A 57,671-nucleotide genomic window follows, 5' to 3' on the forward strand; every position below is an offset into this window, starting at 1 on the left:
ATGGTTCAGGTTCTACCTTCAACTATGACCATGCGAACAAAATTAAAGATCTAGTAGTAGGTACATCAAATAGTATTCTACTTTCTGAACGATATGAATATGACCAATCAGGTAACCGTACGAAGATTAAACATGAAGGTGTGGGCGGAAAAGTAACAGAGACAAACTTTGTATATGATCCGATTAACCAATTATTAAATGAAGCACTACCAAACGGAACAAGTAAATCTTACACATATGATGGATTTGGAAACCGTACAAGTGTGAAAGTTGTAGAGAACGGAAAAGAAACAAAATCTATAGCAGCAACATTTAATGAAGGAAATCAACTTGTAAAATTCGGAAACGAATCGTTAACATATGATGCAAATGGAAATCGTACATCAGACGGAAAGTACAAGTATACATGGAATGAAGATGATCAGATTGTAGCGATTACGAAACAAGGTGAAAGTAATGCATTTGCAACTTATAAATATGATGAGAATAACCGTCGTATTGAAAAGAATGTAAATGGTCAAGTAACACGTTACTTCTATGATGGAGACAGCATTAACCCATTGTATGAGACGGATGGTAGTGGAAATGTTCTACGTCAATATGTATACTCTACAAGTGGCATACGCCTAGCAATGAAATCAAAAGGACAAACGTTATACTATCACTACAACCCTCGTGGTGATGTCGTTGCGATGACAGATCAAAATAGAGAAGTTGTAGCAACATATGAGTACGATTCGTGGGGTAACGTATTAAAGAGTGACGCAAAAGGTATCGCAGCAGACAATCCATTTGGATATGCAGGATACATGTATGATAAAGAGATTGGCATGTATTATTTGATTGCTCGTTACTATAATCCAGATCATGGTGTGTTCTTATCGGTGGATCCTGATCCGGGTGATGAAGATGATCCGGTTACAATGAATGGGTATACGTATGGTGATAATAATCCGGTGATGAATGTCGATCCGGATGGGCATTGGGTATGGTTTGCAGTAAATGCTGGATTTGCAGCATATGATGGTTATAAGGCTTATAAATCAGGTCAAGGATGGAAAGGTGTCGCTAAAGCAGCCGCTAAGGGTGCTATTGGTGGAGGGAAATTTAAAGCTGTAAAACGAGTATATCAGAAGGTACAAAACTATCGATCGAATAGAATAGCTAGAAAAATGAATTTTGATAGTTCAGCAGCTAAACATATGGGAGAGCCTGGAAGGTATGTCCCAACACAAATTTTAGCTAAAGCAATTGTACATGGGAAAAAAGGTAAGGATGGGGCGAAGGGATATAATAGTTACTCAATTAATATGCACAAGTTAGAAAAAAAACGTCCTAATAATGGGGATCCAAGAAAATATAAACATAAAAAATATATACTAAAAGTAGTATACAACCCTAAAACAAAAAAGGTCAGACACTTTCATTACCAATAAGAGATTAGCTGAACTTATAAATGTATAAGTTTTGTAAGTATAGTTTAAATTGGTTATTTACTAACTAAGCGGATATATATAGGAGGTGTAAATAATGGAATGTTTTCATATAGGTGAGCAGGATGATAATTTCATCAAGGTTGTTATTACTGACTTTTCAGATGAAGGAGATAGTTATTTTGGTGGAGCTTATTTCAAAGGAGAATGCGAACTAGGCTGTACTGGTTTTAAAGTGAAAACGACATCATTTTATTTTGACAATAACAATATATATCACTTTTACAAAGACCTCCAAAAAATATATACCTTGGGATCTGGAACAGTACATTTTAAATCAGAATCAAATGAGTTATCTTTAACTTGTCATTTGGATATTGATGCATCTTTCAAAATTTCAGTTAGATTTAAAGAGATTGAAGGAGATAGTACACTAAGTTGTTATATATATGAATCCTATGAATATATACCTAGTATTAAAAGTCAGCTTACTTCATTTTTTAATACTTTTAAATTTAATGGGAATAAATGAATGTAAACTTTAAGGATTATATATATAGTTGAATACTGAACAAGCTATTTCACGTGAAATTTTTTAATATGAATAGCATGTTTCATTGTAAGTTGCAAAAACGCAGTTTAATTATAAACTGCGTTTTTATTAATTAAAAATGGTGGTGGAATTTATTTATCAGCGCCTGAATATCAGCAAGTGAATTGATGCAGAGTAAAAAGACAACAAACGAAGGAGTCTGTTGTCCTAATTAAAATGAAATCAAAATATCACAGGTTATTTACAGTATACGTGTAACAAATAAGAATATGACCTAATTGGATATGAGGAGTGCTTGAACGGAGTGAAAGAGTTTATTATTTAAATAATAAACGAACTGCCATCTAAGTCGCGGTTCGGTTTTCTTTATCTATTTTTTCTCTACCAATTTCTTATTCTTCCAATCTAGTGTGAACAATTTATTAAATGTTTTTTGATCAACGTCTTTTACGTTGTTTCCAACCCAGTTTGCGGTTCCGAATGTGTAGCCTGGACGAAGTTGGTAGTCGTCAGTGTGTTTTGTATAAGCGACTTGTAAGTTAGATTGATCTGTATTTTTTTCAGAGATAACAACAGCGATCATACCAGGAGAGAAACCGCTATTTGTTAGCGCTGGAAGTTGATCCATCGGTATTAAATTACCTTTTGCATCGGATTCATATAGGTATGTGCGAGAGTACATGAACAGTTGGTTTCCATATAAAGAATGATAGGAATCACGTGTGTAAATACCCCAGTTTTGATTGTTATATCCGTTAAAGAATACGTTCCATTTTACTTTTTTATTTGTTTGGTCAATTAAATTTGTTTTATAACTTGTTTGTTTATAGCTTACAGAGTCAGACCAAGTTACTTGACCAGTTGCACCCGCTTCAGCGCTAGGTCCATTTGGCGTTGCAGAAGCTTTAACAGAACCACCAAGTTGATAAGATACGCTAGAGGTTACAGTCGTTTCTTCTACAGCATTTGTAGGTGCTACGTTAAAGAAACGGGCGCTGTTATCTTGAAGATTAAAGGCAATATCATATTGTGAAGGATAGCGTAATGTTGCACTAGCGCCAGGGATTGGGTAGTTATCAATAGGCGCACTACTTATAGTAGGATTTGCTTTTAGGAAACTACCAGTTGTATTAATAACGGCAATCTGTTTATCAGCGCTTGGATCATCGATAAAAGTTACCTTTAAAGACATTGTCATATTATCAGTTTGATCATTATTAAATGTATTATAGCTCGTATGTGTTTTTGCATTTTGCCCGATATCTGTTACAACTTGTGACGTTGTTTGAGCGTAAGCAGCAGGTGTTGAAAGAGTTAAAGCGCTACTAGCAAAAACAGCGGATAATGCTAAACATTTTAAATACGTTTTAGAACGTTTCATGCAATCACTTCCTATTATTCTTTGTCGATATATGTCGTATTTCATTTATATCGTAGCATGAAAATAAAACGGGAGGGATGGTTATGCATAATTGCATAGGTGAGTTTTGGATAATGAAATTTTATGAATCCTTATCAAGGGAATCGTCGCTGTATTGTTTATATATTCCTCCTCATCAACTCCCAAACTTGCGTCGCAACAAACGCAATATCATGATCAAGTGCATCTAGCAGTTAGAGGTTTTTATTGTGAAGATTGCTGTGCTTAATATTTACGTTAAACGTGCATAACAAGATATAATAGAAGAAATGAATAAGGAGGCTAGTTGTGAAGAATCTTCGTTATCTCAATATATTTACTATATTAATTATATACACACTACTTATGCTTTACATCGGCTGGAACGGCTGGGTTTGGCTTCATGCGGTATTTGGCTGGGAATCTTGGGGATATTACGCTTTCGTAGTCGGTTTTATTTCATATGCGTACATTCTCGTGCAAGTGTTTAAGTTCTTGCCATTTTTACGGACGATAGGTTCGATTTGGTTTGCGGTCATACAATACGCGCTTATGTTGTTGCCTTTAGCTAATATTATGGTCTTTCTTTTACAGTTTTCAGTGGAGAAAGAAGCGGCAATTATTTGGACAGGGGCGGCCGTGTTACTTGCGTTTATCTTTATCTTTGCATATGGGGTATTTAACGCATATAGCCCGGTAGTAAGAAAATACGAGGTGCACATACCGAAAAAAGTAGAGGGACGTAAAAGTTTACGCATTGCGATGGCTTCTGATATGCATTTCGGTAAATTATCTGGCGTTTCGCATTTAAAAAGACTTGTCCGTCATGTAAATGAAATGGAGCCTGATATTATTTTACTGCCAGGTGATATTATAGATGATCATCCAGGTGTGTTCATTCAAAAAAATATGGGACATATTATGAAACAAATGACAGCTCCACTAGGCGTATATGGTGTGTTAGGAAACCACGAATATTACGGACGAGCGGTTCCAGAATTTTTACAAGAGATGGATAAGATCGATATTCGTATTTTGTTAGATGAAGTGATCACCATTGAAGATGACTTCCATCTCGTTGGAAGAAGAGATAAAACAGAGCGAGATCGCCAAAGCTTTGAAAAACTTATGAGTACAGTGGATAAATCGATGCCAGTTATCGCAATGGATCACCAACCATTTGAATTAAAACAAGCAGCGGATGCTGGTGTAGATTTACTATTATCCGGTCACACGCACCGCGGACAAATGGCGCCGAATCATATTGTAACGAGAAGAATGTACGAACTAGACTGGGGATACGCACAAAAAGGTGCATTCCACGCAATTGTTTCTTCTGGTTTCGGATTCTGGGGGCCACCGCTTCGACTTGGAAGTAGGTCGGAGATTGTGCAGGTGGAGGTTACGTTTGAATAGGATTATAAAATAGAGAGCTGACGGCTCTCTATTTTTTTCAATAAAAACAAATAACAATAAATATCTCTGTTGGTGCTAATTTCACAAAAGAGTTACGATTATAAGACAGGGCTAAAATAAAGGGGGATTATAAGTGATCATATCAGATGTACTATACGGAGAATTTGAAGTGGATCAAGTAGTAGAAGAATTAATTTTAAGTAAGTCTGTGCAAAGACTAAAAGGTATTCATCAAAATGGTGCAAGCTACTTAATAAATAAGAAATGGAATGTAACACGCTTTGATCATTCAGTGGGCGTTATGTTGTTAGTGAAGAAACTCGGTGGTTCAGTAGAAGAACAAATTGCTGGTTTATTGCATGACGTATCGCACACTGCTTTTTCTCATGTGATTGATTACGTTTTTGATAATATAAATGAAAGTTATCATGAAGAGATATTTAGTTCTGTCGTGAAAAACTCAGAAATTCCAGCGATTCTTTCAAAGTATGGTTATAACTATGAGGACATTTTGTTAGATGATTCGAAGTGGACGTTACTGGAAAGGTCAGCGCCCGAATTATGCGCAGACCGAGTGGATTATACGTTACGAGATATGTATACATACGGATATACTTCTTTAGAAGAGGTTCATAGATTTTTAGAGGATGTCATCGCAGTAGATGGGAAGATGGTTCTTCAAAGTATCGAAGTAGCAGAATGGTTTACAGAAATGTATTACAAAGAAGTAATCGATTTCTTTATGAAACCAATGAATATTTACGGAAATGATATGTTAGTGAAAACGTTAAAGTTAGCTCTGCATAAAAGGGTTATTCATGCAGATGATTTTCTTCTTGAAGATGATGAGCTAATTTCGAAATTGAAGCAATGTAGTGAGCCAGAAGTGCATGCTTTATTAAGCAAAGTTCATCCGAATGTAATAGTAAAAGAAGATAGAAACGATTACGATTTGTATCAGAAAAATAAAGTCCGTCTTATTGATCCTCCGTTACTTCGTGAAGGTGAAGTTGTTCGATCGTCTGTCGTATCGGAAAAAATAAAACAGATGAGTGAGATCGCTTATGAAAAAGCGGTGAGAGGGATGTATGTGAAAGTGATTTCGGATTAAAAAAGGAGAGCATCACTTTGCTCTCCTTTTCTCATTAATAATCGAACCAATTCCAAACCTCAATATCTCCAAGAGTCGCATAACGAACATGAGGTGAGTTTTGTAATTTTAATAACTCTTTTGACGGGCCGGTAATGACAATGCCGTATACTTTTACACCATTATCTTTTACATACTGATAGCGCTTATCTAAGTTTAGATCTTTTTGACGAGTCCAAGTAGTTTTACTTACAATTTCTTTATTTATAGAAAGAATACGCATCATTTCGATTACTTCATCTTCTTTTGTGTGTAGCTTTTTTGTTTCATTTTCAGGAAGATTTATATGTTCAGGAAATCCAATAACCTCTCCGCTATGCAAGATAAAATCATTTTCATTTATTCTTTCTTGTCCTGTGTCTAAAGCATACCATACAGGAGTTGGTGGCATTTCTTGTGCTTCAAATACGCTATATAAAAGGGATTCTAATTCTTGTAATGTGTAAGGTTTGTCAAAAGATATCGCTACTTCTGCAACGGTTCCCTCATGTACTTTTCCAAGTGTATCCCAAACTTTTTTAGATGATTCTTTCAAATGATCAACTTGCTTGATTTTGGGGTGAACAAAGGCAAGTTTTTTTGAATAGGCTGTGTTTGCCCAAGATTGATTTGTGATAGCTACAGATGATAAGAAACTACTCGTTGTTACTGTACCAATTGGAAACTCTTTTTTTCCGACTGTTTTAAATAAATTTATTTCATTTTCTGTACGGAAAAAGGGTTTAATCTTTGTACTGCCGCCAGCGGAACGACTATTTGGCATTGTCGCTTCTAGTGCGAGTGCTGGAATCTCATCTACTTCAGTTAAGTTTTTCATATTGTTCGAATAGAAGTAAAAGGAAGATGAGAAATGACCAACAAAATAGATTGCTATACAAACAGCGAGGACAAAACTAACGGTTTGCCAACGCTGTTTCCATTTTATTTTCCAAAACGGGACTTTAAGATTTTGTGGTGGTAGTCTTTTCTTTATCGGTTCACTGTTCGAAAGCAACGCATCTAAGTAAACTTCACACTCTTCACATGTCTCAATATGACTTTCTAACTCTTCTTGTTCATCATGCGTGAGCGTTCCGTTTTCGTACTTCTCCCATAGTTTTTTAAACTTTGTACAACCCATCCCTATCACTCCTTTATGCTTTTCGTCTCTTTTCGTCCCCTGTGTAATTCAATTTTCACTTTCGTTAATGAGAGACCGGTCATTTCTGCTATTTCCTTATACGAGAATCCGTAGTAATCTCGTAGTAGTAACACATTTCGTCTTTCAAGGGGAAGAGAAGATAAACTGTCTAACCAACTAGCAATCTCATGTTTTACGAAATAAGAGTGCTCTGTACTTGGTACGTTTGGTAAATGGAATTCTTCAACTGTCGTTGTTTTATATCTTTTTTCTTTTCGATACCAATCGATAAAGGCGTTGTAGGCAATCGTAAATAACCACGGCCTAATTTCTTCTCCTTTATAATAGTCAATATGGACGAGCATTCGATAAAATGTTTCTTGCATGAGATCTTCCGCGTAGTGGGAATCTCCGGTTAGGGAGAGAAGATAGCGAAATAAATCTTGCATATGTTCGGAGTAAATTTCTTCTAATGATTGTTTGCGTTTCACTACATTTCCCTCCCTTCATACATAACAACGAAATACATATAAAAAAGTTACAATGTTTTATGGAATTATAGTAAAAAACGTCAAGAATTGGATAGGATTCTCTTTTATCATAATACATATAAGGCGGGTGAACAGAGATGGAAAGCTATGAAACACAAATTCAAAGGTCAATTAATTATATTGAAGAAGATGTCATGGAAAAACAGACGTTGCGTAATTTAGCACGTATTGCAGGTTTTTCTGAGTCTCATTTTCATCGTGTATTTCAGGCGTTAGTAGGTGATACAGTAATGGAGTATGTTCGAAAGAGGAGGTTAGCCCGGGCAGCTTATCAACTTTCTCATACGGATGAAAAAGTTATTGATATTGCGTTTGAGCATGGCTTTCAATCTCATGAAACGTTCACGAGAGCCTTTAAAAAATTATTTCAAATGACACCGAGTGAATATCGAAAACAAGAAATTGAAACACCGATGTATTACAGCGTGAATGTAAAGCAAAGAAAATTAAATCCATATTTAGGAGGCATACAAATGGAATATCGTATTGTAAATAAACCAGAATTTTTAGTGGCGGGTTATGAACTGAAGACGACAAGTAAAGAAGGGAAAAACCATCAAGACATCCCAGCATTTTGGCAAGAATATTTACAAAAAGATCTTGGAACGACAATTCCGAATCGTAAAGATACGAGCCAATGGGTAGAGCTTGGATTATGTACTGATTTTAATTTAGAAACAGGGGACTTCACTTATATAATTGGAATGGAAGTTACAGGGTTTGAAAATGTACCAAATGAAGTTGCGAAGCGTACTTTCCCAGCAGCGACATATGCTGTATTTACAACACCGAAAGTTCCTCATGAAGAAATGGTATCGTCTATCCACCAAACGTGGAATGCTGTATTCTCAGAATGGTTCCCGCACTCAGGGTACGAACATTGCGGCGTTAATGAGTTTGAGCTATACGATGAGCGTTCCCATGCAGATAAAAGTGAGTTCGCTCAAATTGAACTTTGGATACCGGTGAAGAAGAAGTAATAGAAAGAAAAGCGAGCCACTGCGTGGTTCGCTTTTTTCATATAGGTTGCGATATTTGTCGATAAGTCGATATATCTTGAAAATCGCTAATATAATTTCATGTACTGCTGAACTCCGCCAAAAGAAAAGACGCCACTTAGCGTCTTTTCTACGAATGAAATGGGAACACAAGTATAATCGTTGTTCCTTTCCAAAGTTCGCTCTCAATAGAAATCGTTCCGTTATGAGCATGAACGAGCTGTTTCGTAATAGCGAGGCCAAGCCCAGTTCCGATGTTACTTTCTTCTGTATTGGTTCCTCTGTAATATCGCTCAAATAGAAGCTCTTTCGTTTTGTCATCCATTCCTTTTCCGTTATCTGAAATAGAGAGTGTAAATGAAGTAGTGTTTTGGGAAAGTTTTACGCTCACATTTGTCGTTTCATTATTATGTTTTACAGCGTTTACGAGTAAGTTTTCGATAATACGCTGGAACCATTTTTCTTCAATGAAATATTGAATTTTATTTGAGCTTGGTACGAATTCAATATTTTGATTTTGAAGTGTCGGATTATTAATGAATTGTAATAATACTTTTTGGACGAATTGATTCATTTCAATGTTTACATGCTGCGCAGGAAGACTGTTATTTTTTAATTGATACGTTAAGCTTAAGTCATCGATTAATGTCGTCATATATTGAGATTTCTCTTTCATAACGCTGCCGAATTGTTGAATGTCGCGATCAGTCCAGTTGTACTGCTGTGATTCTAGTAATAATGCGTAGCCATATATAGAACTAAGTGGTGTTTTTAAATCATGTGTGAGACCGGTAATCCATTCTTCACGTGTTTGCTGCAGTACTTGCCTCATCGCATCATTTTTTTTGAGTGTAATAGAAAGGTGTTCTAGTGAATTTGTCACATCACTAAATAAGCGGAATGACCATTTTTCTTTACCGGATCGCCGGAACCTGACAGGTTTCCCTTTTTTACTAACAGGTTCTTCGTACTTTCCACCAGCGATGTTTTTAAGCCAGCGCATCGCATGGAGTAACGGTTTTCCAAATTTATTACCGTACCAAATAGAAAGAATGACTAAATAAACAAATACGATAAGAAGGATTAATCCGCATCCGATTAGAAACTTTTTAGTAAATACATCGTCTATTTCATCATCTGGGTAGTAGTACTCATTTTTGGCAGTTACAACAAGAAGATGATTGCTATTTGTGTCATAAAAGCTAGACGTGTTTTCTTTATGATTCCACGGTTCCTTTTCGCTAAGAGCAGCTTGTATGACAGAAAACGTTTTTTTCTTTCCATCTGGATAGGAGAATACTTCTTCGCCATCACTATTAAAGATTTGAAGTGCTGCTTTTTCTTTAGAAAGTAACTGTTTTTCTTCTTCTGTTAATATGAACGAATCCGTAGATACAGAGGGGTGCTCTTTCTGTATTTTTTTCAGTAATACATTGCTTTTTAACATACCGCCGTATATAACAAGTACGTTCTTTTCTTCTAGTTCAATTTCCCAATATGTAAATGTATAAGGGCTTTCTATATGATTCTGTATATACGAGAATAAAGATGTTTTCGTATAAGATGTCGGTACGTCACTCGGCGTATTAAAGTGATAGAGAACTTTTCCATTTTCCTCTACAACTTGAATCCAATCATTTTTTTCTTTAATTAAGTCTTTTACTTCAGCTTTTAACGAAATATCGCCATCTTCTGAAGAGATATATCTTGCAATCATAAAATTAGCAGCATCTGGAATATTCGGTTCGTATGAAGTACTAGTAACAAGGAAAATTAAATAAGTGAAAGCAGCTACTACAGCAAGCAGTAATGTAACTAAAACAAATACGTGTTGCAGGATAAACTGGATAATAAGTCGTTTATTAAAATTCATATCGTCACCCTACTTTGTAATGAACTTATAGCCAAGTCCGCGAACGGTTTTTATATATTCTGGTTTACTTGGGTCTTGTTCAATTTTTTCACGTAGTTTTCGAATGTGAACCATAACGGTATTATCATCGCCATTATAGGCAGGTGCTCCCCAAACTTTTTCGTATATTTCTTCTTTCGAAAATACGTAGTTCGGATTCTCGCAAAAGAAGAGTAATAGCTGAAATAGCTGGGCGGAACATTCGACAACATGTCCACCTACTGTAAGCTCTGCGGAATATCGATCAATTTCAAATCTGCCAAATGAACTGGAGTGTGCTTTTTGTTCGTGTGGTACTGCTTGTTTCATATGTCTTCGGAGTTGTGCTTTCATTCGAGCTACTACTTCAAGTGGATTAAACGGCTTCGTAATATAATCATCTGCACCGTGTGAAAATCCAGATATTTTATCTAAATCAGATGTTTTAGCTGTGAGGAAGAAGATAGGGCAATCTGTTTTTTGGCGAATGATTGGACAAATATCAAAACCAGATTGTCCAGGAAGCATGACATCTAAAATAATTAAATCGTAATCGTTTTGCTCGGTGAGAGATAAAGCTATTTCAGCGGATGTTGCAGTTGTAATATGAGAAAAACCTTCTTTTTCAAGGATGGTAGTTAGTAATTGTAAAATTGCTGTTTCATCATCAACGAGCAAAATATTTGCTTGGTACATAAAAAATCCCTCCTAATTTCCTCGAATATCATATCATCTTTCTATAATTTATGGAATTTTTAAGGGAATTTTAAGGTTTTCTTTCGCAAAAAATTAAGAATCAAATGATATGATAAAAGAACATAGGGGAGGAGATGAGTGTGAATCCGTTTCAAACGATGCGAGCTAGATATTTTTTAATTGTATTTGCACTATTAATTTTAGTAGTAAGAGGTAGTAATGAATTAATAGAAAATACATTTCATATGCAAAATTCTACTTTTATAAATATTCTTATATTCTATATCCTTCCGATTATATGGATTTTTTATGAATATAGAAAACACCGTGTTTCATTTTCATTATTTGTTAATAAAAATGAAACATTTAACCTGGTGCAAGTTTTATACATTGCGATTATGTTATGCGTATTTAGTTATGGATATCTTATTTTGTACATGTATAGCTTTGCATGGATTACACCGGAATTTATTATGAGCGCATTACGTGAACCGATTATAGATAGTACAGGGGGATATGTATATCAGTTTATTATGGTCGTATTCATCGCACCGATTATTGGTGAATTTGTTTTTCGGGGATTTTTACTGCAACGCTTTGCAGCAAAATGGGGAACGAGTATAGCGATCATTGTAGTAGCGATGTTGTTTGCGTTGTTACATGTTGATTTCCTAGGTGCAGTTGTATTTAGCGTTGTACTATCAATCGTATATATTCGTACAAATAGCTTACTCATGCCAATTGCTATTCACATGTTAAACAATGCATTTGTAATCGGTGCTTCTTTTCTAATAAATAAAGAAGAGATAATGAGTTTTGCAGATTTCTCAAATTATACGACGTTCTTTCCAGGACTTCTTATTTTTATAACGGGATTAAACTTAGTACTCATCTTTTTATTTGTTAACCGCAAATATTGGAATAAAGAAATGCCAGCTATATATGTAGAGCAGGAAAAGAGTTTTTCAGATGTAGTGGGGGATAAAGTGAAACTATAATTAGCCATCATCAATCTGGCGTTTACGGACAGCTCGACTCTGACCTAACTTCTTTGCTCCAACTGAATTTTGATGTGGGAGTTTTACTGCCCTCAAATAGCGGGATAAATGAGATGAATAAGGCAATTGAAAGGGATGTATAAAATTATATGAATGAAACAATATCATCAAATAAGTTTTTTTATTTGATTGTGCTTAGTATAGTGCTGATAACGACAGTCAATGTTATTCTTCGCTGGGAGGAAGCTTATTTCTTTATGTATTTAGCACTCCATTTGTTAGGAATATTATGTATAAGCGGCGGAATAGTTGCTGAAAAAAAGAGTGAAGAAAGCGTTAATTATATGTGTGTGACCGGTCTTATTTTACTTTTAGCTGTACAAGGTATTATGAAATATAGTACTTTTTCTCTACAAGATTTTAGTTTATTAGTGGATGTACTTCCTTAAGGAGACACGTTATGTTATCTAAAAAGCAACTAGGATACGTACTAGTTTTAATTGGATTTTTTACACTTATTGTAACGACGTTATTTTTTCAGGACTATGAATATATACGCTATATAAAAGGCGCTGGTTTAATATGTTGGGTTGTAAGTACGTTTCTTATTCCAGAGTATGAACCGAAGAAAGTGTCTAAAGGTAGGTAAAACTCTTCTTTTTGTAGAAGAGTTTTTTTATGTAAATAAAAGGATCTCGAGCAATTCACGTAATAAGCTTGTTCTAATTTAGCATGTACGAACTTACAATAATAATAGACAGGCAGCATAGAGGAGGGAATAGCGTGAGGAAGGTTATTGGGTGGTCGCTTTTTTTGTACGTTGGGTTTGCGTTGCTTATATATTGGTATTTATTTGGATGGAATCATGAACTGATTCCGGACATGTATAAAGGAACAAAGGCAGATCCAGAAACGTTTATGAATGCAAGAGAGCTTACGCTAAGCCAAGATTATTCGCGCGTGAAAAATTTACTATACTTTTTAGCGACGCCTCTTGAATGGATTATTTTATTATTTGTACTTGTGCTCGGTGTTTCAAGAAAGTTTGAGAAATGGTCGAAGGAAACGACGAAAATAAGTGTCCTGCAAGTTGCGATTTATTTCTTTTATTTATCACTACTCACAACAGTTCTAGCCCTGCCGATGCAATGGATTAGCCGAAAAGTATCCGTTGATTACGGCATTTCAACGCAAAGTACACAAAGCTGGATAAAAGATCATGTTATTGATTTTTGGGTGAATTATGCGACGATGTTACTCATTGTTACTGTTTTGTTATGGCTTATTCGCAAATTTCCGAAGCGATGGTGGCTAGCAGGATGGGCGCTCTCTGTACCATTTACAATCTTTTTAACATTTGTGCAGCCAGTCGTTATTGACCCACTTTATAATGACTTCTCGACGCTACAAAATAAAGAATTAGAAACGAAAATTTTAGCGATGGCAGATAAAGCTGATATTCCATCTGAACATGTATATGAAGTAAATATGTCGGAAAAAACGAATTCGTTAAATGCATATGTAACAGGACTTGGAAAAAACCTTCGTATTGTAATGTGGGATACAACACTTCAGCAATTAAAAGATAAAGAGATTTTATTTATAATGGCCCATGAAATGGGACATTACGTAATGAAACATATATATTGGGGCGTTGCAAGTTATATTTTCATATCGTTTATAGGTATGTATTTAATTAGTCGTATTATAAATATGTGTATTCGAAAATGGGGAGATACGCTGCAAATTTCAAAAGTAGCATGTTTCTCAATTTTACCTTTATTTTTCTTAATTTCTTCTGTACTCTCTTTTGCATCGCAACCAGCAACAAACTACGTTTCACGAATAGAAGAACGAGCGGCAGATCAATATGCTTTAAATATGACGAAAGATGGAAAATCTGGTGTGAGAACGTTTCAATATTTATCAAAAACAAGCTTAAGCCAAGTGAATCCACCTGCGTTAGTAAAATTTTTCTTATACACACATCCACCGATTTTCGAAAGAATTCATACGTTTGAACAATATGAGAAACAAAAAAACAAGAAGTAGCGATTATGCTACTTCTTTTTTATAGAAATATAAGTTTGGTATTGGGAATATTTATCATTGCTTTTTATTGTGATTTTGTAAATAATAAGCTATAAAATTCTAAAAATCTATATATAAAGGAATAAAGGTGAAAAAATGTATTTTTTAAAAAATTTAAAAGTGAAATATAAATTATTATCGCTTATTTCATTAGCAGTATTGAGCATGGTAATTATGAGCTGCGTAGCAATTAATTCTATTAACAAGATTAAGCATGATACAGAGATTGTAGTAGATGATTATCAACATTCTGTAGTTTTATTAGAAGGAATGCTTCGTACACAAAATTCACTAGAGTATAACTTACTAGAATTAATTACAGCGTCACCAAATGAGGGGACAAATAAAGAGGGGATTATTGGTAATATTGAAAAGGATCTTGAAAAATATGATTCTTTATTAAAAGAATATGATGATGGCTTTAATTTAAGTAAGCAAGAGGATGAACTGTTTCAGAAGATGAAGAAATCTTTGCCAAGTTATATGGAGACATATAAGAAGTTGTTTGATAAAGCGAAGGTAACAAATGAATCTCAAATGGTAAACGAATTTCATAAGGAATTAAAACCGAAGGGAGTAGAGTTAGCTAGTTATGCTGTAGATCTAGAAGCGTATGTTTCAAATTTAGCTGACCAAGTATTTAAAGATTCTCAAAAAATGATAGATCGGTCCGTTATTACTTTTATCATTCTTGTAGTAGTTACTACAGTCATTATATGTATAGTAAGTTATATTATTAGCAAGCTTATAGTTGCTCCTTTACAAACGGTTAGTCGTATGATGGAAAGAGCAAAAGAAGGAGATTTAACTGTACATGGTGAGTATAATGCTAAGGATGAATTAGGTGTATTAGTAAGTGATTTTAACGAAATGATTGCAGGGCTAAGAACAAATATGCAAGAAGTAGAGAATAATATTCAGCTTTTATTCCAACATGCAGACGGAGTAGTATCTGCATCGGAAGTATCTAGTGGTGCAGCGAAGAAAATCACTACAGATATTGAAGAAGTTGCAAATGGCGCAGAGAGTCAAATGCAAGCAATGGAGCAAACTGCGGGTGCGATGGAAGAGTTGACACAAGGAATGCAGAGTATAGTGAATACATCATCCTCTGTAAATGAATTGTCTGCTCAATCAGCATTAGATGCAGAGAGTGGTAACAAATTAATGAAAAAAATGATTCAACAGATGGATACAATCCAAAATTCAGTACATAACGGTGTGAAACAAGTAGAGACTATGAAAGAACAATCAGAAGAAATTGTTAAAATTATTGATGTTATGCAAGGTATTACCGCTCAAATTAACTTATTAGCATTAAACGCCGCAATTGAGGCTGCACGTGCTGGGGAAAGTGGTAGAGGATTTGCAATTGTGGCAGATGAAGTAAGAAAATTAGCAGAACAATCTAGTGATTCTGCAAAACAAATTGAGAAGCTTATTACTCAAGTTATGGGAACAACGAACCATACGGTACATATGATGGGGAAAGTAGATAATGAGGTACAGGCAGGTACACAAGTAGTAATGCATACAGAAAAAGTATTTGGAAAAATTACAGAAAAAGTACAGCAAGTATCTGAGCAAATTCAAACGGTATCTATGTCTACAGATGAAATTGCAGCGAGTAGTGAAGAGATTTCGGCTTCTGCAGAAGACATGGCTCAAATTTCCCAAAGATCATCTGACCGAACTGATAGGGTAAAAGAGTCTATTCAACAGCAAGAAAAATCTGTTCAAGAGATCTCGGTTTCAATTGAACATATGCATAATGCAGCAGGAGGATTAAAACAAATAGTTGCCCAATTTACTCTTCAAAAGTAGTAGTATATTTAAGTTTTAATATAGAAAAATTCTTCTCAATGAATAAAAAGATCATCCTATGTAAAAAAGGATGATTTTTTTATGGGAATTTTGTGAGGATGCTATTTTGTATATTCTAATTTTTTACAATTTTCTAATTCTAATATATAATAATACGTAATGTGTTGGAGATTTTTCGTTTGTAAAAGGTAGGTTATAGGAGGAGAGAAAGGGTGTTCAATAAAAAATCAATGCCAGCTATAAAAATGATCCTTTCGATGTCTATTTTCGGATCAATTGGATTTTTTTCTACTCAAACAGGTTTACCGTCTTTTGAACTAGTATTCGTTCGTTGCATTTGTGCGACTATATTTTTAGCATTATGTTGGCTCGTAACAGGACAGTATAAAAGTGAGAAATGGAATAAAAAAGAAGTAATGCAAATATTAGCATGCGGTGTATTTCTCGTTTTTAACTGGGTATTTTTATTTAAAGCGTTTGAAGTTATGTCGATTACAATTGCGATTTCAGTTTATCATCTTGCACCCATTATCGTATTAATGATTGGTAGTATTGTATTTAAAGAGAGACTTACAGTGTTTGCTGTTATGTCCATTGTCATTTGTTTTATCGGTACAGTTTTAGTAGCTGGAGTAGATGGAAATCTATCGCTCGAAAAACTGATGTCATCTGGAATGGTATGGGCACTTCTTGCAGCATTATTTTATGCTTTTACCACTTTATTAGGAAAAGGAATTCAGCATACGAGCGCATATGCGATGACATTTTTACAAACATTTTTAGGTATATTTTTATTGCTACCATTCGTAGACTTTGGCAAGTTTCAAGGGTTAACAGAGATGAACTGGATGATGATCACAGCGACAGGTCTTATACATACGGGATTTGTATATTACTTATTTTTTGATAGTTTAAGAGGTTTATCGACGAGATTAATTTCTGTATTAGTGTTTTTAGATCCTGCGGTTGCAATACTATTAGATACAGTCTTTACCGGCTTTAGACCGACTAGTATGCAAGTAGTAGGGATTGTTCTTATCTTTTTAGGGATGGCATTTTCTTTTCAAAAAACGAAGGATGAAAAAATAGCGGTAAAAGAAAAGTTGTATTCTGAATTTTAAATGATTTCAACTGTATGCTATTGATAATTTCGATATTTTTTGTACAATATAAATTGTAGGAAAATAAAGGAAAAGGCAGATGAGAGAGATGAAAAAGCTAGTAAAGATAGCGACATCGTTAACTTTAATGGGAGGAATATTTGTAAGTGCAAACGGTGTGTCTGCAAATACAGATGTTATCGAAAAATCTGGTCCTAATATTATGATAGAGTTTGATGATGTAACAACAGGTCATTGGGCATATGATGAAATTACGAATTTAGTATATCATCGCATTATGTATGGGTATGGAAATGGTAAGTTTGGGGTAGAAGATCATATAACACGTGAGCAAGCGGCGGCAGTATTACATCGCGCACTTCATGTAAAAGGAAGTGTAATTAATGAGAATCCATATGGAGATATTAGTGTGAAATCAACCATGTTCCCTTACGAAATTTTACACTTAACACAGCTTGGTATTTTTAAAGGAGACGAAAATGGGAATTTCCGTCCGAAAGCAACACTGACTCGTGCAGAGTTATCACAAATTTTAACGAAAGCATACGAGTTGAAAACAAAGAGTCCACATACATTTACAGATATACCAGAAAACCATTGGGCAAGAGATGCAATTAGCGCATTACAGTCTAATAAAGTTGCGGTAGGAACGGGAGATGGAAAGTTCGAGCCTGAAATGCTCGTTACACGCGGGCAATTTGCGAAGTTTTTACAACGATCAATTGATAATTCTCCAGGGAAAATGGAATAGATAAAGAGAAAGCTCATAATTTGTAGAGGAGATATCCTCCGCTCATTATGGGCTTTTATTAATAGATAGGTTATTATTTTCGTATGTTGTAGTCCAGTTGATATTCTTTGTCGAAACGTCGATATATAAGGAGTAACAACATATATTTGCGTTTTTTGTCTAGAAAATGAACTTTTAAAATGTGAAGGATTTCTTTTTTAGAAAGTAGAATATTTAATGTATAGAAACACCTTTAAATGACGATAGGAAAGGGAAATGATTTGCGTACAATTCGGTATAAAAATTGAAACTGAGAGCGAATTGGCTCTCCTTTAGTAGTGATTTTCACAATAATAGATTTTTTAAATGTAATATATTGCATAATGGGTGCGAAGGCAACATATGTAATATTGGAAAGGATTTCAGTCTATTATTTTCCGTTTTTTCAAATGGAGATAAAGGGGAGAGGGCAATGAAGAAGAACATGTTACGTATAATGGCAACGGTAACTATTATGGGCGGCTTGTTTATAAGTACAAATGTTCCAAACGTAAAAGCAGAAGAATATCCAGAAATGATTGTGTTTGATGATGTTCCAGTAAATTACTGGGCATATGACGATATAATGGACGTAGTATACAATAAAGTAATGTTAGGCTATGGAAATGGTAAGTTTGGTGTAGGAGATAATGTAACACGAGAACAAGTAGCAGCAGTACTTTATCGTACATTGAATTTGAAAAAAGAAGGACCTTTAAAGAATCCATATAAAGATATTTCTGAGAGGGCAACAATGTTTTTAGATGAAATTTTAGTATTAACAAAGCATGGTATTTTTAACGGCGATGAAAAAGGAAACTTTAGACCAGCCGCACCAGTAACACGTGCAGAAATGGCGCAAATTCTTACAAAGGCATTTACATTTGAAGTGAAGAAGAATCATACATTTAAAGATGTACCAAGTAATCATTGGGCAAAAAATGCGATTAGTGCACTGCAGTCTAATCATGTCATAGTAGGAACAGGAAATGGGAAATTTGAACCGAATACAGTTGTAACACGTGAGCAATATGCAACGTTTTTAAATAGAGCTGTTTTTTATTTTCCTGTAAAAGATGAAGATTATGAATGAAAGTTAAAATATAAGGACATTTAAATTATATCAATATAATATAAAACAAGAAAAAAGCGCGGAAATCCCACGCTTTTTCTTGTTTTATATTATTTATAAGTATATCGATTTTCTGTTCATAATTTATTTGTTGGAATTTAGTGGATAAGAAGAGATTGGATAAAGTAACTTTTTGTTGCTTAAATATGCGATTTAGTAACTTTATTATTAATATAGTGTAAATAAAAGTATATGAAATATAGTTCATAAATTAGACAAAAATCACATGGGAATTGTATTGTTACGCTTTCGTTAATTCTTTATATTAGAAAAAAATATGTTTTTAGGGAGAGAATACTTTGAAGAAAAAAATTCTAAAAGTAGCAACAGCTTTAACAATTATGGGTGGAGTAGCATTTAGTGCTGAGGGGACTACAGCAAAAGCTGAATTAGCTGCAAAGCCACAACAAGCAAGTCAGGCAATCTTTAAAGATGTACCAGCAGGACATTGGTCTTATGAAGCAATTCAAACTTTAGCAGAACACGAAATTATGCTTGGTTATGGAAATGGTGTGTTCGGTTTTGGACATAACGTAAATCGTGAACAAGTAGCTGCTTTAATTTATCGTGCACTGGATCTTGATGAAGAATTTGGAGAAGATGAGGTATTAGAAAGCCCATATAATGATATTGTTGGTGAGAACTCAACGATGTTTCCTTTTGAAGTTTTAGCAGTAACAGAATTAGGTATCTTTACAGGTGACGAGAATGGAAACTTCAGACCAAAAGCTACGTTAACACGTGCAGAAATGGCGCAAGTTCTTACGAGAGCATTTGGATTAGAAGTAAAAGGAACAGCAGGATTTAAAGATGTACCAAAGGGACATTGGGCAGAAAATGCGATTAATGCAGTAGGCTCAAATGGTATTTCAGTAGGAGATGGGAAGGGTAACTTCGCTCCGAACATGAAAGTAACACGTGAACAATATGCGCAGTTCTTATTTAATTCAATGTTTGAATAAATAATAAAAAAGAAGCCAGTGTTGTATAACACTGGCTTCTTTTTTTTATGTGTAATGACGGTGGGAGAATACAGTTTTGTAAAAAAAACGATTAAATATTCAAAAAAAACTTCCTTTTCTGAAGATTTGTTATATAATATAAAACATAAAATCAAATCTGTTATAAAACAGTTTAAGAAGGGGATGCTAATATGTCGACGCAAACTTCACGGGTTACATTGCCCGGAGAAATGTTACCAGCGTACAACGAAATATTGACACCTGAGGCGCTTAGTTTTTTAAAGGAACTACATGGAAATTTCAATGAGCGCCGTATAGAGCTTTTACAAAAACGTGTGGAGAAACAAGAGAGAATTGATGCAGGAGAGTTTCCGAAGTTTTTAGAAGAAACAAAACGTATACGTGAAGCGGATTGGACAATTGCTAAATTGCCAAAAGATTTAGAGGATCGCCGCGTAGAGATTACTGGACCAGTAGATAGAAAGATGGTTATTAATGCTTTAAATTCAGGAGCACATCTTTTTATGGCGGATTTTGAAGATTCGAATTCACCAACTTGGGAAAATGCGATTGAAGGTCAAATAAACTTACGAGATGCAGTAGAGGGAACGATTTCACATAAAAATGAAAACGGAAAAGAATATCGTTTGAATAGTAAAACAGCTGTATTGATTGTGCGTCCAAGAGGATGGCATTTAGAAGAAAAACATATGCAAGTTGATGGGAAGAATATGTCTGGTAGCTTAGTAGATTTCGGACTTTATTTCTTTCATAATGCGAAAGCTCTTTTAGCAAAAGGAAGTGGACCATACTTTTACTTACCGAAAATGGAAAGCTATTTAGAAGCAAGGTTATGGAATGATGTTTTCGTATTTGCTCAAAAATATATCGGTATTTCAAATGGAACGATCAAAGCAACGGTGTTACTGGAAACAATTCACGCTTCGTTTGAAATGGATGAAATTTTGTATGAGCTAAGAGATCATTCTGCGGGGTTAAACTGCGGGAGATGGGATTATATTTTTAGCTTTTTGAAGGGCTTCCGTAATCATAACGACTTTTTACTTCCAGATAGAGCGCAAGTCACCATGACGGCGCCGTTTATGCGCGCGTATTCTTTAAAAGTAATTCAAACGTGTCATCGTCGTAATGCACCGGCAATTGGAGGAATGGCAGCGCAAATTCCGATTAAAAATAATCCGGAAGCAAATGAAGCAGCTTTCGAAAAAGTGCGTGCTGATAAGGAGCGCGAAGCATTAGATGGTCATGATGGGACTTGGGTTGCCCACCCGGGACTTGTACCAGTCGCGATGGAAATATTTAATCACATTATGAAAACGCCGAATCAAATTTTTAGAAAACGAGAAGAAATACATGTTACAGAAAAGGATTTATTAGAAGTACCAGTGGGAACGATTACAGAAAATGGGCTTCGCCTAAATATTAGCGTAGGTATTCAATATATTGCATCTTGGTTAAGCGGACGGGGAGCAGCACCCATTTATAACTTAATGGAAGATGCTGCAACAGCGGAAATTTCTAGGGCACAAGTATGGCAATGGATTCGTCATGAAGGTGGAAAGCTAAATGACGGTCGTAATATTACGCTTGAATTGATGGAAGAGCTAAAAGAAGAAGAATTAGCGAAAATAGAAAGAGAGATTGGTAAAGAAGCCTTTAAGAAAGGGAGATTCCAAGAGGCGACAACGTTGTTTACAACTCTCGTTCGGAATGATGAATTCGTACCATTTTTAACATTACCGGGTTATGAAATTTTATAAAAAATGAAAAGGGGATGGAACAAATGAAAAACGAAAGAATCGAGAAATTACAAGAGAGCTGGGAACTAGATACGCGCTGGAAAGGGATTACACGTCCATATTCGGCAGAAGATGTAATTCGCTTGCGTGGGTCAATTGATATTGAACATACATTAGCGCGCCGCGGTGCTGAAAAGCTTTGGTCATCGCTTCATACGGAAGATTATATTAACGCACTTGGCGCATTAACAGGAAACCAAGCGATGCAACAAGTGAAAGCGGGGCTAAAAGCAATTTATTTAAGTGGATGGCAAGTCGCTGCGGATGCGAACCTTTCTGGACATATGTATCCAGACCAAAGTTTATATCCAGCGAATAGCGTACCTGCTGTAGTAAAACGAATTAATCAAACACTTCAACGTGCGGATCAAATTCAGCATATGGAAGGAAGCGATGATACAGATTATTTCGTACCGATTGTAGCAGATGCAGAAGCGGGATTTGGCGGACAATTAAACGTATTTGAACTGATGAAAGGTATGATTGAAGCAGGTGCATCAGGTGTGCACTTTGAAGATCAATTATCTTCAGAGAAAAAATGCGGCCATTTAGGCGGAAAAGTATTACTACCAACGCAAACAGCGGTGCGTAATTTAATTTCGGCACGCCTTGCAGCAGATGTAATGGGAGTGCCGACAATTATCGTTGCAAGGACAGATGCGGATGCAGCAGATTTAATTACGAGCGATATTGATCCAGTTGATAAAGCATTTATTACAGGAGAAAGAACTCCAGAAGGATTTTACCGTACGAAAGCAGGTCTTGATCAAGCAATTGCACGTGGTTTAGCATACGCTCCTTATGCAGATCTCGTTTGGTGCGAAACGTCGGAACCAAATTTAGAAGATGCAAAACGATTTGCGGACGCAATTCATAAAGAACATCCAGGGAAATTGCTTGCATATAACTGTTCACCTTCATTTAACTGGAAACAAAAATTAGATGAAAAAACAATTGCAAGCTTCCAAAAAGAAATCGCATCTTACGGTTATAAGTTCCAGTTCGTAACACTAGCTGGATTCCACTCATTAAACTACGGCATGTTTGAATTAGCACGTGGCTATAAAGAGCGCGGTATGGCAGCCTACTCTGAACTACAACAAGCAGAATTCGCAGCAGAAAAACACGGCTACTCTGCAACTCGTCACCAACGCGAAGTAGGAACAGGTTACTTTGATGAAGTAGCACAAGTTATTACAGGCGGTACTTCATCAACGACAGCGCTAAAAGGATCTACAGAAGAAGCACAATTTACGAAATAAAAGGAAGGGGTACCTTTTTAAAGGGTGCCCTTGTTATTTTCGGAAAGATTCGAGAGTAAATGGAAATACATCAACGGTTTTTCAAATATATCGACTTACCGACAAAAAAGACGATATTATCAAATCCACTCAGCTCTATGATCGCGAATAAACTTCATATCTTTCTCATAATGCTCTAAATGTCCTTCATCAATCATTCTTTGGAAATTCAAGTCGCCTTCTTGTGCTTTTCTTTTCATATATGTACATAATGCTTCTAATCGTAGTAACACTATTCCTAAGTAATCTTCGTCCATACTTTTACCGTAGGACTGCACAAACAATTTCACTCTTTCTTTCATACGGCTAGCATGTTGTGCCGATTCATAATGAACTGCTTCACCCGATTCTGTATAATACACTCTACTTAAAGGTACACAAGTATAAAGCGTATAAGCGATATCCCAAATTCTTGGACCAGGAGCAGCGACATCGAAATCAATAATACCTACTGGTTTCTCGTCATGAAAAATAATGTTATATATGGCAAAATCATTGTGGCATAAAACCTCAATGTCATTTGGAGTACGATCCATCGGTTGCCATTCATCTGATAAGGCAAAGTCACTTACCGCATCATGATAAAGGCGGAGCATCTTTGCTATTTCTTTTAAAACAGCATTAGACCGCATATATTCTTTTAACGGATAATTCCCAGCTTCTCCTTCAATAAAGGATAAAATCTCTCTATCTTTTTCATCTACACCTAAAAACTTTGGGGCATGATGAAACCCTTTGTTTTCTAAGTGCTGTAATAATGTATGAATTTTTGCACTGCCTGGCTTTAATTCTCGCCGAACAGTATTTTCAGAACGATACACATTTGATACATTTCCCCCTGTAAGCTTTTCTTCGTTGGTGTAGTTTGACATATAATCCCCTCCAATGATTATATTGTAACACTTCAGAATAATGGATGTAACCGCATTCGAATGATGTATGTGTTCACTTTATAGTGAAATCCGCACATACTAAAATCAATTATTTACGAATGTACAATCAATTTAATTTGTCAGTTATTTTCAAAAAAAGATTGTACATTTCATTTTAAGTATGCTATGATGAAGTCAGTTGAATAGTTAAATTAAGCAATCCATATATTATCAAGTGCCGAAAAACGAACGAGAAAAAGTATGTGAGAACTAGTTTATGTTTCGTGTTTGATAATGTGTGGATTCTTTTTTTATACAGGAAGACTAAAATAAATTGTGTTTTCTTTAGGAGGAAATAATTATGGCAGTAACAGGACAAGTAAAATGGTTTAACAACGAAAAAGGATTCGGTTTCATCGAAGTTCCAGGCGAAAACGATGTATTCGTACATTTCTCTGCAATCGAAACTGAAGGTTTCAAATCTCTAGAAGAAGGTCAAAAAGTTAGCTTCGAAATCGAAGATGGTAACCGTGGACCTCAAGCTAAAAACGTAATCAAACTATAATTTTATAGTTCATTATGGAAAAAGGATGGCTGCTGCCATCCTTTTTTTTGTTGTAATATACGAGCATAATGATTATATTTTGGGGAAAAGTATACAAATGAAGTCATACTCGATGTTCATAGCGGGAATAAAGAAGATCTACAAAATACGATTGAAGAAATCTCATTCACCCGTTTCAGATGAATAAGAAAAAATAGTCGTTTTTTTTGAGGACGAAGAAGAGTAAAAGGCTTTCCGAAATGGAAGGCCTTTTACTCTTCTTTTCCAATCTTGTTCTTCTCACGTTTCTTACATTCAGAGCATTTCGATTTACGAAAAGGCTTTGCGAAGAATAGTAGAATGAAAAACAAACCGAATATAATACTAGCTGAATTTTTCACGATCACAATGCTACTATTTTTCATTTGAATCGTTGGTTGCATTTCTTTTTCTTCCATAGTGGACCTCCATTTATTGGATTTTTCTTTTAATTATAGCAAAGTTAATTGTCGTAATGATGCGAAATGAGGAAGCAGTTGTAAATATTTATAGGTAGTATAAATACATTTTGTATAGCTTTTTATTATAAAATTAATATATTGTTATTTCATAATTTAAAAGACATTTGACAAATGATAAAGTATTGTAAAAAAGCGGAATCTGTAAGCCATTTCCTTTTCATAGATGCTAAAATTATATATGCAGCTGCTAATATAAATGGAAAAAAGGAGACAGTAGAATATGGAAAGTAAAGTAGAACGCTATGTCGAAAACTATGTGGTAAATAAAAATACAATGGCCTTACTTCCTGTTATTCTAAGTGAGAAGAAAATTGTTACACGAGTTGTTGAGATGGAAGATTCTTTTTTCGTATTTCAAAGGCCCCTAGATATTATAGAAAGAAGTTGCCGCAAGCATGGCTCTAGTTTCTTAGGTAGAAAAGAAGGAACGAAAGAGTTAACTCATATTACACATAAAGCACCGATTGCAATTAGTCCGGCAGATCAACTTTATTTTTTTCCTACTTATTCTTACTCTAGAAAAGAATGCGCTTGGTTGTCTCAGTTTTATATTGAAAGTAATAAAGAGTTAAAAGATGGAAATGTAATTGTTAGATTTATAAATGGCTTTGCTGTGAAATTAGAAATATCAAAAAGTAGTTTTGAAAATCAACAAAATCGTACAGCGAAATTGCGTACTGAATATGAAGATCGTAGAAAAAAACAAGGAAATCCTTCCTTCAAATTAATTGATAAAAATGAGGAATCTAGATTAAAACCAGCATATGAGAAAGTGTATTTTGTTAAGGAAGGCGAAATGTGAGAGGATGGGGGAACCCCCATCTTTTTTATTTGTCAGCTTTTGTCGGTAAGTCGATATATTCGAAAAATCGCTGATAAAAATCGAGTTGTGGTTGATATATTTGAAAAATCGCTGATAAAATGCGAATTACAATCGATATATTCAGAAAATCGCCGATATAATTTCAGTTACCGAGGAATTTGCCACTAAAACAAAAGGATCATTTCCAAAATCGCAAAACGTCTTGTCGAATATTGATAGATTATCATAGCGTAATAATGAAGGAATTCTAATGAAAGATATGGAAACTTAATAATTACATCTCCATATGTCGTATCTACCATTTCCTCTTTCATATAAGCGATGATACAGTAGAGGTAGTACTTAGAGTAAAGGGGTAAAGTGTAGAATGGATTTTCAGACAATCAAAGAGTATTTTTCACCAGAAAATATGGATCATATTGTTGAAAGCTATAAAGCGTTCGGACCACTTCTTGGTATTGGTTTACCGATGATAGAAGCGTTGATTCCGGCATTGCCACTCATCGTATTTGTACTGGCGAATGCTGTTGCATTTGGATTTTGGCTCGGTTTTCTTTATTCTTGGCTTGGATCAGTAATGGGCGCCTTACTTGTCTTTTTCATTATTCGCCATTTTGGCCGAAGTCGTTTCTTTTCTTTTGTAAATAAGCATGAGAGAGTACGAAAGGCAATGGGGTGGATTGAAAGGAAAGGGTTTGCGCCAATTTTCGTCATATTTTGTTTTCCGTTTACACCGTCTGCGCTTATAAATGTTGTTGCTGGTTTATCTCGCATTAGTGTAAAGCAGTTTGGACTTGCGCTCGCGTTCGGAAAGCTTGTGATGATTTTTATTTTAACGTATATCGGTCATGATTTAATGTCATTTATTCATAATCCGGTGAAATCAGTCATTGTAGCAATTGGTATTTTTATTTTATGGTATGTCGGCAAGAAAATCGAAGTAAAGTTAGAACTACATTAAGAATAGTCTTCTTTATAAATGCAGGCTTCATTATTAAAGGGTAAGGGGAGAAGCGGATGAAGAAAACTTTGAAAAAAGAAGGCATAGAGTGGATACGAACAATTTTAATTGGTGTATTATTAGCTGTATTTTTTCGAACGTTTTTCTTTTCAACGTACGTTGTAGAGGGGAAGTCAATGATGCCAACATTGCAAGATGGCAATATGCTCGTTGTAAATAAGGTGAGTTATCAAGTAGGGGACTTGAACAGGTTTGATGTTGTTGTGTTTCATGCGAATAAAAAAGAGGACTACGTAAAACGAATTATCGGTCTACCTGGGGATCAAATTGAATATAAGCATGATAAACTGTATATAAATGGACAATTCGTCGATGAACCTTATTTAGAGACATATAAGAAAGAGATAAATGGACGACAACTAACGGGTGATTTTAAACTAGAAGAGTTAACGAAAGAAAATTCGGTGCCGCCTGGATATATTTTTGTAGTAGGTGATAATCGCCTCGGGAGCTGGGATAGTAGACATTTTGGATTTGTAAAAGCTGATACAGTTGTCGGTAAAGTTGATTTACGATATTGGCCAATTCAAGAGGTGCAAACGAATTTTTCAAAAGGTTGATACAATAGGTAGAAGTATAGAAAAAGACAAACTACTCTGTTTGTCTTTTTTCGTGTCCTATAATACAATTATAGTAGCAAACTAACGTTCGTTATGTAAGTGAAAGGTGGGGTTACATGTCACTTCGATTTGTGATTGGTAGAGCGGGAAGTGGAAAAAGTACACTTTGTTTACACGAAGTGCAGGAAGAGTTAAAGCAACGCCCAAGAGGGAAAACAATATTATATCTTGTGCCAGAACAGATGACATTCCAAACGCAGCAGGCGTTAATCGGGAGTGAGGATGTAAGAGGTTCTATTCGGGCACAAGTTTTTAGTTTTTCACGATTAGCGTGGAAGGTGCTGCAAGAAGTTGGCGGAGCGAGTCGTCTTCACATTGATGAAGCGGGCGTACATATGTTGCTTCGTAAAATTGTTGAGTCTCGTAAAGAGGGATTATCGGTGTTCCAAAAAGCAGCGGAGCAAAACGGTTTCTTTGAACATCTTGGTAGTATGATTGCGGAGTTTAAACGTTACAACGTGACGCCATCTAACGTATATGAAATGTGGCAACAATTAGACGCACATAGTAGCAGTGCAGAACAAAAGCTATTAGCGAATAAAGTGTATGATCTACAACTATTATATGATGATTTTGAACGTGCTTTAATCGGAAAATATTTGGATTCAGAAGACTACCTACAATTGCTAGTCGAAAAGCTTCCACAGTCTGAATATGTAAATGGGGCTGAAATTTATATAGATGGATTTCATTCATTTTCACCGCAAGAACTAGAAATTTTAAGACAGCTTATGATTTGCGGCGCGAGAGTTACGATCACGTTAACGATAGATGAAAAAACGTTAGCGCAGCCAGTAAATGAACTAGATTTATTTTATGAAACGACGTTAACGTATGAAAAAATAAAGCAAGTGGCGCGTGAAGAGAAGATAGAAATTGAAAAAACGATTCCACTTATGGAACAACCGCGTTTTCATTCGCAAGCATTAGCGCATTTAGAAACGCATTACGAAGCACGTCCAAATGAAAAGTTTCACGGAGAAGCAAGTGTAACAATTAGTACAGCAGCGAATTTACGAGCTGAAGTAGAAGGTGTTGCGCGTGAAATTCGTAGGCTTGTGGCGGATGAAGACTATCGTTACCGAGATATTGCAGTCCTTCTTCGTAACGGAGAAAGTTATTACGATGTGATGCGAACGCTATTTACAGATTATAACATCCCACATTTCATCGATGAAAAACGCCCGATGTCACATCATCCGCTAGTAGAATGCATTCGTTCTGCACTCGAGATTATTAGCGGAAATTGGCGTTATGATGTAGTGTTCCGCTGCGTGAAAACAGAGCTTTTATATCCACTAGACGTAAGAAAAGAAACGATGCGCGAAGAGATGGATGAGTTTGAAAATTACTGTTTAGCGTACGGTGTACAAGGGAAGAGATGGACTTCTGAGGATCCGTGGATGTATCGCCGCTATCGTTCTCTTGACGATACGGACGAGATGATTACAGACAGTGAACGTGAAATGGAAGAGAGAATAAATCGACTGCGCGACGTTGTAAGAACGCCTGTTATTCGTATGCAAAAAAGACTGAAGCGAGCGGGAACAGTTATGCAAATGTGCGAAGCTGTTTATTTATTTTTAGAAGAGCTAGACGTTCCAAAAAAACTAGAAGCATTACGTATTCGTGCAGAAGAGAGCGGAGATTTCTTATTTGCGACAGATCATGAGCAAGTATGGGAAGAAGTAATGAGTCTTCTTGATACGTTCGTTGAGATGCTTGGCGAAGAGAAAATGTCACTTTCTATGTTCACAGATGTTATGTCGACAGGTCTTGAGGCACTTCAATTCGCAAACATTCCGCCTTCATTAGACCAAGTGTTAATTGCTAATATTGATTGTTCAAGATTATCAAATGTGAAAGCAACATTTGTCATTGGCGTGAATGAAGGAGTTATTCCGGCAGCACCGATGGATGAAGGGATGCTCTCTGATGAGGAAAGAGATGTTCTTAGCGTTGCAGGTATCGAATTAGCACCAACGACGAGACAAACCTTATTAGAAGAACAGTTCGTTATGTACCAAATGGTAACGAGAGCAACTGAGAAATTATATATTTCATGCCCGCTTGCAGATGAGGAAGGGAAGACGTTACTTGCGTCTAGCTTTATTAAGAAAATAAAAAGAATGTTCCCTGATGTGAAAGATACATTTATTACAAATGACGTAAATGATTTATCACGTTCGGAACAAATTTCATACGTAGCAACGCCAGAAGTAACGTTGTCATATGTTATGCAGCAACTTCAAACGTGGAAGCGATATGGATTTGAAGGGAATTTAGATTTTTGGTGGGATGTATATAACTTCTACGTAACTTCAGATGAATGGAAACAAAAAAGTAGCCGCGTATTATCAAGTTTATTCTACCGAAATCGTGCGCAAAAGCTAAGTACAGTTGTAAGTAGAGATTTATATGGAGATAAAATAAAAGGAAGCGTATCTCGTATGGAACTATTTAACCGTTGCGCATATGCTCATTTCGCGCAGCACGGTTTATCCTTAAGAGAGCGTGATATTTTCAAATTGGATGCACCAGATATCGGGGAACTATTCCATGCAGCGCTGAAGAGAATTGCGGACAGGCTATTACGTGAAAACCGTACTTGGGCGGATTTATCAATAAAAGAGTGTGAGCATCTTTCGGCTGTAGTAATAGAAGAAATTGCACCATTATTACAAAGACAAATTTTATTAAGTTCAAATCGTCATTTCTATTTAAAACAAAAACTACAACAAATCATTTTCCGTACATCAATCATTCTTCGTGAACATGCGAAGTCAAGCGGTTTCGTACCAGTTGATTTAGAAGTGCCATTCGGTATGGGTGGTACAGGATCGCTTCCGCCGATGGAATTCTCATTACCAAATGGTGTAAAGATGGAAGTAGTTGGTCGTATTGACCGTGTTGATAAGGCGGAAGATGAAAACGGAACGTTCCTACGTATTATTGATTATAAATCAAGCTCAAAAGCGTTAGATTTAACGGAAGTGTATTACGGATTAGCACTTCAAATGTTAACGTATTTAGATGTTGTTACTTCAAATGCACATACGTGGATGAAGAAAGGCGGCACGGCATCACCGGCTGGTGTACTGTACTTCCATATTCATAACCCGATCGTTGAGATGAAAGGTGACGCATCTGAAGCAGAAATTGAGAAAGAAATTTTAAAGAAATTTAAAATGAAAGGGCTCGTACTAGGAGACGCTGATGTTGTTCGTTTAATGGATAACAAACTTTCAACAGGAAGTTCTGATATTATTTCTGCTGGTTTGAAAAAAGACGGTAGCTTTAGTGCACGTTCGAGCATTGCAAGTGAACAAGAGTTTAACGTGCTTCAAAAATACGTACACCATACGTTTGAAAATATCGGAAAAGACATTACAGAAGGCGTTATCGATATTGCTCCTTATAAAAAGGGGAATAAAGCGGCGTGTACGTTCTGTAACTTCAAATCTGTTTGTCAGTTCGATGAATCACTGGAAGATAACCAGTTCCGTACGCTAAAAGATATGAAAGATAGCGAAGCGATGGAGAAAATTAGAGAGGAGGTTGGCGGAGAATGATTGAAAATTGGCCTAAAAAACCAGAAGGTAGTCAGTGGACGGATGACCAGTGGAAAGCGGTTGTAGCGAACGGACGTGATATTTTAGTCGCGGCAGCAGCTGGATCAGGGAAAACAGCAGTATTAGTTGAACGTATTATTAAAAAGATTATAAATGAAGAAAACCCAGTCGATGTCGACCGCCTGCTCGTTGTAACATTTACGAATGCAGCGGCGCAAGAGATGAAAAACAGAATTGGGGAAGCGTTAGAAAAAGTATTAATTGATGAGCCAGGATCGCAGCACGTAAGAAAGCAGCTTAGCTTATTAAATAAAGCTTCTATTTCGACGATCCATTCCTTTTGTTTACAAGTAATTAGAGGATACTACTACATGCTTGATGTTGACCCTCGTTTCCGCATTGCGAATCAAACAGAAAACGAATTATTAAAAGAAGAAGTGTTAGATGACATATTAGAAGAAGAGTATGGAATCGAAGATAATAGTATTTTCTTTGAACTTGTTGACCGTTATACGAGTGACCGTAGTGATGATGACTTACAGCGTATGATTTTAGCGCTTCATACAGAATCAAGAGCGCATCCAAATCCGGGAAATTGGCTTGATAAGTTAGTAGAAGCATACGACGTGGAAGGAAAGACAATTGAAGATTTAGTGTATGCTTCTTACTTATTAGAAGATGTGAAATTCCAGCTTGAAACAGCAGAGGCACATATTTGTAAAGCGACTGAACTCGCAATGCTTCCTGACGGTCCGGCGCCCCGCATTGAAACCCTGCAAGCAGATGCAGTTTTACTTGGAACGTTGTCATCGGCTGCTTGTGAGTCGTGGACAAGTGTATATGAAGCGATGCAAAATGTATCGTGGCAAACGTTAAAGCGTATTAAGAAAAGTGATTACAACGAGGATGTTGTAAAACAAGTAGACTCTCTTCGTAATAAAGCGAAAGATGAAGTGAAGAAATTACAAGAAGAGTTATTTAGCCGCAGACCTGAAAGTTTCTTACGAGATTTTCAAGATATGCATCCTGTATTAGAAAAACTCGTACAGCTTGTAAAAGTATTTACAGAGCGTTTCCAAGCGATGAAACGAGATAAAGGAATGGTCGATTTCACAGATTTAGAACATTTCTGTTTACAAATTTTAAGTGAACAAAGTGAAAGTGGTGAAATGAAGCCATCAGCAGTAGCGCTTCAATATCGTAATAAATTTGCTGAAGTACTAGTCGATGAATATCAAGATACGAACTTTGTACAGGAATCCATTATTAAATTCGTAACGAAAGATTCTGAGAGTGAAGGGAACTTGTTCATGGTTGGCGACGTAAAACAGTCGATTTATCGTTTCCGACTAGCAGAACCAGGCCTGTTCCTAGGAAAGTATAAACGCTTCACACAAGAAGGATTAGACGGCGGAATGAAGATAGACTTAGCGAAAAACTTCCGTAGTCGTCATGAAGTGTTAGCAGGAACGAACTTTATTTTCAAACAAATTATGGGCGAAGAAGTCGGAGAAATCGACTACGATGCTGATGCTGAATTGAAGCTAGGTGCTAGCTATCCAGAAGGTGAAGATGTAGCGGCTGAACTACTATGCATTCAGCAAACAGAAGAAGAAGTGCAAGACGGGGAAGAAGGTGCAGAAGTAGAAAAAGCTCAACTTGAAGCTCGTCTTATGGCGCAGCGCATTAAAGCGATGGTCGATTCAGGTTATGAAGTGTATGACCGGAAAACGGATAGTATGCGCCCTGTGCAATACCGTGACTTCGTTATTTTACTGCGCTCTATGCCGTGGGCGCCGCAAATTATGGAAGAGTTAAAGCTGCAAGGAATTCCAGTATACGCTGATCTTGCGACTGGTTACTTTGAAGCGACAGAAGTAAATATCATGATGAACGTATTCCGCGTGATCGATAATCCGATGCAAGATATTCCGCTTGCCGCCGTACTTCGTTCACCAATCGTTGGACTAAATGATGAAGAACTTGCGACGCTTCGTGCTCATGGAAAGAAAGGTTCGTTTTATGAAGTAATGAGTTCATTCTTAAAAGGGGCACCGCTTGAAGAAGAACAAGAATTACATGATAAATTACAGTGGTTTTATAACTTACTGCAAGGATGGCGTGAATTCGCGCGTCAACAGTCACTTTCTGATTTAATTTGGAAAGTGTACGGTGAGACAGGTTATTACGACTTTGTCGGCGGTTTACCAGCCGGAAAGCAAAGGCAAGCAAACTTACGCGTACTATATGACCGCGCAAGGCAATATGAAGCAACATCGTTTAGAGGATTATTCCGCTTCTTACGCTTTATTGAACGTATTTTAGAACGCGGTGATGATATGGGTACGGCGAGAGCTTTAGGTGAACAAGAAGATGTCGTTCGTATTATGACGATTCATAAAAGTAAGGGATTAGAGTTCCCAGTCGTGTTTGTTGCGGGACTTGGTCGCCGTTTTAATACACAAGATTTAATGAAACGTTTCTTACTGCATAAAGACTTCGGTTTCGGTTCACAATTTATCGATCCTCGTAAACGAATTAAATATACGACATTATCGCAACTAGCGATTAAGCGTAAAATGAAAATGGAATTAATCGCGGAAGAAATGCGCGTGTTATACGTAGCGTTAACGCGTGCGAAAGAGAAGTTAATTTTAATTGGAACGGTTAAAGATGCCAATAAAGAAATGGAAAAATGGCTCGATGCAAGGGAGCATAGTGATTGGTTATTACCAGACCATATACGTGCCGGAGCGTCTTGTTATTTAGACTGGATTGCACCTTCATTATATAGACATCGTGATAGTGAAATGCTTCTTGAATTAGGACAAGGAAGCATTCCGGGTGAAATTTATGAATATGACACGAGCTGGAAAGTAGAAGTTGTTGACGGCAAAACGTTACTTGCACCGGAACCGGTTCAAGAAGAGAAACAAGAATTGTTAGAAGCACTTCGTGAGAAAAAGGCTGTTCCGCTACAAAGTGAACGAAAAGAAGAAGTGTATGAAAGATTAATGTGGAAGTACGGATATGAGGAAGCAACATCTCACCGTGCGAAACAGTCTGTTACAGAAATAAAGAGAAATTATCAATCTGAAGAAGGTAGCGATAACGCCTTTATTAAAAAACTGCGTGCGCCAATTAAAACACGCCCTCGTTTTATGGAGAAAAAAGGATTAACGTATGCTGAAAGAGGTACGGCAGTTCACGCTGTTATGCAGCATGTTGATTTGAAGAAGCCGATTACAGAAGAAGTGATTCGGGAGCAAATTGCTGGAATGGTAAATAAGGAATTATTAACATTCGAACAAGCTGAAGAAATAGCAATTGAAAAAGTCATTTCATTCTTTGACAGTGACCTAGGTAAAAGGGTATTAGCGGCGAAAAGTGTTGAGCGTGAAGTACCATTTACAATGATGCTTGCAGCAGAAGAGGCGTATCAAGATTGGCAAGGTAAGAGCGATGAAACAATACTTGTCCAAGGGGTTATCGACTGCATGATTGAAGAGGAAGACGGTATCACTTTAATTGATTTTAAAACGGATACGATTGAAGGAAAGTTCCCAGGTGGATTCGATCAAGCGAAACTAATTTTAGAAGATCGATACAAAGTGCAGCTTTCGTTATATGCAAAGGCACTTGAAAAAAGCTTACAACATCCTGTGAAAGAGAAATGCTTATACTTCTTTGATGGCAATCATGTTGTAAAAGTTGAGGAATAGAGGGACTTGAAATTGGAAACGGAAAAAACGTTAAGAACGTGTGAAAAAGGACATGAATACTATAAAAGTAGCGATTGTCCAACTTGCCCAGCTTGTGAGAAAGAAAAGAAACCAACAACAGGGTTTCTTTCACTTCTTTCATCACCAGCACGAAATGCGTTGCAACATCATGGAATTCACACTATAGAAGAACTCTCAAAGTATAGTGAAAAAGAAATTTTAAAACTACATGGTATGGGACCAGCATCTTTGCCGAATCTTAGAAAGGCTTTGGAGGAGAGCGGATTATCATTTAAATAAATGAAACAGTAAACAGTGTTTTTTTTGATAATCTTGAATGAGATAAAAGAAAAAAGTAGGAGAATATCTCCTACTTTTTTTACGCTGTTCCAATCTGATCTTGATCGGCCACATCAGAATCAAACGTATTTGTTGCACTAACGCCGCTAAAAGTGTTTACGACAAATCCAACATTGGAAGCTCCGGATCCATTATAAGCTTTCGTATTTTCTTTCGGAGACACGTTATAAAAATCCCCTAAATTGAACGAACCATTACTGTTTTGAACGACGAGATTTCCAACAACAGAAGGCATACTATCCACCCACTTTACTAAGCTTTTTAATTACTATATGAATTATTGTGCGGAAGGTTCATCCGTAATATATTGGCGGATTTGCATAATACGAGAGTTATTAAAAACATAATCAACATTTCCAATTTGAAAGCAACCAGAATTTAAAAGTGTTCGCAATTCAACATTGTTTACTTCAATAAAAGGGCATTCATTTACAATGTTTAATTTTACATCTGTCGTTCGTTTTGGGATTGTGATGTGTTCATCTGTAAAGATTTCAAATGCGTCTAAGCGGCCTTCGCCTTTTATATAACAAGGAATTTCCCTGTGGACGGCAAGAGCTCTACTTTTTAATTCCATTTGATTTGCATCTCCAACTTGAAATACAGCAGTAATCCCTAAAGAAATAATAGAAACATTTTGGACAACAGACACATGATGTAACATAATTTCTCAGTCTCCTTAACCTGGAGTAGGAGGGACATCTGTAACTAATGGTACAAATGGACCCTCTGTAACAGTTTCAAATGGTGTATCAAGAATAGAAGATAGTATGAGGAAATTTGCATCCCCAATTAAAAAGAGTGCGGATGATGATACACCGTTCATTTTAATCTGTCCGACTTTTAACTCGCGATTTACAACGTTAACATTCATACATACTTACTCCTTTCGGAAATTGCCCGGTATGTGTTGAATAAAAGATAGAAAGGCTTTGTCGATATCATGTTTCATTGCTTGGAGAATGATATCGCGTAAATAATCTGGATTTGTTGAAGAATCTTCGTATGATTGTGCTTGTGATAAATAATAAGGAAGTCTATGCTCCATCTGTTTTTTTATGTCATCAACCATCATTTGTCGATACATTTCATCGAGCGGGGTTCTCTCTTCTTGTTCAAAATGGAGAATTCGATTATAGGCTTCTTCATCTAAGTAACGATGCATTTCTTGAAGGATACCTTGGTAAAAATCTGGGTTTGTATCTGTTTCAGGATTTACTTTTAACGTTTCTGTATCCACTTGAAAATCTTCAATTTGCTGTCCTTTTGCTGAAAACGGATTTAAACCAATATTTAAAGTGCCATTTAAATTTTCTACTTTTAATTGATCGAATTTGTATTCCACTTTTCCTACAGAAGAGGAGGGGCGATTTTTTAATTCGGTAAGCTCTTCTTGTAATAGGCGCACTTGATCTTCTAGATGAAGGATGGTTGCTTGTTGTGCTTGAAGAGCTTGTTGAAGTTGGTGTAAGTAAGTATATATATCTTGATTCATTTTGTGAAACCTCCTTTTCAGTAGGGAGGGTAAAAATATTCCTGCTATATATTTATGACAAGGATGTCTTAAGAAGAACTAGTTGATGGTTTGATAGAAATAATTTGTCCTTTCGCCTGCAATGGGCGAAGGGGTTCTGTAAATCCACCACTATTTGAGAATTTAGATAGAGCTTTAATACTTCCTGCAGTACCAATTTGGAATACAGAAGAGGTTGTAATGCTATCAATTTTAATGCTATTAATGATGATGCTTTGGTTTACATAAAGATTCAATGCAATCGCCTCCTCTAAGGTGAACCAATTATCGCTTGATCAATTACATCTGAATCATTGACAGTCGTTGCGCTTTGATAATTGTAGACAGAAACGTTATCTCCAACATTAAAAGAGCCGGCCCCGGCGAAAGCGCGTGAATAACTAATAGGCCTAATCGCAAATACATCTCCAATATGAAAAATACCACTTGATCCAATATTGACGATACGAATATGTCCGACCATAGCTGGCATACAAAACACCTTTCGTTTTTAAAATTTTCTTTTCTATTATTGTATGGGCGTTTTCAATAAAATGTGTTTTTTTTTTATAAAAGAAACACACACGTTATTGCGTGTGTGTATTGAGTGTTTGATTAGGGTGAAAATCCGTATGTACATGCCAAATTACATTTAAGAGCCTGTCCAGTTCTTGGCTACAATCCACTGTTTTTTGAGAAGTCATTCCGTAGCGTTCAGCAAAATAAATCATTTTTTCACGTTTTTTTTCAATCGCTTGCTCAAACATTGAAATCGGCTCCATCTCTAAATGAAATTTTTAGTATATATGTAGTACATATTATACAAAAACCCCATAAAAAAGAAATACCTTCGCTAAAAAAAGTAAAATTTCTACATTTTATGCCAAATATAAAGGAGTAACGAATAGGATATGAGAAGAATATTGTAAAAATTAGCGTGCATGAGAAGGTTTTTTTCTTACGGATGCGAATACAATTAAATGGTATGAGTTTTAGGATGGAGAGTGGAAATATTGCGTTTGGTAACGGCAAAAAAAGATGAAAAGGTATTTGTAGGTATTGTGGATGAAGAAGAAAAAAAGGTATTGCACTTAAGAGAAGCGCAAAGGCAAAAGGGGGAAAAGGTTACAATCCCCATTACAATGCTAGAGTATATTGAAAGAGGGACCACATGCTTTGAGAAAGTATGTGAAATTGTAAATTGGGCAAAAGAGCATGGGGAAACCGCGTATTATCCGTTAACTGAGGTGAAAATATTAGCACCAATTCCAAGGCCAAGGAAGAATATTCTTTGCGTTGGAAAGAACTATCGTGAGCATGCGATAGAAATGGGTGGAGTAGAGTCTATTCCAGAAAATATAATGATCTTTACGAAAGCGCCAACGACAGTTATTGGAATGAATGAAAAAATTAATAGTCATCCCCACGCAACGAATGAACTAGACTATGAAGGAGAACTAGCTATCATCATTGGTAAGCGAGGGAAACAAATAAAAAAAGAAAAAGCGCTTGAGCATGTTTTTGGTTACACTATTATAAATGATATAACTGCTCGCGACATTCAACGGAAGCATAAACAATTTTTTCTTGGAAAAAGTTTTGATACATTTTGTCCGATGGGACCGTATTTAATTCATAAATCAATGGTTAGTTCGCCAAATGCGTTACACATTGAAACGGTAGTAAATGGGGAAGTAAGGCAAACTTCAAATACAAATAAAATGATTTTTTCAATAGAAGAAATCATTTCAACGATAAGTAAAGGAATGACGTTAGAGCCAGGCGATATTATCGCAACAGGAACGCCGGCTGGTGTCGGAAAAGGTTTCACACCACCGAAGTTTTTGCATGCGGGTGATGAAGTGGTCATTACAGTAGAAGGAATTGGTACTTTGCGAAATGTAGTGAAATGAAAAAAGAGCTATCTTGTGAAAAGATAGCTCTTTTCTATGGTCTTGGATGATAGAGGTAATCGATAACCGAAAAAGTGTAAAGACCAACGAATGCAAGTGTACAAATACCAAATAGTATAACCGTAAGTGCGCTTTTTTCTCGTCCAAAGCCAATGATAGTAAGAATAACAGCGGTCCAAAATGATGCTTTCAGTAGTGTGAATGTAGTAGAAGTTGAGTAGTGACTAAGCAATGTTACGGAAAGTAGGAAGCCAAAGAATGTAACTAAAATAAAAGATGTAGCTAAATAGTTAATATGTTTACCATATCGTAATAACATATCGCACCTGCTTTCTAAAATAAAATACAGAAAATTACAATTTTATTTTAGTATAAATCAATATAAAAAGAAAGAGATTGTCCCAACATGTAGGACAACCTCTCTATTATTACGATAATACCGCTTTAATTTTTTGGAACGCCCACTCTAAATCTTCTTCAGAGATTACTAGAGGTGGTGCGATACGAATTACATTTTCGTGTGTTTCTTTACATAATAGACCAGCTGCTTTTAGTTGTTCACAGTAAGGGCGAGCTGGCTCGTTTAATTCGATACCGATGAATAAGCCTTTACCGCGAACATCAGTAATCATTGGGTTATCAATTTCTTTTAATTGCCCAACTAACTTTTCACCTAATTGAAGAGAACGCTCTGTTAATTTTTCTTCTTCTAACACTTCAAGAGCTGCGATAGAAACAGCACATGCAAGTGGATTACCACCGAATGTAGAACCGTGAGAACCGGGCTCGAATACGCCTAAAATGTCGCGGTTTGCTGCTACGCAAGAGATTGGGAATACGCCGCCGCCAAGTGCTTTACCAAGTATGTACATGTCAGGAGTTACATTGTCCCAATCACAAGCAAATACTTTACCAGTACGGCCTAAACCTGTTTGGATTTCATCTGCTACAAATAAAACGTTTTCTTTTTTACATACTTCAAGAGCTTCTTTTAAGAAACCAGCTGGTGGGATGTTAATTCCTGCTTCACCTTGGATTGGCTCTAAAATGAATGCAGCTGTATTTGGTGTAATTGCAGCTTTTAACGCTTCTAAATCACCGTAAGGAATTACGATAATACCAGGAAGCATTGGACCGAATCCACGCTTGTACTCTTCGTTTGAAGACATAGAAACAGCACCCATTGTACGGCCGTGGAAGTTATCCTCACAAACGATGATTTCAGCACGGTTTGCTTCTACTTTCTTCACATCATAAGCCCAGCGGCGAGCTGTTTTAATTGCAGTTTCAACAGCTTCTGCACCTGTATTCATTGGAAGTACCATTTCTTTATTAGTTAGTTTCGCAACTTTTTCGTACCAAGGACCTAATTGATCGCTATGGAAAGCACGAGAAGTTAACGTAACACGATTAGCTTGGTCAATTAAAGCGTTAATAATTTTTGGGTGACGATGACCTTGGTTTACTGCAGAATATGCACTTAATAAGTCCATATAGCGGTTTCCTTCAGGATCTTCTACCCAAACGCCTTCTGCTTTAGAAATAACGATTGGAAGTGGGTGATAGTTATTTGCCCCGTATGTGTCTGTAAGTTCGATAATATCCTTAGTTTGAATCATGATTGTTCCCCCTTTTGTTATTACAAGAAGTTTGTAAATACTCTAAATATTATAGCATTTAAATGTAAAAAAGCGAAACATTTCCTGAAAATATATGAACATGTTATCATATAAAGTGAAAAAGTGTGAAAAGAGGAGGTAAGGGATACGATGGTACATATGCATATTACAGCATGGGCGTTAGGTTTAATTTTATTCTTCGTTGCGTATTCACTTTATTCAGCAGGTAGAAAAGGTAAAGGTGTACATATGGGGCTTCGTCTTATGTACATTATCATTATTGTGACAGGTTTCATGTTGTACATGGGTATTATGAAGACTGCAACAAGTAACATGCACATGTGGTATGGTTTAAAAATGGTAGCTGGTATTTTAGTTATCGGTGGAATGGAAATGGTTCTTGTAAAAATGAGCAAGAACAAAGCAACAGGGGCAGTTTGGGGACTATTTATTGTTGCACTAGTAGCAGTATTTTACCTTGGACTGAAATTACCGATTGGCTGGCAAGTATTCTAATAAAAAATAAAACCACCTTATAATCTCAACGACTTGGGAGATAAGGTGGTTTTTTATTTCATCCGGTAAACACCCGATTGGTGAAGGCTAATAATCAGTGGGGGATGCCCCACTGATTAAAGTTTCACTTTAAGTCGCATCGATATGCAGCTCTTCTCCGTTTACTTTCGTAAAACGAAACATGTTTTTATTTGACGTAGCGTGACGGACGAAATGGTGCTGTAGTGTACAAATCATTTCTTCGTTATCAAACAAAAGAATATTTACTCCTTCGCATGCTTCCTCTTTCGGTAAGAAAGATAAATAATTATGGCAATACATGCAATCATATAAAGAGTAATGAAGGGATTGCAATGATTCGGTTAATAATGTAAAGACAGAGTCGGGCAATTCCTCGAGCCATTCCGTATAGCTAAGAAGTAATTTTTTTCGAATTCGTATCATTTCTCCGTTTTGTAAATGGTGCTGTTCGTTGGCGATTTGTAATACATCTTGTTCATAGAAACGAGCTGGTAGCCAGTTGTTGTTATACAAAATCTCAAAGCCATCTTCGGCAATATCTTCTAATAAAAATGCTTCATCATTTTCATCATCAAAGAATACCCATTCATTGTTTATATATTCTACATTACCGACTGTATGAGCGCGTGGCTGATTATATAAAATATGGTTACGTTGTATCATACACGATTTCTCCTTTATGAAAAGTAGTTATTTCTGTTATAGACAGTTCGCGCATTCTTTATAACTAGACACATCTAGACATAGGTGGGCATACAATAAAACACGTTTTACTGAGTGAAAATGCTATTCCGTATGTGGATAGTAGATTATCGTCAAGTTTGTCATTTTTTTGATCCGCACCTCTAAGGTGTGGATTACTGCTCGTTTAGGAAAAGAAATAAGATGGAAGGATGATTCGTATGTGCGGGATTACAGGATGGGTGGATTATAAACGCTCATTAGAAGGAGAACGGGACGTCATTACGAAGATGGCTGAGACGTTAGCAAAGCGTGGCCCAGATGATAATAAAGTTTGGATTAAAGGCAATGTCGCATTTGGGCATAAACGGTTAATCGTTGTGGACCCTGAGGGTGGTAAACAACCGATGACTTGTTTAAAAGATGAAATGAATTATGCCATTTGTTATAACGGTGAACTGTATAATACAGAAGATATTCGAAAGGAATTATTAAGAAGAGGATATACGTTCAAAGGTCACTCTGATACAGAAGTACTATTAGCGTCGTATATGGAATGGAAAGAAGAATGTGTCGATCATTTAAATGGTATATATGCGTTTGCCGTATGGGATGAACAGAAAGAACAAGTATTTATTGCGCGAGATCGATTAGGTGTAAAACCGCTATTTTATAAATATGATAGTGGGCGATTACTATTTGGTTCAGAGTTAAAAGCGATATTAGCGCATCCAGATGTGAAGGCGGAAGTAACGTTAGAAGGGTTATCTGAAATATTCGGCCTTGGACCATCTAGAACACCTGGTCATGGCATTTATGCTGGTATAAAAGAATTACGTCCAGGGCATGCGATGACATTTTCAAAGAACGGTTTATGTATATGGAGATATTGGAATGTGGAAAGCAAAAAACATGAAGACTCCTTTGAAGAAACGGTAGAGAAAACACGCTTTTTATTAAAAGATGCGATTACAAGGCAGCTCGTTTCTGATGTACCACTATGTACCTTTCTATCAGGCGGTGTAGATTCGAGTGCAATTACAGCAATTGCTGCGAAAGAATACGTAAGGTCAGGAAAAGGGCAATTACACACATACTCTGTTGATTATGAAGATAATGACAAATATTTTAAAGCGAATGCGTTTCAGCCGAATTCAGATGCGCCATTTATTCATTTGATGACGGAGACGTTTCAAACAATCCATCATCGCTGCGTCATTTCAAACGAACAATTAGCGCAGTATTTAACGGAAGCCGTACTCGTTCGTGATTTGCCTGGTATGGCAGATATCGATTCGTCATTATTATGGTTTTGCCGTGAAATTAAACAAGATTTTGTCGTCGGTTTATCTGGGGAATGTGCAGACGAAATATTTGGTGGTTATCCATGGTTTTATAGAGAAGATGATTTACAATCGAGTGCGTTTCCGTGGATGCGCTCTACAGAAGCACGTGAACAACTGCTAAAGAAAGAATGGAGAAATAAATTAAATTTACAACAATATGTACAGCAGCGTTATGAAGAATCCATTCAAGAAGTTCCTATCTTAGAGGGAGAAAGCCCAATTGAAGCAAAGAGACGACAACTATTTTACTTGAACATGGTATGGTTTATGACAACATTATTAGACAGAAAAGACCGCATGAGTATGGGGGCAAGCTTAGAAGTACGTGTTCCATTTGCGGATCACCGACTTGTCGAATATGCGTGGAATATTCCTTGGGAAATGAAAATGTATAAAAACCGCGAAAAAGGTCTATTGCGTAAAGCGTTAGAAGGATTACTTCCAAATGACATCTTATATAGAAAGAAGAGCCCATATCCGAAAACGCATAATCCGCACTATACGAAAGCAGTAACAGTATGGCTACAAGATTTATTAACAGATAAAGGATCAATTTTACACGAACTATTTGATAAAGAGCAGCTGAGCGGATTAATTGAGTCAGGCGGCAGTGCATTTCAATCACCTTGGTTCGGTCAATTAATGACTGGGCCACAACTTTTAGCTCACTTAGCGCAAATTCATGTTTGGTTTAAAGAGTATGGGGTAAATATTAAAGAATAGATGAAAAGCGACTTACTTTTATGTAAGTCGCTTTTTATTAAATAAATTGTCAAATAAAATTCAAAATCATATTAGAAATAATACTTATTTAGAATAATTATTTTGACGTACTTATTATTAGTTGTTATAATTGGAAACAAATGTTCTTGAAAAAGATTCTCATTTATAAAATTGAGGTGTTATATAGATGACAAAAAAAATAGGTTTACTCGTAATGGCGTATGGAACGCCAGAATCATTAGATGATGTTGAAACATACTACACACATATTCGCCACGGGCGTAAACCTTCAGAAGAAGCGCTCCAAGACTTAATCGGACGCTATAAAGCGATTGGCGGAATTTCACCACTTGCAAAAATTACGAAAGAGCAAGCGCATAAATTAACAGATTCAATGAATAAAATATTTACAGAGTATGAATTTACTTGTTACTTAGGATTAAAACATATAGCTCCATTTATAGAAGATGCAGTAGAAGAGATGAAGAAAGATGGAATTGAGCAGGCGATTAGTATCGTATTAGCACCGCATTATTCTACATTTAGCATTAAAGCATATAATGACCGTGCTATTCGTCTTTCGGAAGAAATTGGTGGCCCTGTTATTGAACCGATTGAACAATGGTACGATGAACCGAAGTTTATTTCGTATTGGGTAGATCAAATAAAAGAAACATTTACAAAGATTGAAGATAAAGAGAAAGCAGTCGTAATTTTTTCAGCACATAGTTTGCCAGAAAAAATTATTGCAGCAGGGGACCCTTATGTGGCGCAATTGCAGCATACGGCAGATTTAATTGCGAAGGCTGCCGATATTCCAAACTATACAACGGGTTGGCAAAGTGCTGGAAATACGCCTGACCCATGGATTGGTCCGGATGTGCAAGATTTAACGAGAGATTTATATGAAGGGCATGGATATGAATCTTTCATATATTGCCCAGTTGGCTTTGTGGCAGAGCATTTAGAAGTTTTATATGACAATGATTACGAATGTAAAGTTGTAACTGATGAATTAAATGTCGCATATTTTAGACCAAATATGCCGAATTCACAATCTGTATTCATCGATTGCTTAGCTGAAATTGTTTCCAAAAAAATGAAGGAAATGGTTGACAAGAATTTAGTTTTGAATAATAATTAGTTTATAATAATTTTAAATAAATAATAATTACTATGAAAGAAAGAGGAGGATCCCCCTAGATGAATCCAAATAATCGCTTAACAACAAACCAAGGTGCTCCAGTTGGAGACAACCAAAATTCTCGTACAGCTGGTCGCCGTGGACCGGTATTATTAGAAGACTATCATTTAGTAGAAAAACTTGCGCACTTTGATCGTGAACGTATTCCAGAGCGTGTTGTGCATGCACGTGGTGCAGGTGCTCACGGTGTGTTCGTAACGAAAAACAGCATGAAGCAATATACGAAAGCAGCATTTTTACAAAATGAAGGAACTGAAACGCCTGTATTTGTTCGTTTCTCAACGGTTATTCATGGTCAAGGTTCTCCAGAAACAGCTCGTGACCCACGTGGGTTCGCTGTTAAATTTTATACAGAAGAAGGAAATTACGATATCGTAGGTAACCATTTACCGGTCTTCTTCATTCGTGATGCAATTAAATTCCCTGATATGGTGCATTCTTTAAAACCAGCACCTGATACAAATGTTCAAACGCCAGATCGTTACTGGGATTTCATGACGTTAAGTCCAGAATCTACACATATGATGACATGGGTGTTTTCTGATTACGGTACACCAGCAAGCTATCGTGAAATGGAAGGTTTCGGTGTCCATTCATTTAAATGGATTAATGCAGAAGGTAAAATCGTCTACATTAAATATCACTGGAAACCACAGCAAAGTGTACGTAACTTAAGTGCAAAAGAGGTGCAAGAAGTACAAGGAAAAGATTTCAACCATGCAACTCGTGACTTGTTCGATGCAATCGAAAAAGGAAATTATCCGAAGTGGGATTTACACGTACAAGTGATGCAACTAGATGAAACGGATTCTTTAGACTTTGATCCGCTAGATCCAACGAAAGTATGGCCAGAAGATCGCTTCCCGTTAATTGAAGTAGGGACGATGACGTTAAATCGTAACCCGAAAAACTTCTTCGCGGAAGTAGAGCAAGTGGCGTTCTCTCCAAGTGCAACTGTAAATGGTATTGAACCATCTGAAGATAAATTATTACAAGGTCGTTTATTCTCTTATCCAGATACACAGCGTTACCGTCTTGGTGCGAACTACTTACAAATTCCTGTAAACTGCCCGTACGCAGCTGTTCATAATCAACAACGTGATGGTGCGATGCAAATCAATCAAAACCCATCTACAATTAACTACGAACCGAGCCGTCATACTGAAAATCCAGTTGAAGACCCAACTTACCGCGATTCAACTATGAAAGTAGAAGGCTATGTATCTCGTGAAAAAATTGACAAACCAAATGATTTCAAACAAGCAGGTGAGCGTTACCGTTCATTCTCTAAAGAAGAGCAAGACAATTTAATTGCAAACTTAACAAATGATTTAAAAGACGTAAATGAGCGCACGAAATTACTAGCTATTTGTAACTTCTTCCGTGCAGATCACGATTACGGAATGCGTTTAGCGCAAGCTTTAAATGTTGATATTACGCAATATGTGGGAAATGCTCCGAAATAAAGTGAAACTTTAATCAGTGGGGATTCATCCCCGCTGATTATCAGCCCTCGCCAATCGGGCTTTTACGGGCAGTTGATCCCTCATCTAACTTTTTTGCTTTCGCTGAATTTTGAGATTTGGGGATCTTACTGCCCATAAATAGCGGGGTACACACAAAAAGACGACTGTTAAACGGTCGTCTTTTTGTGTGTAAAAGATATTTTACATGTAGAGCGAAAGATGCTATACTCTTGTCAAATAAGTTTTACATATAAGAGGTGTGTTTTGATGAATGTTTTAATTTTTATTATTGCGCTAAGTGTCTTTTTGTTTGTGGTGTTTGCTATTATAAAAATGTTTATAGCAATTGGAAAACAAGGTGATGAGCGTGCTACGTTTATAAAAAATAAAGCGATGGCTGAGACATTTAAAATTGCGATGGGGCTAATGGTACTTGAGATGATCCCTTTTATTTATCATCGTTTTAATGAAACGGTAGGAACGCCGTTTAATCCGGTTCGTTTTTTAGCTGTAATAGCAATTGCGTTTCTTATTATATTAAGTTTGAATAAAAGTAAGTATGGTGATTCGTAAGTTATACCGGAGTATTCTTCAGTTTCGTCATGTCGGAATTTGTTGTTAAATCGATATATTTAAAAAATCGCCGATATATCCATCAAAATACTGGGTGGGGTATCAAGTGCTGGCAAGTACAATAAAAAGAGATGCAATCTACTACTAATAGATTGCATCTCTTTTTTTAGTTCACTCGCTCTGTATACTCATAAGCTTTCTCTCCGTGCATCGAAATATCGAGTCCCATATGTTCCTCATGCTCATCTACCCGAACAGGGAGGAAGAAGTTAATTGCTTTAATAATGGCGTACGTCATTATGATTGTGAATGCATATGTTGCGCCGATTGCTACTAGTTGTTTAAACAGTAAAGTAGCGTTTCCGTAAAATAATCCGTTAGCGCCATCAGTATTTACAGTAGTAGTTGCAAATAGTCCTGTTGCAATACCGCCCCAAGTCCCGCCGATACCGTGGCATCCGAATGCATCAAGTGTATCGTCGTATCCAAATTTTGTTTTTAAGAAAAAGACTGCTCCGAAGCATAATACGCCGCCGATTGCTCCGATAAGAAGAGCAGAGAAAGGTGTAACGAACCCGCAAGCTGGTGTAATAGCGACTAGACCGGAAACTACACCACAAGCAGCTCCCATTGCAGTCGGTTTTGATTGGAAGAACCATTCTGAAAGCATCCAAGTTAATGCAGAGGCAGCAGCGGCTATATTTGTATTAATAAATGCAGTTAAAGCTACGTCGTTTAAAGATAATGCACTTCCGACGTTAAAACCGAACCAGCCGAACCATAGTAAGCCTGCACCTAACATTGTGAATGGTAAATGGTGAGGAGAAGTACCGTTTATGTTTTTTCGTTTTCCAAGGAAAATCGCTAATACAAGGCCAGCCACTCCAGATGTAATATGAACGACATTACCACCAGCGAAGTCTAACGCGCCAAGTTCTCTTAGCCACCCGCCAACGCCCCATACCCAATGAGCGACAGGGTTGTAAACGATTGTTGTCCATAGGAGGATGAAAATAAGGAAAGCAGAAAATCGCATTCTTTCGGCGAATGCACCTGAAATTAAAGCGGGAGTTAAAATAGCGAACATGAGTTGGAACATCATAAATAAATTGTGAGGAATAGTAGATGAGTAGTCTGGATTTGGTGCGTAGGTAACTCCGTTTAAACCGAACCAATCGAGTGTACCGATAAGTCCATGCCAATCGGGTCCGAATGATAAAGAATAGCCGATCACGATCCATTGAATCGAAACGATAGCCATTGCGCTATAACTATGCATTGTCGTACTGAGTACATTTTTACTGCGAACCATGCCCCCATAAAAAAGTGCTAATCCTGGTGTCATTAACATGACCATTACTGTCGTTACAAACATAAAAACCGTATCTCCCATATTCATTCTCTCTCCTCCTATAATGTTAGAAAAAATAACATCAACTTGTTATGTTTCATATCATATTCGAAATGAAATGAAAAATCAACTAAAAATTCAGAAAACTTTATACTTCATGTTAGAAAATCTAACATGAAGTATTTTGAGGGGAATGAAATCAACGTATGTGATTCGTTCTAAAAATTGGTATAATATTCTTACAATTAAAAAACATGGGGGATGCGTGTGAGGAAAATACGGACTAGGAAACTATTTATTTGTTTTTGTTTAGCTGTCGTTTTGTTTGTGCCAATACATACGTTTGCAGATGAAAAAAGAGAGTGGCGAGACGAAGTCGTATATTCCATTATGATTGATCGCTTCAATAATGGAGAACCGAAAAATGACAAACAGTTAGAAGTTGGCAATTTAGAAGGATATCAGGGCGGAGATATAAGAGGGATTATAAAAAGACTGGATTACATAAAAGAAATGGGCTTTACCGCTGTTATGCTTTCACCGCTTTTTGAAAGTGGAAAGTACGATGGGTTAGACGTGCGTAATTTTCAAAAGGTAAATGAACATTTCGGAACAGAAAATGATGTGAAAGAACTTGTACAAGAAGCGCACGCAAAAGGAATGAAAGTTGTACTTCAATTTCCACTTGGGGAAAACGAAAAACAAGTCATCGACGCGATGAAATGGTGGATCAAAGAAGTTGATTTAGATGGAATTTATGTGATGCATAGTGAAAAAAAGTCGCGTTCTTTCTGGGATGACGTGCAAAAAGATATGCAAGCGATAAAGAAAGATTTTCGTATTATGACAAAAGAAGATAGTGAATATAATGAAAAAATAGTAGAATCGTTTTCCAAAGTGGGTGTATCGGTGAAATCTTTATATGATGTGAGTAAAAAAGAAGGGGAATCCGTTACATTTTTAGATAATCAAGATACAAAAAGGTTTGCTCGTATTGCAAAAGAGAATATGAATTATCCGCCATCTCGTTTGAAACTAGCCCTTACATATTTATTAACATCACCAGGTATTCCGAATGTTTATTACGGGACTGAAATTGCATTAGATGGAGGGGATACTCCGGATAATAGACGATTAATGGATTTCAAATCAGATGAAAAATTTATGCAGCACATAACGAAACTCGGTGAGCTTAGACAAGCGAGAGCATCTCTACGACATGGAACGTTTGAGCTTTTATACGATAAAGATGGAATGAGTATACTAAAACGAAAGTATAAAGATGAAGTAACATTAGTAGCGATTAATAATACGAAAGAAACACAAAAAATTGCTTTGCCTGTAAGTGCGATTGGTGAAAAACAAGAGTTAAGAGGATTGTTAGAAGATGAAATTATAAGAGAAGAAAACGGAAAGTTTTATCTTGTTTTAAAGCGCGAAGAATCAAATGTGTATAAAGTTAACGGAGAAACAGGTGTGAATTGGTTATTTATCTCCTTAATAGTCGGTGTGAATGTATTATTTATTGCGTTTTTAATTGTTGTTAAAAAGAGACGGAAATAAGTAATGGATGTGTGTTCTTAATAAGTACGAAAACTCTTCTGCTGAGAGGGGACAGGCTAAGGAGGGATACTTTCTCCCTAGCCTGTTTTTTTGTGTGAAGTAAGACTATCGCCTCGAAATGCAGCTGAGCAAAGAAGTGAACAGACCTTTAGAACAAACAATAATTGCAACTATACTAATTTTACATTACATTAAAGGGTGGAAAATGTTCTGTTACTCATTGTGGGCTATATTTGAGGAGGAAAAATGGAATTTTACGATTTGGGTATTACCATTAAAGAACTTAGAATGAAAAAGAATATATCACAATCTGAATTGTGTCATGGAATATGTTCACAAAGTCAAATTAGCAAAATAGAAAAAGGTATGATTTATCCATCTAGCATATTGTTATATCAATTATCTGAAAGACTTGGTATTGATCCAAATAATATTTTCGCACTAACTCAAAACAAAAAACTAAAATATGTAGAAAATGTAAAATATGTAATGAGAGATTGTACAAAGCAAAAACAATATAATGAACTGTACGAAATAGTGAAACAAGAGAAAAACGAAAGTAATTTCCAGTTAAAAGAAGATAAACAATTTCTAATATGGCATGAAGCAATTGCTATATTTCATGTAAATAAATCAATAAAAACTGCTTTGAATCTTTTAAATAGTGCATTAAAACTAACTGTAACGAATGTTGATTTTTTATCAGAAAGAGAAATAGATATTATGCAGTCGATGGCTATATTTCATGGGGCAAATAAAGAATATGAAAAGAGTATTACTATATTAAGAAGATGTTTAACAAATTTTAATAAGTTAGATTTTCCTAGAGATAAAGAGATTAAATTAAAAATCATTTTTAATTTAGCGAAAATTTTAGGTCATGCAAATCAACATGAAGAGGCAATAAAATACAATGATATGGGTATCAAATTAGCTATTAATCTAAACACGTTATATTTATTAGGTGAATTATATTATGGGAAAGGTTGGAATTTACTAAAGCTGAAACAATATAATGAAGAAGATGTAGCTGATAACATGAAAAAAGCATTATTTATCTTTGAACTAACAGAAAAAGAAAATCTGATCAAAATAGTTAAAGAAAAATATTTTGAAAATCAAAATAAAAAATGACTCATAATTTCTGATGAATATCTTATTAATTTCTATAAAAAAGGCACCTTATGGTGTCTTTTTTATAACTTATATCATCAATTATTACATTTTATAGGTTTCTTATACCAAGCTTTGTTGATGTATTTGCACTTCGCAGGTGTTGAAGTTTTAGGAGTATCCCCGGGTGTAGTTATATTATTAGAACACCCTGCAATATATAGACAGAATGTAGTTAATAAAAAACATAGTATTAATTTCTTCAAATAACCACTTCTAACTCTTTTTTAATTAACATTTTTTCAAAAAAATAAATTCCTTACTAATTTTACATTACATGAAAGGGTGGAAAATATTCTTATACTCATAATTTGTTACATTTGAGTGGGGAGGGAGGTTTTTGCGCCGATTATTAAAAGGACCTTCTTCATTTATGCATAATAATTAAATACCCATTCTAAATATCTGATTGCTCGTAAGCTTAGACTTTGTAATATTTTCTCTACAAGCTAAAAAAAACACCCTCTACACAGAGGATGTTTTTCTTTTTAGCGGTAGTTAATAAATTGTACGTCAATCGGTAAGTCAGCGCTACGAACTGCTGCGATGACTGCTTGTAAGTCATCACGGCTTTTCGCTGTAACACGTACTTGGTCATCTTGTACTTGTGTTTTTACTTTTAATTTCATTTCTTTAATGATGTTGTTAATTTTTTTCGCGTTATCTTTATCGATACCTTGTTGAAGTGTTGCGCGTTGGCGAACAGTGTTACCAGTCGCAGCTTCAACTTTTCCGTAATCCAAGTTTTTAATTGGAACGTTACGTTTTACAAGTTTAGCAATTAGAACGTCTTTTACTTGGTCTAATTTGAACTCATCGTCAGAAGTTAAAACTAGTACTTCTTTTTCTAATTTAATATCACTTTTACTTCCTTTAAAGTCATATCGGTTTTGGATTTCCTTTAATGCGATGTTAATTGCGTTTGTTACTTCAGGTAATTCTACTTTCGAAACGATGTCAAAAGAACTATCTTTTGCCATAGTTAGCACCTCCAAATAAATTTCTAATCTTTTTATGTACTGTACATACTAAAGTATAGCTGAAAACGAGTCTGGACTTAAGTGTTTTCATACTTATATTTATGTAACCTCATTTTATTATAGTGAATTTTGGGCAGTTGGACAAATAAAGGGAAAATCGTGTTATAATTAACTTTTGTTTGGAATGATAAAAAGATAAAAAAGTTAATTTTATATATATAGAAGGGAATTAAAAAATATGTATTTACAATTAGGAGCGATTGAACAGGTAACTGTTTTACGCGAAACGGAAATCGGATATATGGTTGGGAATGAAGAGGAAGAAATTTTCCTACATAAAAACGAATTAGTTGGAGAAATTGAAGAAGGCGATACGATTGATGTATTCTTATACCTTGATCATCAAAATCGTGTTTCAGCAACAATGAAGGAGCCACTTATTACAACTTTTGATTGGAATTGGGTAAAGGTTGTAGAAGTTATTCCTAGTTTAGGTGTGTTTGTTAATATTGGTGTATCAAAAGATATACTAATCCCCGCTGATGAGTTCCCGATTTATATGCCAGTATGGCCAGAGGTTGGAGACGAATTATATTGTACGTTAAAATTAACGAATCGTGATCGCCTTATCGCTCTTCCCGCAAGAGACAGTGATATGCAAGAAATTATCGTAGATGCGACGCCATCTATGCGTAATAAAAACGTAAATGGACGTGTATATCGTTCACTTCAAGTTGGTTCATTCATACTAACTGATGAGCATTTCCGTGCTTTCTTACACCATACTGAAAGAAAAGAACAAGTCCGCATCGGTGAACGTGTAACGGGCCGTATTATTGATGTGAAAGATGACGGTACAATTAACATTTCACTTCTTCCTCGTAAAGAAGAAGGAATGGAAGATGATGCTGCTGTAGTTTATGCATATATGGAAGAACGAGGCGGAGCAATGCCGTTTTGGGATAAGAGCAATCCAGAAGACATTAAAGAACGATTCAACATGAGTAAAGCTGCCTTTAAGCGTGCGCTTGGTAAGTTGATGAAAGAAGAAAAGGTTTATCAAGAAGAAGGCTGGACGTATTTTAAGAAGTAAATTAAATAAAAAGCACCGCCTTATTTTGCTGTAAAAATAAGGCGGTGCTTTTTTAATTCCCTTGCTCATGCGCAGGAGTAAACGTATCTTCCAAGTCACTATCATTTATTTTAATATTTGCCTTTTTTAATTCCTTTTGTATTAACTTATGACTGAATGTAGGGTCGGCAATACGCTCTGCTTCTAAGTTTTTACGGATGGAGTCTTTCACTTCATCGTAAGGCTGTAAGTCTTTTTTATCAGTTAATTTAATAATATGATAACCGTTTGGTGATTTAACGGGATTGCTAATTTGTCCGACTTTTAGTTTATAGGCAGCTGTTTCAAATTCAGGCGCCATTCTGCCTGAATTGAAGTATCCAAGGTCTCCACCTTTATCTTTTGATAGTAGATCTTGCGATTCTTGTTTTGCTAATTCTTCAAATGAAGCGCCAGCATCTAATTCTTTCTTTATTTCTTTCGCTTCATTTTCGTCACTTACTAAAATATGACTCGCTTTAATTTCTGGTTTATAGTGGTCTTTCACGTCTTTGTCTGTAACACTTTTCTTAATTGCTTCATTCATAGCAAGTTTGAACTTAATTTGATTTTTGAAATCAGCTTCATCTTTTAAACGATTGTTTTCGAGTACTGCTGTGAATTGATCTCCATATTGATTTTTCGCTTTTTGTACTTCTTTATCTACATCATCGTCAGATACTTTATATTTTTTCGTGATAACGTCTTGTGCCATCATTTCGTATAGCATGTCTTTTCCGTAACGATCTTTCAACTGCTTTTCGAAGTCGCTCTTCGTAATGGTTGAGTCTGTTGCTGTAGCGACTGTAGCCGAGTTGTTTTTTTGTCCACAAGCAGCTAGCATTAATATACTTATTAGTGCAGTAATAATGAAAATGTGTTTCCCTCTCATGCTAACACCTCATCCGAATATGTTATCGCTATTGTAGAATATAGAAGTGAACATGAAGTGAATTTTTAATGTTTTTTCCCTGTAAAATGTAAAAAAAGTACATCAACAATATTGTTGATGTACGATGGAATCAAAGGTGATCGGTCTTTTTAGAATAGGAACGCTTACCTTGCTGAATATTTTTTTGTTCTTGCTCATTTTTTTGCGTACGCTTTGCATTATTATCGCGTGCTTTTTTGTCGTTATCACTCGTATGTGGCATATGTATCAACTCCATTTCTACACGTTGTACGTTTATCATTTCCTTTTTCGTAAAGACTATGTATAGCAGTGCATTCATGAATAATAAAGGTGGATTAGAAATGGATTTGAAGTTGAATTATACCGAACTTATAAAGAAGTTAATCGTTGTAATTGTCGCAGGTTTGTTAAACGCGATTGGAATGAATTTATTTTTAACGCCAGCGAAAGTGTACGCGAGTGGCTTTGCTGGATTGTCTCAATTGTTATCACAAATATTAGGGGACTTTTTATCTATTCACATATCAACGGGGGTATTGTTTAGTTTGTTTAATATTCCCGTCGTTATTTTAGCATGGAAAAAGGTTGGAAAGGCCTTTACTTTTTTTAGTTTTCTTTGCGTCATATTTATGACTTTGTTTCTAGAAATCATCCCGGTTAGAGCGGTTTCGAACGATATTATATTAAATGCGATTTTTGGTGGGATTATTTCAGCAATTGGGGTAGGGATTGCGTTGAAGTGGGGGGCTTCTACAGGTGGTTTAGATATTATCGCCATGATTTTATCAAAGATTAAAGATAAGCCTGTCGGTACGTATTTTTTCTTCTTTAATGCACTTATCATTATTGCAGCTGGCTATGTGTATGGATGGGAAAAAGCATTATATACTTTGGTGACTTTGTATGTGTCAACGCGAATTATCGATGCAATTCATACACGTCATGTGAAGATTACAGCATTAATCGTTACGAAGAATGGGACAGATGTACGAAAGGCGATTCATTCACGCTTAGTGAGGGGGATTACAACTATACCAGCAACAGGCGCTTATACAAATGAAAATAAGGAAATGTTAATGATTGTTATTACGCGTTATGAGTTATATGAATTAGAAAGGGTTATTAGGCAAGTGGACCCAAGTGCATTTACAAACGTATTACAGACAGTTGGGGTGTTTGGCTTGTTTCGAAAAGATTAAAGAGGACCAAAGCTGGTCCTCTTTTTTAATGTAAATTCGTAATGTTTTGCAACTGCTCTTGCATTTCGCGTAGCTGAACTTTTTCAGCTGTTGAAGAGTTTGCATAAGCAGAGTGCAAAGCATTTTTTGCCCTATATACGAGATCTTGTTGCTCAGTACCGCTTGAACAAGATACGGCATTTGTAACGGCATCTCTAGCTTGTTGGAATAGTAAGTTCCCCATTTAAACCCCTCCAAAAGAAGAGTTACTTCTCGCTTTTTCTGCCTCAGCTAATGTACCTCTGTACGGGAATCTTGCATCATGCTTCATAACAGCATCGGCTCCTTGTTGGATAAAACGTTTTGATTTGTTCTTTTTACCCATTCGAAAAACCCCCTTTATTTAGCTGAAAACAATCGACGCGCTGACTTTTGCGTCTAATAATAGTATGAGCGTTTGGCGAGAAACTATAAGCAGGGAATTTTTAGATTACAACCCAAGAATCTCTTCTAAATATAGCGCAATACCATCTTCTTCATTCGTTAATGTCGTATGATTTGCGAGTGATTTTAATTCAGGAATTGCATTACCCATTGCGATGCCGTGACCAGCAAATTCAATCATTTCAAAGTCGTTATCTTCATCACCGAAAGCGATAATTCGCTCTTGTGGAATGTTGTAATGACTAGAAATTTTTTGTAATCCGACAGCTTTATTTAACCCGCTTTTTACGATTTCAATAATCGGCCAAGGTGCGCCCCATTTTCTATGGTCGATTACTTCAGCATGCATATCAGTTAAATGTTGACGAATTGCACTGGAATGCTCGTCATGTGCGTCAATTAATAAGCAAGTTGGATGATCGTTTAAAATATTTAATAAGTCTCCTGTAAAAATCTTTGGAGAACCGAATTCGAAAATATGTTTTTTATCTTCATCAATTTCACGAACATACACATCGTCCATTACTTCAGCGTATATATTTTTCACGCCAAAATCAAAGCAAGCTCGGACAATTTCTTGCGCTGTTGCTAGCTCAAGAGGAGAGTGATGTGTTCCCCATTTTGAATCAAGAGGATGATGTACGTAAGCGCCATTAAAGTTTACGATTGGTGTGTTAAGACCAAGTTCTTTATAGTAATCAAAACTAGCACGGAATGGACGTCCTGTTGAAATAACGACAATATGTCCTTGTTCCTTTGCTTTTGCAATTGTATGTTTTGTTCGAGTGGAAATTATTTTGTTGTCTGTCAATAAAGTGCCGTCTAAGTCTAATGCGATTAAATGCTGTTTATTCATAATTTCACCTCTTATAATAATTTTTTGTTTCTATCTATATTTCCGTTTTTAATATGCAGAAATAAGAGGTTAAACTGGGTGAGAACACCAAAGATGGAAAGTTCACTATATATCCATCTTACGTCGCAAAGTGCTATGGTGTCTACTATTTCTCGCTGGAAATTAAGAAAAGTCAACATCTTTTTAGAAAGTTCAAACAATGTTTCTTTCATTATGTACAAATTGTGAAAAGGGTTACATTGCTCGTATGAGGAGGCTTATAATGAACATGTAATCTTCTCGTATATGTTTGACTCTCCTTTGAAGCTGGCCTATAGTAGGTTGGTTTCTTTTTTTTCTACAAATAGGAAAGAAATCCCTTCCTATGCTTGTGTCATTCATGTATATGTACAAGAACGAAATGTAGTACTTGTTTCCTAAACATGACAGAAAAGCTTTCTTTTAAAATGGATATACTAATGAGGCAAAGACGTCATGGAAGGAGAATGGAAATGGGACAAAATCGCAGGTTTCGTTCTGGACAAAAAGCGCCAAATGATGGCATTTACGTAGAAATTGGTGAAACAGGAAGTATGGTAAAAGATCCGCAAATGGTGACATTAACTGCCGGTGAAAAGTTTCCAGATAACACGAATCATAATCGTCAGTGGACATATAAAAGAAAACCGTAACAGAGGCCGCAATCATTATTGCGGCTTTTTTGTCGTTACACATTACAATTTCACTTACCGTATATTTTTCAATTGTATAATGAATGTTCCCTTTTTCTTTTTCCAATAATAAGTTTGAAAATACATAAGCAAAATTATTGTATAAAAAAGTCAGTTGGCGTATAATCAAATCAAAGGTCAAAGAAAGTCAAACATTTGGAGGACTGTAAAGATGGACTTAAATCAAATGACAACAAAAACACAAGAGGCGATTATGAGTGCCCAATCTTTAGCGGTATCTCATCATCATCAAGAAGTAGATACTGTTCATCTCTTGTTTACATTATTAGAAGAGCAAGATGGGCTAGCGGTGCGTATTTTTCAAAAAATGAATGTCGATATAGAAGCGTTAAAGCAAGGCGCCGAAAGTTTAATTAAGAAAAAACCTTCTGTAACGGGAAGCGGTGCAGAAGTAGGAAAATTATATATAACAGGTGCTCTGCAACAACTACTTGTAAGAGCAGGAAAAGAAGCAGAGAAATTGCAAGATGACTACATTTCAGTTGAACATGTATTGCTTGCTTTTTCAGAAGAAAA

General features: G+C 36.0%; 59 protein-coding genes and 1 pseudogene (2 of these 60 cut by a window edge). 36 read left to right on the top strand and 24 right to left on the bottom strand.

Going from position 1 to position 57,671, the window contains the following annotated elements:
- Positions 1-1,436, top strand: partial view of a DNRLRE domain-containing protein gene (locus J0835_RS05770; protein ID WP_140386696.1) — the final stretch only. It extends 5,275 nt beyond the left edge of the window; the window shows 1,436 of its 6,711 coding nt (coding positions 5,276-6,711); its start codon lies beyond the left edge, outside the window; the stop codon is at positions 1,434-1,436.
- A 94-nt stretch (positions 1,437-1,530) separates the two neighbouring features.
- Positions 1,531-1,965 (top strand): WapI family immunity protein, encoded by a 435-nt coding sequence (locus tag J0835_RS05775; protein ID WP_087979742.1) that lies wholly within the window; start codon positions 1,531-1,533, stop codon positions 1,963-1,965.
- A 391-nt stretch (positions 1,966-2,356) separates the two neighbouring features.
- Here J0835_RS05775 and cytK2 read toward each other — a convergent pair whose 3' ends face one another.
- Positions 2,357-3,367, bottom strand: coding sequence for a beta-channel forming cytolysin CytK2 (cytK2, locus tag J0835_RS05780; protein WP_087979743.1), 1,011 nt, complete (start codon positions 3,365-3,367; stop codon positions 2,357-2,359).
- 327 nt (positions 3,368-3,694) lie between these two features.
- Between cytK2 and J0835_RS05785 the strand changes: the two genes are divergently transcribed.
- Together J0835_RS05785 and J0835_RS05790 are read left to right on the top strand one after the other, a co-directional pair.
- Positions 3,695-4,801, top strand: a complete 1,107-nt coding sequence (locus tag J0835_RS05785) for a metallophosphoesterase (RefSeq protein ID WP_087979744.1) — start codon at positions 3,695-3,697, stop codon at positions 4,799-4,801.
- A gap of 133 nt (positions 4,802-4,934) precedes the next feature.
- Positions 4,935-5,912 carry an HD domain-containing protein gene (locus tag J0835_RS05790; protein ID WP_087979745.1) on the top strand — a complete coding sequence of 326 codons (978 nt, stop codon included), beginning with the start codon at positions 4,935-4,937 and terminating at the stop codon, positions 5,910-5,912.
- Between the two features lie 34 nt (positions 5,913-5,946).
- On the opposite strand, the gene J0835_RS05795 is transcribed toward J0835_RS05790, so the two are convergent.
- A complete protein-coding gene (locus tag J0835_RS05795; protein WP_087979746.1) occupies positions 5,947-7,071 on the bottom strand; it encodes an anti-sigma factor in 1,125 nt (374 codons plus the stop codon).
- A gap of 5 nt (positions 7,072-7,076) precedes the next feature.
- Positions 7,077-7,562: an RNA polymerase sigma factor gene (locus J0835_RS05800; RefSeq protein ID WP_087979747.1), complete on the bottom strand. Its 486-nt coding sequence runs from the start codon at positions 7,560-7,562 to the stop codon at positions 7,077-7,079.
- Positions 7,563-7,699: 137 nt separating this feature from the next.
- Here J0835_RS05800 and J0835_RS05805 point away from each other — a divergent pair, with 137 nt between their 5' ends.
- On the top strand, positions 7,700-8,602 hold the full coding sequence (locus tag J0835_RS05805) for an AraC family transcriptional regulator (RefSeq protein ID WP_087979748.1): 903 nt from the start codon (positions 7,700-7,702) through the stop codon (positions 8,600-8,602).
- A gap of 148 nt (positions 8,603-8,750) precedes the next feature.
- Here the strand turns inward: J0835_RS05805 and J0835_RS05810 are convergent, their stop codons facing one another.
- Together J0835_RS05810 and J0835_RS05815 are read right to left on the bottom strand one after the other, a co-directional pair.
- Positions 8,751-10,493 carry a sensor histidine kinase gene (locus J0835_RS05810; protein ID WP_087979749.1) on the bottom strand — a complete coding sequence of 581 codons (1,743 nt, stop codon included), beginning with the start codon at positions 10,491-10,493 and terminating at the stop codon, positions 8,751-8,753.
- 9 nt (positions 10,494-10,502) lie between these two features.
- Positions 10,503-11,207, bottom strand: a complete 705-nt coding sequence (locus tag J0835_RS05815; RefSeq protein WP_087979750.1) for a response regulator transcription factor — start codon at positions 11,205-11,207, stop codon at positions 10,503-10,505.
- A gap of 134 nt (positions 11,208-11,341) precedes the next feature.
- Here J0835_RS05815 and J0835_RS05820 point away from each other — a divergent pair, with 134 nt between their 5' ends.
- The 12 genes and pseudogenes from J0835_RS05820 to aceA all read left to right on the top strand — a co-directional run bounded on the left by J0835_RS05820 (position 11,342) and on the right by aceA (position 23,186).
- Positions 11,342-12,205 (top strand): CPBP family intramembrane glutamic endopeptidase, encoded by an 864-nt coding sequence (locus J0835_RS05820; protein WP_087979751.1) that lies wholly within the window; start codon positions 11,342-11,344, stop codon positions 12,203-12,205.
- Positions 12,206-12,354: 149 nt separating this feature from the next.
- Positions 12,355-12,654 carry a hypothetical protein gene (locus J0835_RS05825; RefSeq protein ID WP_087979752.1) on the top strand — a complete coding sequence of 100 codons (300 nt, stop codon included), beginning with the start codon at positions 12,355-12,357 and terminating at the stop codon, positions 12,652-12,654.
- A gap of 11 nt (positions 12,655-12,665) precedes the next feature.
- Positions 12,666-12,854 carry a hypothetical protein gene (locus J0835_RS05830; RefSeq protein ID WP_000949426.1) on the top strand — a complete coding sequence of 63 codons (189 nt, stop codon included), beginning with the start codon at positions 12,666-12,668 and terminating at the stop codon, positions 12,852-12,854.
- A gap of 134 nt (positions 12,855-12,988) precedes the next feature.
- Positions 12,989-14,257, top strand: a complete 1,269-nt coding sequence (locus J0835_RS05835; RefSeq protein WP_140386697.1) for a M48 family metallopeptidase — start codon at positions 12,989-12,991, stop codon at positions 14,255-14,257.
- Between the two features lie 135 nt (positions 14,258-14,392).
- Positions 14,393-15,172, top strand: a pseudogene (locus J0835_RS29175) (MCP four helix bundle domain-containing protein); the annotation flags it as partial.
- A gap of 156 nt (positions 15,173-15,328) precedes the next feature.
- The gene (locus J0835_RS29180; RefSeq protein WP_442893517.1) at positions 15,329-16,120 is read left to right on the top strand and encodes a methyl-accepting chemotaxis protein; all 792 of its coding nucleotides are present in this window, start codon (positions 15,329-15,331) and stop codon (positions 16,118-16,120) included.
- Positions 16,121-16,332: 212 nt separating this feature from the next.
- Positions 16,333-17,241, top strand: a complete 909-nt coding sequence (locus tag J0835_RS05845) for a DMT family transporter (RefSeq protein ID WP_087979755.1) — start codon at positions 16,333-16,335, stop codon at positions 17,239-17,241.
- Between the two features lie 79 nt (positions 17,242-17,320).
- Positions 17,321-17,992 carry an S-layer homology domain-containing protein gene (locus J0835_RS05850; RefSeq protein WP_087979756.1) on the top strand — a complete coding sequence of 224 codons (672 nt, stop codon included), beginning with the start codon at positions 17,321-17,323 and terminating at the stop codon, positions 17,990-17,992.
- A 451-nt stretch (positions 17,993-18,443) separates the two neighbouring features.
- Positions 18,444-19,103: an S-layer homology domain-containing protein gene (locus J0835_RS05855; protein WP_087979757.1), complete on the top strand. Its 660-nt coding sequence runs from the start codon at positions 18,444-18,446 to the stop codon at positions 19,101-19,103.
- Positions 19,104-19,441: 338 nt separating this feature from the next.
- A complete protein-coding gene (locus tag J0835_RS05860) occupies positions 19,442-20,104 on the top strand; it encodes an S-layer homology domain-containing protein (RefSeq protein WP_087979758.1) in 663 nt (220 codons plus the stop codon).
- A 191-nt stretch (positions 20,105-20,295) separates the two neighbouring features.
- Positions 20,296-21,885: a malate synthase A gene (gene aceB / locus J0835_RS05865; RefSeq protein ID WP_087979759.1), complete on the top strand. Its 1,590-nt coding sequence runs from the start codon at positions 20,296-20,298 to the stop codon at positions 21,883-21,885.
- Between the two features lie 23 nt (positions 21,886-21,908).
- Positions 21,909-23,186, top strand: a complete 1,278-nt coding sequence (gene aceA, locus J0835_RS05870) for an isocitrate lyase (RefSeq protein ID WP_000787360.1) — start codon at positions 21,909-21,911, stop codon at positions 23,184-23,186.
- Between the two features lie 119 nt (positions 23,187-23,305).
- On the opposite strand, the gene J0835_RS05875 is transcribed toward aceA, so the two are convergent.
- Positions 23,306-24,097 (bottom strand): phosphotransferase, encoded by a 792-nt coding sequence (locus J0835_RS05875; protein ID WP_087979760.1) that lies wholly within the window; start codon positions 24,095-24,097, stop codon positions 23,306-23,308.
- Between the two features lie 361 nt (positions 24,098-24,458).
- Between J0835_RS05875 and cspA the strand changes: the two genes are divergently transcribed.
- Entirely contained in the window at positions 24,459-24,662 is a 204-nt protein-coding gene (cspA, locus tag J0835_RS05880) for an RNA chaperone/antiterminator CspA (RefSeq protein ID WP_000301521.1), read from the top strand.
- A 251-nt stretch (positions 24,663-24,913) separates the two neighbouring features.
- Here cspA and J0835_RS05885 read toward each other — a convergent pair whose 3' ends face one another.
- Positions 24,914-25,099 carry a hypothetical protein gene (locus tag J0835_RS05885; RefSeq protein WP_087979761.1) on the bottom strand — a complete coding sequence of 62 codons (186 nt, stop codon included), beginning with the start codon at positions 25,097-25,099 and terminating at the stop codon, positions 24,914-24,916.
- A gap of 283 nt (positions 25,100-25,382) precedes the next feature.
- On the opposite strand from J0835_RS05885, the gene J0835_RS05890 reads away from it, so the two are divergent.
- The 6 genes from J0835_RS05890 (at position 25,383) to J0835_RS05915 (ending at position 35,220) form a co-directional block, all read left to right on the top strand.
- Positions 25,383-25,964 (top strand): competence protein ComK, encoded by a 582-nt coding sequence (locus tag J0835_RS05890; RefSeq protein WP_087979762.1) that lies wholly within the window; start codon positions 25,383-25,385, stop codon positions 25,962-25,964.
- A 388-nt stretch (positions 25,965-26,352) separates the two neighbouring features.
- Positions 26,353-26,946 (top strand): TVP38/TMEM64 family protein, encoded by a 594-nt coding sequence (locus J0835_RS05895; RefSeq protein WP_000347517.1) that lies wholly within the window; start codon positions 26,353-26,355, stop codon positions 26,944-26,946.
- Between the two features lie 56 nt (positions 26,947-27,002).
- Entirely contained in the window at positions 27,003-27,566 is a 564-nt protein-coding gene (gene lepB, locus J0835_RS05900) for a signal peptidase I (RefSeq protein ID WP_000751908.1), read from the top strand.
- Positions 27,567-27,682: 116 nt separating this feature from the next.
- Complete coding sequence (gene addB, locus J0835_RS05905) at positions 27,683-31,198, top strand: helicase-exonuclease AddAB subunit AddB (protein ID WP_087979763.1); 3,516 nt, start codon at positions 27,683-27,685, stop codon at positions 31,196-31,198.
- Positions 31,195-34,920: a helicase-exonuclease AddAB subunit AddA gene (gene addA / locus J0835_RS05910; protein WP_087979764.1), complete on the top strand. Its 3,726-nt coding sequence runs from the start codon at positions 31,195-31,197 to the stop codon at positions 34,918-34,920. Before addB ends, addA begins: the two co-directional genes overlap by 4 nt.
- 12 nt (positions 34,921-34,932) lie before the next feature.
- The gene (locus J0835_RS05915; RefSeq protein ID WP_087979765.1) at positions 34,933-35,220 is read left to right on the top strand and encodes an RNA polymerase alpha subunit C-terminal domain-containing protein; all 288 of its coding nucleotides are present in this window, start codon (positions 34,933-34,935) and stop codon (positions 35,218-35,220) included.
- Between the two features lie 79 nt (positions 35,221-35,299).
- Here the strand turns inward: J0835_RS05915 and gerPF are convergent, their stop codons facing one another.
- The 7 genes from gerPF to J0835_RS05950 form a co-directional block, all read right to left on the bottom strand.
- The gene (gene gerPF / locus J0835_RS05920; RefSeq protein ID WP_001141570.1) at positions 35,300-35,515 is read right to left on the bottom strand and encodes a spore germination protein GerPF; all 216 of its coding nucleotides are present in this window, start codon (positions 35,513-35,515) and stop codon (positions 35,300-35,302) included.
- A 42-nt stretch (positions 35,516-35,557) separates the two neighbouring features.
- Positions 35,558-35,944: a spore germination protein GerPE gene (locus J0835_RS05925; RefSeq protein ID WP_076535964.1), complete on the bottom strand. Its 387-nt coding sequence runs from the start codon at positions 35,942-35,944 to the stop codon at positions 35,558-35,560.
- Positions 35,945-35,959: 15 nt separating this feature from the next.
- Complete coding sequence (gerPD, locus tag J0835_RS05930; RefSeq protein ID WP_001102341.1) at positions 35,960-36,154, bottom strand: spore germination protein GerPD; 195 nt, start codon at positions 36,152-36,154, stop codon at positions 35,960-35,962.
- 6 nt (positions 36,155-36,160) lie between these two features.
- On the bottom strand, positions 36,161-36,775 hold the full coding sequence (gerPC, locus tag J0835_RS05935) for a spore germination protein GerPC (protein ID WP_076535965.1): 615 nt from the start codon (positions 36,773-36,775) through the stop codon (positions 36,161-36,163).
- A 68-nt stretch (positions 36,776-36,843) separates the two neighbouring features.
- On the bottom strand, positions 36,844-37,050 hold the full coding sequence (gene gerPB, locus J0835_RS05940) for a spore germination protein GerPB (RefSeq protein ID WP_048559586.1): 207 nt from the start codon (positions 37,048-37,050) through the stop codon (positions 36,844-36,846).
- Between the two features lie 14 nt (positions 37,051-37,064).
- Positions 37,065-37,286 (bottom strand): spore germination protein GerPA, encoded by a 222-nt coding sequence (gerPA, locus tag J0835_RS05945; protein ID WP_087979766.1) that lies wholly within the window; start codon positions 37,284-37,286, stop codon positions 37,065-37,067.
- Positions 37,287-37,380: 94 nt separating this feature from the next.
- The gene (locus tag J0835_RS05950) at positions 37,381-37,560 is read right to left on the bottom strand and encodes an aspartyl-phosphate phosphatase Spo0E family protein (RefSeq protein ID WP_000462847.1); all 180 of its coding nucleotides are present in this window, start codon (positions 37,558-37,560) and stop codon (positions 37,381-37,383) included.
- Positions 37,561-37,806: 246 nt separating this feature from the next.
- On the opposite strand from J0835_RS05950, the gene J0835_RS05955 reads away from it, so the two are divergent.
- Complete coding sequence (locus tag J0835_RS05955) at positions 37,807-38,706, top strand: fumarylacetoacetate hydrolase family protein (protein WP_176373325.1); 900 nt, start codon at positions 37,807-37,809, stop codon at positions 38,704-38,706.
- 34 nt (positions 38,707-38,740) lie between these two features.
- Here J0835_RS05955 and J0835_RS05960 read toward each other — a convergent pair whose 3' ends face one another.
- Both J0835_RS05960 and rocD read right to left on the bottom strand, forming a co-directional pair.
- Positions 38,741-39,025: a hypothetical protein gene (locus tag J0835_RS05960; protein ID WP_087979768.1), complete on the bottom strand. Its 285-nt coding sequence runs from the start codon at positions 39,023-39,025 to the stop codon at positions 38,741-38,743.
- Between the two features lie 109 nt (positions 39,026-39,134).
- Positions 39,135-40,325 (bottom strand): ornithine aminotransferase, encoded by a 1,191-nt coding sequence (gene rocD / locus J0835_RS05965; protein WP_016088919.1) that lies wholly within the window; start codon positions 40,323-40,325, stop codon positions 39,135-39,137.
- 150 nt (positions 40,326-40,475) lie between these two features.
- Here rocD and J0835_RS05970 point away from each other — a divergent pair, with 150 nt between their 5' ends.
- Positions 40,476-40,841 (top strand): YisL family protein, encoded by a 366-nt coding sequence (locus tag J0835_RS05970; RefSeq protein WP_000233492.1) that lies wholly within the window; start codon positions 40,476-40,478, stop codon positions 40,839-40,841.
- A gap of 129 nt (positions 40,842-40,970) precedes the next feature.
- Here the strand turns inward: J0835_RS05970 and J0835_RS05975 are convergent, their stop codons facing one another.
- Positions 40,971-41,525, bottom strand: a complete 555-nt coding sequence (locus tag J0835_RS05975) for a DUF2777 domain-containing protein (RefSeq protein ID WP_048559584.1) — start codon at positions 41,523-41,525, stop codon at positions 40,971-40,973.
- A 239-nt stretch (positions 41,526-41,764) separates the two neighbouring features.
- On the opposite strand from J0835_RS05975, the gene asnB reads away from it, so the two are divergent.
- From asnB to J0835_RS05995, 4 genes are all read left to right on the top strand, one after another.
- Positions 41,765-43,612 (top strand): asparagine synthase (glutamine-hydrolyzing), encoded by a 1,848-nt coding sequence (asnB, locus tag J0835_RS05980; RefSeq protein ID WP_087979769.1) that lies wholly within the window; start codon positions 41,765-41,767, stop codon positions 43,610-43,612.
- A 187-nt stretch (positions 43,613-43,799) separates the two neighbouring features.
- Complete coding sequence (gene hemH / locus J0835_RS05985) at positions 43,800-44,756, top strand: ferrochelatase (RefSeq protein WP_087979770.1); 957 nt, start codon at positions 43,800-43,802, stop codon at positions 44,754-44,756.
- Between the two features lie 59 nt (positions 44,757-44,815).
- Complete coding sequence (gene katB / locus J0835_RS05990; RefSeq protein ID WP_001069188.1) at positions 44,816-46,282, top strand: catalase KatB; 1,467 nt, start codon at positions 44,816-44,818, stop codon at positions 46,280-46,282.
- Between the two features lie 267 nt (positions 46,283-46,549).
- Positions 46,550-46,855: a hypothetical protein gene (locus J0835_RS05995; protein WP_087979771.1), complete on the top strand. Its 306-nt coding sequence runs from the start codon at positions 46,550-46,552 to the stop codon at positions 46,853-46,855.
- 166 nt (positions 46,856-47,021) lie between these two features.
- On the opposite strand, the gene J0835_RS06000 is transcribed toward J0835_RS05995, so the two are convergent.
- Entirely contained in the window at positions 47,022-48,254 is a 1,233-nt protein-coding gene (locus tag J0835_RS06000; RefSeq protein ID WP_087979772.1) for an ammonium transporter, read from the bottom strand.
- Between the two features lie 213 nt (positions 48,255-48,467).
- Between J0835_RS06000 and J0835_RS06005 the strand changes: the two genes are divergently transcribed.
- Positions 48,468-49,769, top strand: a complete 1,302-nt coding sequence (locus J0835_RS06005) for an alpha-amylase family glycosyl hydrolase (RefSeq protein WP_087979773.1) — start codon at positions 48,468-48,470, stop codon at positions 49,767-49,769.
- A gap of 246 nt (positions 49,770-50,015) precedes the next feature.
- Positions 50,016-50,903 carry a helix-turn-helix domain-containing protein gene (locus tag J0835_RS06010; RefSeq protein ID WP_087979774.1) on the top strand — a complete coding sequence of 296 codons (888 nt, stop codon included), beginning with the start codon at positions 50,016-50,018 and terminating at the stop codon, positions 50,901-50,903.
- A 527-nt stretch (positions 50,904-51,430) separates the two neighbouring features.
- On the opposite strand, the gene J0835_RS06015 is transcribed toward J0835_RS06010, so the two are convergent.
- Positions 51,431-51,922 carry a YajQ family cyclic di-GMP-binding protein gene (locus J0835_RS06015; RefSeq protein WP_073517555.1) on the bottom strand — a complete coding sequence of 164 codons (492 nt, stop codon included), beginning with the start codon at positions 51,920-51,922 and terminating at the stop codon, positions 51,431-51,433.
- Positions 51,923-52,160: 238 nt separating this feature from the next.
- Between J0835_RS06015 and J0835_RS06020 the strand changes: the two genes are divergently transcribed.
- Positions 52,161-53,015, top strand: coding sequence for a CvfB family protein (locus tag J0835_RS06020; protein ID WP_087979775.1), 855 nt, complete (start codon positions 52,161-52,163; stop codon positions 53,013-53,015).
- Between the two features lie 52 nt (positions 53,016-53,067).
- Here J0835_RS06020 and prsA read toward each other — a convergent pair whose 3' ends face one another.
- A complete protein-coding gene (gene prsA, locus J0835_RS06025) occupies positions 53,068-53,925 on the bottom strand; it encodes a peptidylprolyl isomerase PrsA (RefSeq protein WP_087979776.1) in 858 nt (285 codons plus the stop codon).
- Between the two features lie 130 nt (positions 53,926-54,055).
- Complete coding sequence (locus J0835_RS06030; RefSeq protein WP_001120852.1) at positions 54,056-54,187, bottom strand: DUF3941 domain-containing protein; 132 nt, start codon at positions 54,185-54,187, stop codon at positions 54,056-54,058.
- Positions 54,188-54,287: 100 nt separating this feature from the next.
- Between J0835_RS06030 and J0835_RS06035 the strand changes: the two genes are divergently transcribed.
- Positions 54,288-55,145, top strand: coding sequence for a YitT family protein (locus tag J0835_RS06035; RefSeq protein ID WP_087979777.1), 858 nt, complete (start codon positions 54,288-54,290; stop codon positions 55,143-55,145).
- A gap of 25 nt (positions 55,146-55,170) precedes the next feature.
- Here the strand turns inward: J0835_RS06035 and J0835_RS06040 are convergent, their stop codons facing one another.
- From J0835_RS06040 to J0835_RS06050, 3 genes are all read right to left on the bottom strand, one after another.
- The gene (locus J0835_RS06040; protein WP_087979778.1) at positions 55,171-55,368 is read right to left on the bottom strand and encodes a DUF3813 domain-containing protein; all 198 of its coding nucleotides are present in this window, start codon (positions 55,366-55,368) and stop codon (positions 55,171-55,173) included.
- A complete protein-coding gene (locus J0835_RS06045) occupies positions 55,369-55,509 on the bottom strand; it encodes a hypothetical protein (RefSeq protein WP_000516816.1) in 141 nt (46 codons plus the stop codon). It abuts the gene before it with no gap.
- 105 nt (positions 55,510-55,614) lie between these two features.
- Positions 55,615-56,424 (bottom strand): Cof-type HAD-IIB family hydrolase, encoded by an 810-nt coding sequence (locus J0835_RS06050; RefSeq protein WP_087979779.1) that lies wholly within the window; start codon positions 56,422-56,424, stop codon positions 55,615-55,617.
- A gap of 491 nt (positions 56,425-56,915) precedes the next feature.
- Here J0835_RS06050 and J0835_RS06055 point away from each other — a divergent pair, with 491 nt between their 5' ends.
- Together J0835_RS06055 and clpB are read left to right on the top strand one after the other, a co-directional pair.
- Positions 56,916-57,095 (top strand): YjzC family protein, encoded by a 180-nt coding sequence (locus J0835_RS06055; protein WP_087979780.1) that lies wholly within the window; start codon positions 56,916-56,918, stop codon positions 57,093-57,095.
- Between the two features lie 211 nt (positions 57,096-57,306).
- Positions 57,307-57,671, top strand: the beginning of a protein-coding gene (gene clpB / locus J0835_RS06060) for an ATP-dependent chaperone ClpB (protein WP_087979781.1). Its footprint extends 2,236 nt past the window's final position; the window shows 365 of its 2,601 coding nt (coding positions 1-365); the start codon lies at positions 57,307-57,309; the stop codon falls past the right edge of the window.

This window comes from Bacillus cereus group sp. Sample62, from assembly GCF_036851315.1.
GTDB classification, from domain to species: domain Bacteria; phylum Bacillota; class Bacilli; order Bacillales; family Bacillaceae_G; genus Bacillus_A; species Bacillus_A wiedmannii.

Coding starts and splice junctions, on each gene's coding strand:
- J0835_RS06055 (WP_087979780.1), top strand. CDS start 56,916: ATGGGACAAAATCGCAGGTTTCGTTCTGGACAAAAAGCGCCAAATGAT.
- J0835_RS06030 (WP_001120852.1), bottom strand. CDS start 54,187: ATGCCACATACGAGTGATAACGACAAAAAAGCACGCGATAATAATGCA.
- J0835_RS05830 (WP_000949426.1), top strand. CDS start 12,666: ATGTTATCTAAAAAGCAACTAGGATACGTACTAGTTTTAATTGGATTT.
- J0835_RS05795 (WP_087979746.1), bottom strand. CDS start 7,071: ATGGGTTGTACAAAGTTTAAAAAACTATGGGAGAAGTACGAAAACGGA.
- J0835_RS05815 (WP_087979750.1), bottom strand. CDS start 11,207: ATGTACCAAGCAAATATTTTGCTCGTTGATGATGAAACAGCAATTTTA.
- gerPF (WP_001141570.1), bottom strand. CDS start 35,515: ATGCCTTCTGTTGTTGGAAATCTCGTCGTTCAAAACAGTAATGGTTCG.
- J0835_RS06010 (WP_087979774.1), top strand. CDS start 50,016: ATGGAATTTTACGATTTGGGTATTACCATTAAAGAACTTAGAATGAAA.
- J0835_RS06040 (WP_087979778.1), bottom strand. CDS start 55,368: ATGGGGAACTTACTATTCCAACAAGCTAGAGATGCCGTTACAAATGCC.
- J0835_RS29180 (WP_442893517.1), top strand. CDS start 15,329: ATGCAAGCAATGGAGCAAACTGCGGGTGCGATGGAAGAGTTGACACAA.
- J0835_RS05925 (WP_076535964.1), bottom strand. CDS start 35,944: ATGTTACATCATGTGTCTGTTGTCCAAAATGTTTCTATTATTTCTTTA.
- prsA (WP_087979776.1), bottom strand. CDS start 53,925: ATGAGAGGGAAACACATTTTCATTATTACTGCACTAATAAGTATATTA.
- J0835_RS06045 (WP_000516816.1), bottom strand. CDS start 55,509: ATGGGTAAAAAGAACAAATCAAAACGTTTTATCCAACAAGGAGCCGAT.
- aceB (WP_087979759.1), top strand. CDS start 20,296: ATGTCGACGCAAACTTCACGGGTTACATTGCCCGGAGAAATGTTACCA.
- addB (WP_087979763.1), top strand. CDS start 27,683: ATGTCACTTCGATTTGTGATTGGTAGAGCGGGAAGTGGAAAAAGTACA.
- J0835_RS05875 (WP_087979760.1), bottom strand. CDS start 24,097: ATGTCAAACTACACCAACGAAGAAAAGCTTACAGGGGGAAATGTATCA.
- J0835_RS05805 (WP_087979748.1), top strand. CDS start 7,700: ATGGAAAGCTATGAAACACAAATTCAAAGGTCAATTAATTATATTGAA.
- gerPD (WP_001102341.1), bottom strand. CDS start 36,154: ATGAATGTTAACGTTGTAAATCGCGAGTTAAAAGTCGGACAGATTAAA.
- J0835_RS05895 (WP_000347517.1), top strand. CDS start 26,353: ATGGATTTTCAGACAATCAAAGAGTATTTTTCACCAGAAAATATGGAT.
- J0835_RS05885 (WP_087979761.1), bottom strand. CDS start 25,099: ATGGAAGAAAAAGAAATGCAACCAACGATTCAAATGAAAAATAGTAGC.
- J0835_RS05995 (WP_087979771.1), top strand. CDS start 46,550: ATGAATGTTTTAATTTTTATTATTGCGCTAAGTGTCTTTTTGTTTGTG.
- J0835_RS05975 (WP_048559584.1), bottom strand. CDS start 41,525: ATGATACAACGTAACCATATTTTATATAATCAGCCACGCGCTCATACA.
- hemH (WP_087979770.1), top strand. CDS start 43,800: ATGACAAAAAAAATAGGTTTACTCGTAATGGCGTATGGAACGCCAGAA.
- aceA (WP_000787360.1), top strand. CDS start 21,909: ATGAAAAACGAAAGAATCGAGAAATTACAAGAGAGCTGGGAACTAGAT.
- J0835_RS05850 (WP_087979756.1), top strand. CDS start 17,321: ATGAGAGAGATGAAAAAGCTAGTAAAGATAGCGACATCGTTAACTTTA.
- addA (WP_087979764.1), top strand. CDS start 31,195: ATGATTGAAAATTGGCCTAAAAAACCAGAAGGTAGTCAGTGGACGGAT.
- J0835_RS05950 (WP_000462847.1), bottom strand. CDS start 37,560: ATGTTTGAGCAAGCGATTGAAAAAAAACGTGAAAAAATGATTTATTTT.
- cytK2 (WP_087979743.1), bottom strand. CDS start 3,367: ATGAAACGTTCTAAAACGTATTTAAAATGTTTAGCATTATCCGCTGTT.
- J0835_RS06050 (WP_087979779.1), bottom strand. CDS start 56,424: ATGAATAAACAGCATTTAATCGCATTAGACTTAGACGGCACTTTATTG.
- J0835_RS05810 (WP_087979749.1), bottom strand. CDS start 10,493: ATGAATTTTAATAAACGACTTATTATCCAGTTTATCCTGCAACACGTA.
- gerPC (WP_076535965.1), bottom strand. CDS start 36,775: ATGAATCAAGATATATATACTTACTTACACCAACTTCAACAAGCTCTT.
- J0835_RS06015 (WP_073517555.1), bottom strand. CDS start 51,922: ATGGCAAAAGATAGTTCTTTTGACATCGTTTCGAAAGTAGAATTACCT.
- lepB (WP_000751908.1), top strand. CDS start 27,003: ATGAAGAAAACTTTGAAAAAAGAAGGCATAGAGTGGATACGAACAATT.
- J0835_RS05890 (WP_087979762.1), top strand. CDS start 25,383: ATGGAAAGTAAAGTAGAACGCTATGTCGAAAACTATGTGGTAAATAAA.
- J0835_RS06005 (WP_087979773.1), top strand. CDS start 48,468: ATGCGTGTGAGGAAAATACGGACTAGGAAACTATTTATTTGTTTTTGT.
- J0835_RS06035 (WP_087979777.1), top strand. CDS start 54,288: ATGGATTTGAAGTTGAATTATACCGAACTTATAAAGAAGTTAATCGTT.
- J0835_RS05820 (WP_087979751.1), top strand. CDS start 11,342: ATGAGTGTGAATCCGTTTCAAACGATGCGAGCTAGATATTTTTTAATT.
- J0835_RS05775 (WP_087979742.1), top strand. CDS start 1,531: ATGGAATGTTTTCATATAGGTGAGCAGGATGATAATTTCATCAAGGTT.
- asnB (WP_087979769.1), top strand. CDS start 41,765: ATGTGCGGGATTACAGGATGGGTGGATTATAAACGCTCATTAGAAGGA.
- J0835_RS05970 (WP_000233492.1), top strand. CDS start 40,476: ATGGTACATATGCATATTACAGCATGGGCGTTAGGTTTAATTTTATTC.
- cspA (WP_000301521.1), top strand. CDS start 24,459: ATGGCAGTAACAGGACAAGTAAAATGGTTTAACAACGAAAAAGGATTC.
- rocD (WP_016088919.1), bottom strand. CDS start 40,325: ATGATTCAAACTAAGGATATTATCGAACTTACAGACACATACGGGGCA.
- J0835_RS05855 (WP_087979757.1), top strand. CDS start 18,444: ATGAAGAAGAACATGTTACGTATAATGGCAACGGTAACTATTATGGGC.
- katB (WP_001069188.1), top strand. CDS start 44,816: ATGAATCCAAATAATCGCTTAACAACAAACCAAGGTGCTCCAGTTGGA.
- J0835_RS06000 (WP_087979772.1), bottom strand. CDS start 48,254: ATGAATATGGGAGATACGGTTTTTATGTTTGTAACGACAGTAATGGTC.
- J0835_RS05825 (WP_087979752.1), top strand. CDS start 12,355: ATGAATGAAACAATATCATCAAATAAGTTTTTTTATTTGATTGTGCTT.
- J0835_RS05960 (WP_087979768.1), bottom strand. CDS start 39,025: ATGTTATTACGATATGGTAAACATATTAACTATTTAGCTACATCTTTT.
- J0835_RS06020 (WP_087979775.1), top strand. CDS start 52,161: ATGTATTTACAATTAGGAGCGATTGAACAGGTAACTGTTTTACGCGAA.
- gerPA (WP_087979766.1), bottom strand. CDS start 37,286: ATGCCAGCTATGGTCGGACATATTCGTATCGTCAATATTGGATCAAGT.